Source organism: uncultured Streptococcus sp. (assembly GCF_963536705.1).
Taxonomy (GTDB): domain Bacteria; phylum Bacillota; class Bacilli; order Lactobacillales; family Streptococcaceae; genus Streptococcus.
Map to the genome: position 1 here is coordinate 1 of NZ_CAUTAP010000009.1, position 57,671 is coordinate 57,671.

General features: G+C 43.5%; 58 protein-coding genes, 1 tRNA gene, 1 other RNA gene and 4 pseudogenes (1 of these 64 running past the window's edge). 5 read left to right on the forward strand and 59 right to left on the reverse strand.

Features of this window, described 5'->3' with window-relative positions; genetic code table 11:
- From RWX26_RS11200 to dnaG, 10 genes and pseudogenes are all read right to left on the reverse strand, one after another.
- Positions 1 to 1,003, reverse strand: a pseudogene (locus RWX26_RS11200) (accessory Sec-dependent LPXTG-anchored adhesin); the annotation flags it as partial.
- An 18-nt stretch (positions 1,004 to 1,021) separates the two neighbouring features.
- Positions 1,022 to 1,297, reverse strand: a pseudogene (locus tag RWX26_RS11205) (sialoglycan-binding domain-containing protein); the annotation flags it as partial.
- Between the two features lie 26 nt (positions 1,298 to 1,323).
- Positions 1,324 to 1,497 carry a hypothetical protein gene (locus RWX26_RS06245; RefSeq protein ID WP_314580138.1) on the reverse strand — a complete coding sequence of 58 codons (174 nt, stop codon included), beginning with the start codon at positions 1,495 to 1,497 and terminating at the stop codon, positions 1,324 to 1,326.
- A gap of 343 nt (positions 1,498 to 1,840) precedes the next feature.
- Positions 1,841 to 2,080 (reverse strand): annotated as a pseudogene (locus tag RWX26_RS06250) (accessory Sec-dependent serine-rich glycoprotein adhesin); the annotation flags it as partial.
- A 199-nt stretch (positions 2,081 to 2,279) separates the two neighbouring features.
- Positions 2,280 to 2,367 (reverse strand) — tRNA-Ser (locus RWX26_RS06255).
- 38 nt (positions 2,368 to 2,405) lie between these two features.
- Entirely contained in the window at positions 2,406 to 3,245 is an 840-nt protein-coding gene (locus RWX26_RS06260) for a DUF695 domain-containing protein (protein ID WP_314580140.1), read from the reverse strand.
- 166 nt (positions 3,246 to 3,411) lie between these two features.
- Positions 3,412 to 3,760, reverse strand: a transfer-messenger RNA (tmRNA) gene (gene ssrA / locus RWX26_RS06265).
- 81 nt (positions 3,761 to 3,841) lie between these two features.
- Positions 3,842 to 4,180, reverse strand: a complete 339-nt coding sequence (locus RWX26_RS06270; RefSeq protein WP_002897870.1) for a metal-sulfur cluster assembly factor — start codon at positions 4,178 to 4,180, stop codon at positions 3,842 to 3,844.
- A 120-nt stretch (positions 4,181 to 4,300) separates the two neighbouring features.
- Positions 4,301 to 5,413, reverse strand: coding sequence for an RNA polymerase sigma factor RpoD (gene rpoD / locus RWX26_RS06275; protein ID WP_002897871.1), 1,113 nt, complete (start codon positions 5,411 to 5,413; stop codon positions 4,301 to 4,303).
- A 2-nt stretch (positions 5,414 to 5,415) separates the two neighbouring features.
- Positions 5,416 to 7,200 (reverse strand): DNA primase, encoded by a 1,785-nt coding sequence (dnaG, locus tag RWX26_RS06280; RefSeq protein ID WP_314580142.1) that lies wholly within the window; start codon positions 7,198 to 7,200, stop codon positions 5,416 to 5,418.
- A gap of 154 nt (positions 7,201 to 7,354) precedes the next feature.
- Between dnaG and mscL the strand changes: the two genes are divergently transcribed.
- Positions 7,355 to 7,738, forward strand: a complete 384-nt coding sequence (mscL, locus tag RWX26_RS06285) for a large conductance mechanosensitive channel protein MscL (RefSeq protein ID WP_314580144.1) — start codon at positions 7,355 to 7,357, stop codon at positions 7,736 to 7,738.
- Positions 7,739 to 7,851: 113 nt separating this feature from the next.
- Here mscL and rpsU read toward each other — a convergent pair whose 3' ends face one another.
- From rpsU to RWX26_RS06315, 6 genes are all read right to left on the reverse strand, one after another.
- On the reverse strand, positions 7,852 to 8,028 hold the full coding sequence (gene rpsU / locus RWX26_RS06290; protein WP_000048054.1) for a 30S ribosomal protein S21: 177 nt from the start codon (positions 8,026 to 8,028) through the stop codon (positions 7,852 to 7,854).
- A gap of 149 nt (positions 8,029 to 8,177) precedes the next feature.
- Complete coding sequence (locus RWX26_RS06295; protein ID WP_002904175.1) at positions 8,178 to 8,861, reverse strand: DUF4956 domain-containing protein; 684 nt, start codon at positions 8,859 to 8,861, stop codon at positions 8,178 to 8,180.
- Between the two features lie 11 nt (positions 8,862 to 8,872).
- A complete protein-coding gene (locus RWX26_RS06300) occupies positions 8,873 to 9,604 on the reverse strand; it encodes a polyphosphate polymerase domain-containing protein (protein ID WP_314580147.1) in 732 nt (243 codons plus the stop codon).
- 377 nt (positions 9,605 to 9,981) lie between these two features.
- Positions 9,982 to 11,439 carry a M56 family metallopeptidase gene (locus RWX26_RS06305; RefSeq protein WP_314580149.1) on the reverse strand — a complete coding sequence of 486 codons (1,458 nt, stop codon included), beginning with the start codon at positions 11,437 to 11,439 and terminating at the stop codon, positions 9,982 to 9,984.
- 15 nt (positions 11,440 to 11,454) lie between these two features.
- Positions 11,455 to 11,832 carry a BlaI/MecI/CopY family transcriptional regulator gene (locus tag RWX26_RS06310; RefSeq protein WP_002910143.1) on the reverse strand — a complete coding sequence of 126 codons (378 nt, stop codon included), beginning with the start codon at positions 11,830 to 11,832 and terminating at the stop codon, positions 11,455 to 11,457.
- Positions 11,833 to 11,944: 112 nt separating this feature from the next.
- Positions 11,945 to 12,301 (reverse strand): DUF1304 family protein, encoded by a 357-nt coding sequence (locus RWX26_RS06315; RefSeq protein WP_314580151.1) that lies wholly within the window; start codon positions 12,299 to 12,301, stop codon positions 11,945 to 11,947.
- A gap of 189 nt (positions 12,302 to 12,490) precedes the next feature.
- Between RWX26_RS06315 and RWX26_RS06320 the strand changes: the two genes are divergently transcribed.
- Positions 12,491 to 13,807 (forward strand): FAD-containing oxidoreductase, encoded by a 1,317-nt coding sequence (locus tag RWX26_RS06320; RefSeq protein WP_314580153.1) that lies wholly within the window; start codon positions 12,491 to 12,493, stop codon positions 13,805 to 13,807.
- Positions 13,808 to 13,918: 111 nt separating this feature from the next.
- The gene (locus RWX26_RS06325; RefSeq protein ID WP_314580156.1) at positions 13,919 to 14,887 is read left to right on the forward strand and encodes an NAD(P)/FAD-dependent oxidoreductase; all 969 of its coding nucleotides are present in this window, start codon (positions 13,919 to 13,921) and stop codon (positions 14,885 to 14,887) included.
- Positions 14,888 to 14,918: 31 nt separating this feature from the next.
- On the opposite strand, the gene whiA is transcribed toward RWX26_RS06325, so the two are convergent.
- The 11 genes from whiA to cdaA all read right to left on the reverse strand — a co-directional run bounded on the left by whiA (position 14,919) and on the right by cdaA (position 24,974).
- Positions 14,919 to 15,830, reverse strand: a complete 912-nt coding sequence (whiA, locus tag RWX26_RS06330) for a DNA-binding protein WhiA (protein WP_314580158.1) — start codon at positions 15,828 to 15,830, stop codon at positions 14,919 to 14,921.
- Complete coding sequence (locus tag RWX26_RS06335; RefSeq protein WP_002895961.1) at positions 15,827 to 16,804, reverse strand: YvcK family protein; 978 nt, start codon at positions 16,802 to 16,804, stop codon at positions 15,827 to 15,829. Before RWX26_RS06335 ends, whiA begins: the two co-directional genes overlap by 4 nt.
- Positions 16,801 to 17,691, reverse strand: coding sequence for an RNase adapter RapZ (rapZ, locus tag RWX26_RS06340; RefSeq protein WP_002921728.1), 891 nt, complete (start codon positions 17,689 to 17,691; stop codon positions 16,801 to 16,803). Before rapZ ends, RWX26_RS06335 begins: the two co-directional genes overlap by 4 nt.
- Before the next feature lie 55 nt (positions 17,692 to 17,746).
- Entirely contained in the window at positions 17,747 to 18,127 is a 381-nt protein-coding gene (locus tag RWX26_RS06345; protein ID WP_002906916.1) for a RidA family protein, read from the reverse strand.
- A 213-nt stretch (positions 18,128 to 18,340) separates the two neighbouring features.
- Positions 18,341 to 18,502, reverse strand: a complete 162-nt coding sequence (locus tag RWX26_RS06350) for a hypothetical protein (protein WP_002895966.1) — start codon at positions 18,500 to 18,502, stop codon at positions 18,341 to 18,343.
- An 11-nt stretch (positions 18,503 to 18,513) separates the two neighbouring features.
- Positions 18,514 to 19,824 carry a GTPase ObgE gene (gene obgE, locus RWX26_RS06355; protein WP_314580163.1) on the reverse strand — a complete coding sequence of 437 codons (1,311 nt, stop codon included), beginning with the start codon at positions 19,822 to 19,824 and terminating at the stop codon, positions 18,514 to 18,516.
- Positions 19,825 to 19,874: 50 nt separating this feature from the next.
- Positions 19,875 to 20,003 (reverse strand): DUF4044 domain-containing protein, encoded by a 129-nt coding sequence (locus RWX26_RS06360; RefSeq protein WP_002895969.1) that lies wholly within the window; start codon positions 20,001 to 20,003, stop codon positions 19,875 to 19,877.
- A gap of 117 nt (positions 20,004 to 20,120) precedes the next feature.
- Positions 20,121 to 21,860: an Ig-like domain-containing protein gene (locus tag RWX26_RS06365; protein WP_314580165.1), complete on the reverse strand. Its 1,740-nt coding sequence runs from the start codon at positions 21,858 to 21,860 to the stop codon at positions 20,121 to 20,123.
- 66 nt (positions 21,861 to 21,926) lie between these two features.
- Entirely contained in the window at positions 21,927 to 23,279 is a 1,353-nt protein-coding gene (glmM, locus tag RWX26_RS06370; protein WP_002921743.1) for a phosphoglucosamine mutase, read from the reverse strand.
- Positions 23,280 to 23,373: 94 nt separating this feature from the next.
- On the reverse strand, positions 23,374 to 24,138 hold the full coding sequence (locus RWX26_RS06375) for a YbbR-like domain-containing protein (RefSeq protein ID WP_176693545.1): 765 nt from the start codon (positions 24,136 to 24,138) through the stop codon (positions 23,374 to 23,376).
- The gene (gene cdaA, locus RWX26_RS06380) at positions 24,126 to 24,974 is read right to left on the reverse strand and encodes a diadenylate cyclase CdaA (RefSeq protein ID WP_002915563.1); all 849 of its coding nucleotides are present in this window, start codon (positions 24,972 to 24,974) and stop codon (positions 24,126 to 24,128) included. Before cdaA ends, RWX26_RS06375 begins: the two co-directional genes overlap by 13 nt.
- A 232-nt stretch (positions 24,975 to 25,206) precedes the next feature.
- Here cdaA and murT point away from each other — a divergent pair, with 232 nt between their 5' ends.
- Entirely contained in the window at positions 25,207 to 26,550 is a 1,344-nt protein-coding gene (murT, locus tag RWX26_RS06385) for a lipid II isoglutaminyl synthase subunit MurT (protein ID WP_314580168.1), read from the forward strand.
- Positions 26,550 to 27,335 carry a lipid II isoglutaminyl synthase subunit GatD gene (gatD, locus tag RWX26_RS06390; protein WP_314580170.1) on the forward strand — a complete coding sequence of 262 codons (786 nt, stop codon included), beginning with the start codon at positions 26,550 to 26,552 and terminating at the stop codon, positions 27,333 to 27,335. Before murT ends, gatD begins: the two co-directional genes overlap by 1 nt.
- Before the next feature lie 56 nt (positions 27,336 to 27,391).
- Here the strand turns inward: gatD and RWX26_RS11210 are convergent.
- The 32 genes and pseudogenes from RWX26_RS11210 to RWX26_RS06545 form a co-directional block, all read right to left on the reverse strand.
- Positions 27,392 to 27,543: pseudogene (locus RWX26_RS11210) on the reverse strand (MFS transporter); the annotation flags it as partial.
- 50 nt (positions 27,544 to 27,593) lie between these two features.
- On the reverse strand, positions 27,594 to 28,481 hold the full coding sequence (locus tag RWX26_RS06395; protein WP_314580172.1) for a hypothetical protein: 888 nt from the start codon (positions 28,479 to 28,481) through the stop codon (positions 27,594 to 27,596).
- On the reverse strand, positions 28,474 to 29,373 hold the full coding sequence (locus tag RWX26_RS06400) for a hypothetical protein (RefSeq protein WP_314580248.1): 900 nt from the start codon (positions 29,371 to 29,373) through the stop codon (positions 28,474 to 28,476). Before RWX26_RS06400 ends, RWX26_RS06395 begins: the two co-directional genes overlap by 8 nt.
- 145 nt (positions 29,374 to 29,518) lie before the next feature.
- On the reverse strand, positions 29,519 to 30,178 hold the full coding sequence (locus RWX26_RS06405; protein WP_314580174.1) for a hypothetical protein: 660 nt from the start codon (positions 30,176 to 30,178) through the stop codon (positions 29,519 to 29,521).
- 102 nt (positions 30,179 to 30,280) lie between these two features.
- Entirely contained in the window at positions 30,281 to 30,985 is a 705-nt protein-coding gene (locus tag RWX26_RS06410) for a hypothetical protein (protein WP_314580176.1), read from the reverse strand.
- 69 nt (positions 30,986 to 31,054) lie between these two features.
- The gene (locus RWX26_RS06415; protein ID WP_314580178.1) at positions 31,055 to 31,960 is read right to left on the reverse strand and encodes a beta-carotene 15,15'-monooxygenase; all 906 of its coding nucleotides are present in this window, start codon (positions 31,958 to 31,960) and stop codon (positions 31,055 to 31,057) included.
- Positions 31,961 to 32,129: 169 nt separating this feature from the next.
- The gene (locus tag RWX26_RS06420) at positions 32,130 to 32,798 is read right to left on the reverse strand and encodes a hypothetical protein (protein WP_314580180.1); all 669 of its coding nucleotides are present in this window, start codon (positions 32,796 to 32,798) and stop codon (positions 32,130 to 32,132) included.
- 90 nt (positions 32,799 to 32,888) lie between these two features.
- Entirely contained in the window at positions 32,889 to 33,632 is a 744-nt protein-coding gene (locus tag RWX26_RS06425; RefSeq protein ID WP_314580251.1) for a hypothetical protein, read from the reverse strand.
- A gap of 145 nt (positions 33,633 to 33,777) precedes the next feature.
- Complete coding sequence (locus RWX26_RS06430) at positions 33,778 to 34,335, reverse strand: hypothetical protein (protein ID WP_314580182.1); 558 nt, start codon at positions 34,333 to 34,335, stop codon at positions 33,778 to 33,780.
- Between the two features lie 173 nt (positions 34,336 to 34,508).
- Complete coding sequence (locus tag RWX26_RS06435) at positions 34,509 to 36,404, reverse strand: ABC-F family ATP-binding cassette domain-containing protein (protein WP_314580184.1); 1,896 nt, start codon at positions 36,402 to 36,404, stop codon at positions 34,509 to 34,511.
- Between the two features lie 252 nt (positions 36,405 to 36,656).
- A complete protein-coding gene (locus RWX26_RS06440) occupies positions 36,657 to 37,022 on the reverse strand; it encodes a hypothetical protein (protein ID WP_002906927.1) in 366 nt (121 codons plus the stop codon).
- Positions 37,023 to 37,026: 4 nt separating this feature from the next.
- Positions 37,027 to 37,746, reverse strand: coding sequence for a matrixin family metalloprotease (locus tag RWX26_RS06445; protein ID WP_002904157.1), 720 nt, complete (start codon positions 37,744 to 37,746; stop codon positions 37,027 to 37,029).
- A gap of 177 nt (positions 37,747 to 37,923) precedes the next feature.
- A complete protein-coding gene (locus tag RWX26_RS06450) occupies positions 37,924 to 38,784 on the reverse strand; it encodes a DNA/RNA non-specific endonuclease (RefSeq protein WP_314580187.1) in 861 nt (286 codons plus the stop codon).
- A gap of 58 nt (positions 38,785 to 38,842) precedes the next feature.
- The gene (locus RWX26_RS06455; protein ID WP_002917490.1) at positions 38,843 to 39,025 is read right to left on the reverse strand and encodes a DNA-directed RNA polymerase subunit beta; all 183 of its coding nucleotides are present in this window, start codon (positions 39,023 to 39,025) and stop codon (positions 38,843 to 38,845) included.
- Positions 39,018 to 40,298 carry a UDP-N-acetylglucosamine 1-carboxyvinyltransferase gene (murA, locus tag RWX26_RS06460; RefSeq protein ID WP_002917491.1) on the reverse strand — a complete coding sequence of 427 codons (1,281 nt, stop codon included), beginning with the start codon at positions 40,296 to 40,298 and terminating at the stop codon, positions 39,018 to 39,020. Before murA ends, RWX26_RS06455 begins: the two co-directional genes overlap by 8 nt.
- Positions 40,299 to 40,365: 67 nt before the next feature.
- Entirely contained in the window at positions 40,366 to 40,596 is a 231-nt protein-coding gene (locus RWX26_RS06465; RefSeq protein WP_002897901.1) for a DUF1146 family protein, read from the reverse strand.
- 174 nt (positions 40,597 to 40,770) lie between these two features.
- On the reverse strand, positions 40,771 to 41,190 hold the full coding sequence (locus RWX26_RS06470; RefSeq protein ID WP_164549638.1) for a F0F1 ATP synthase subunit epsilon: 420 nt from the start codon (positions 41,188 to 41,190) through the stop codon (positions 40,771 to 40,773).
- A 10-nt stretch (positions 41,191 to 41,200) separates the two neighbouring features.
- On the reverse strand, positions 41,201 to 42,607 hold the full coding sequence (gene atpD / locus RWX26_RS06475; protein WP_002895993.1) for a F0F1 ATP synthase subunit beta: 1,407 nt from the start codon (positions 42,605 to 42,607) through the stop codon (positions 41,201 to 41,203).
- A gap of 38 nt (positions 42,608 to 42,645) precedes the next feature.
- Positions 42,646 to 43,527 (reverse strand): F0F1 ATP synthase subunit gamma, encoded by an 882-nt coding sequence (locus RWX26_RS06480; RefSeq protein WP_002895995.1) that lies wholly within the window; start codon positions 43,525 to 43,527, stop codon positions 42,646 to 42,648.
- Positions 43,528 to 43,542: 15 nt separating this feature from the next.
- On the reverse strand, positions 43,543 to 45,048 hold the full coding sequence (gene atpA, locus RWX26_RS06485; RefSeq protein ID WP_125348472.1) for a F0F1 ATP synthase subunit alpha: 1,506 nt from the start codon (positions 45,046 to 45,048) through the stop codon (positions 43,543 to 43,545).
- Between the two features lie 15 nt (positions 45,049 to 45,063).
- On the reverse strand, positions 45,064 to 45,600 hold the full coding sequence (locus tag RWX26_RS06490; RefSeq protein ID WP_002904151.1) for a F0F1 ATP synthase subunit delta: 537 nt from the start codon (positions 45,598 to 45,600) through the stop codon (positions 45,064 to 45,066).
- Positions 45,600 to 46,094: a F0F1 ATP synthase subunit B gene (gene atpF, locus RWX26_RS06495; protein WP_002906932.1), complete on the reverse strand. Its 495-nt coding sequence runs from the start codon at positions 46,092 to 46,094 to the stop codon at positions 45,600 to 45,602. The genes RWX26_RS06490 and atpF overlap by 1 nt, the downstream gene beginning before the upstream one ends.
- Positions 46,095 to 46,112: 18 nt before the next feature.
- Entirely contained in the window at positions 46,113 to 46,829 is a 717-nt protein-coding gene (gene atpB, locus RWX26_RS06500; RefSeq protein WP_002897906.1) for a F0F1 ATP synthase subunit A, read from the reverse strand.
- 35 nt (positions 46,830 to 46,864) lie between these two features.
- Positions 46,865 to 47,065: a F0F1 ATP synthase subunit C gene (locus RWX26_RS06505; protein ID WP_002897908.1), complete on the reverse strand. Its 201-nt coding sequence runs from the start codon at positions 47,063 to 47,065 to the stop codon at positions 46,865 to 46,867.
- A gap of 264 nt (positions 47,066 to 47,329) precedes the next feature.
- A complete protein-coding gene (manA, locus tag RWX26_RS06510) occupies positions 47,330 to 48,271 on the reverse strand; it encodes a mannose-6-phosphate isomerase, class I (protein WP_314580195.1) in 942 nt (313 codons plus the stop codon).
- A gap of 125 nt (positions 48,272 to 48,396) precedes the next feature.
- Complete coding sequence (locus tag RWX26_RS06515) at positions 48,397 to 48,897, reverse strand: phosphatase PAP2 family protein (protein ID WP_314580197.1); 501 nt, start codon at positions 48,895 to 48,897, stop codon at positions 48,397 to 48,399.
- Between the two features lie 142 nt (positions 48,898 to 49,039).
- Positions 49,040 to 51,436 (reverse strand): glycogen/starch/alpha-glucan phosphorylase, encoded by a 2,397-nt coding sequence (locus RWX26_RS06520; protein ID WP_314580198.1) that lies wholly within the window; start codon positions 51,434 to 51,436, stop codon positions 49,040 to 49,042.
- A gap of 213 nt (positions 51,437 to 51,649) precedes the next feature.
- A complete protein-coding gene (gene glgA / locus RWX26_RS06525) occupies positions 51,650 to 53,080 on the reverse strand; it encodes a glycogen synthase GlgA (protein ID WP_314580200.1) in 1,431 nt (476 codons plus the stop codon).
- On the reverse strand, positions 53,077 to 54,216 hold the full coding sequence (glgD, locus tag RWX26_RS06530) for a glucose-1-phosphate adenylyltransferase subunit GlgD (protein WP_002897913.1): 1,140 nt from the start codon (positions 54,214 to 54,216) through the stop codon (positions 53,077 to 53,079). Before glgD ends, glgA begins: the two co-directional genes overlap by 4 nt.
- Positions 54,206 to 55,348, reverse strand: coding sequence for a glucose-1-phosphate adenylyltransferase (locus RWX26_RS06535; RefSeq protein WP_004187682.1), 1,143 nt, complete (start codon positions 55,346 to 55,348; stop codon positions 54,206 to 54,208). Before RWX26_RS06535 ends, glgD begins: the two co-directional genes overlap by 11 nt.
- A 6-nt stretch (positions 55,349 to 55,354) precedes the next feature.
- A complete protein-coding gene (glgB, locus tag RWX26_RS06540) occupies positions 55,355 to 57,265 on the reverse strand; it encodes a 1,4-alpha-glucan branching protein GlgB (protein WP_314580204.1) in 1,911 nt (636 codons plus the stop codon).
- A 385-nt stretch (positions 57,266 to 57,650) separates the two neighbouring features.
- Positions 57,651 to 57,671: the final stretch of an NADP-dependent glyceraldehyde-3-phosphate dehydrogenase gene (locus RWX26_RS06545; protein ID WP_314580206.1), read on the reverse strand. It continues 1,404 nt past the right edge of the window; the window shows 21 of its 1,425 coding nt (coding positions 1,405-1,425); the start codon falls outside the window, past its right edge; the stop codon is at positions 57,651 to 57,653.

Sequence of the window (57,671 nt, forward strand, 5' to 3'; positions counted from 1 at the left end):
TTGAAGCGGACGTGCTTGCAGATACGGATGCACTTGTCGACGCTGAGGTACTTGCGCTCACTGAAGCACTAGTTGAAGCTGAGGTACTTGCGCTTACGGACGCACTCGTCGACGCAGACGTGCTAGCGCTGACTGAAGCACTTGTTGAAGCGGACGTACTTGCAGATACAGTTGCACTTGTTGAGGCTGAGGTACTTGCAGATACCGACGCACTCGTCGATGCAGATGTACTTGCACTCACTGACGCACTTGTTGAAGCGGACGTGCTTGCTGATACCGACGCACTCGTCGATGCTGAGGTACTTGCGCTGACTGACGCACTCGTTGAAGCGGACGTACTTGCTGACACTGAGGCACTCGTTGACGCTGAAGTACTTGCGCTCACTGAAGCGCTGGTTGATGCAGATGTACTTGCACTTACGGACGCACTTGTAGATGCTGAGGTGCTTGCTGACACAGATGCACTTGTTGAAGCAGATGTACTTGCGCTCACAGACGCACTTGTTGACGCAGAGGTCTTAATTGACACAGAAGCACTCGTTGACGCAGAGGTCTTAATTGACACAGAAGCACTCGTTGACGCGGAACTGCTTGCTGAAGTTGAGGCACTAACAGAGGCTGACTTACTTTCCGCAATAGATTCGATTGTTGAGGTAGAGGCACTGACGGATGCGGAGGTGCTTGCAGATTTGGAAGTACTTCCTTCTCTTGTATCTACCAACTTACTGCCCTCAACAGTAGCCGTCCGACTATCTCTGAATGTTATAGTAGTCGTACCATTATTAGAAACGGAAATAGCAGTATTTAAATTGTTACCTGCAACGTCTTGTGGTCTTAAGTTTGGATTACTCTGCTTAATTGCTTCTCTGACCTGATTTTTTTCAGTTTCAGATAATTGATTTGGATTATTGACTAAAACAGTATTCTCAGGAAGGTTTGGTCTGTATCGAATAATTAACATAAACTGACCGTTAACTTCTCTTTTTTTAGCCGCAGCATTCATTTCTTGTTGCGTTACATTCACGTTACCCGCGGCATCTGTAGCAACGATATAACGCGTATAGTCGCCAATAGCTGTATCAACAGGAACATTTCCATAAATTCGAACCTTTAGTTGATTACCTTCTTGTTGAACTGAATGTTGAACCCAATTAGTAGCTCTATCATCGCCATTATTATATAGCCAACGATATCGTGTTCTGGATATATCAAAAGCATTCGAATTATCTGTAACAGTCGCATAATATTCGAATGACTCTCCTCTATAAACTGTAATTTCACTTGGAACATTAACAACAGGTCTCTCTGTATCAACAGCATTTGCTACGTCACGACGCGTTCTTCTACGCCCAGTCTGACTAGAGGATTCTGTAGACTGCTGGCTGCTTGTAGAGTTGCCGGTTTCTGATGCAGACGATGCAGAGGTCTGACTGGCAGAAACTGACTGAGAAGAACTGGTTGGCTGACTAGTACTAGCTCTGACTGAAGCTGATGCACTTGAAGACACTGAAAGAGACTCAGATACACTTAAGGAATCTGAGACTACTTGAGATGTGCTGGCACTGATAGAGGCAGAGCTAGACTGCGACATTGACTCTGAAGCTGAGATGCTGGCTGAGATAGATGCACTGACAGAAGCACTGGCACTGGCTGAGGATGTATCTGATACAGACTCTGACTCAGTATGTGAGCTTGCCGTTGCGGTCGCTGCTTCAGCAGCACTGCTTTCTTCTCCTAAAACTGTTTCACCACGTGTCGCTAAAACGTCTGTCGTGTCAATGACTTTTTCCAGAGCCTGCTCTTCTTCCGCATGGACAATTGTGTTTGTCACAACAGCTCCGCCCAGCACGGCTCCCGTGGCGACAATGCCCCTCAAAAAGTCTATGCCGCTCTTCTTATCGGAAACTTGTTCTTCCGTTACCTTGAGCTCGATCGATGAAAGGCCTCCCCCTCTCATTGATCTAAAAAGGCCGAACTGTGATGTCGCAGCACGCAGCCAATGCTTACCCGATTTAATCAGCTTAAAACGAGTCACACGCTCTACTTCGTGGTACTTACCTTTTTGACGTTTAAAAAACATAATTCTCCCTTTAATTTATATCCTTTTTAAAAATCCATTAATCCCATTTTACCACACTATTTGATAAAGTGAACAATAATTTACTTATTTTTTTGCTGAAATTGTTTTCAAGTATTCCCAAAAAATATTCATATTAAAGCAACTTTCATCTCCTTCAACAAATAAAAAAACGCCAAACAGCGTTTCTTGCATATGATGACGGAAGACATGGGATTCGAACCCACGCACGCTTTTACACGCCTACTGCGTTTCCAACACAGCCTCTTAAGCCTCTTGAGTAATCTTCCACAAAAGAGAAAGCCCAGCTTTCTCAAAACTTTAATCATTATACCACATTACAGCCCCAACCGCCATAGTTTCCGTTAAATTTTTTCACAAATTCGACCAAAGTCCAAACGTTCTGGTTCAAATCAAAGATTTCTGTCGTATCCATACGAAGCACATGCAGTTGATAAGGTTTGTCCGCATCTTCTATCTTTTCAGCAGATACGAGGCTATAGCCCAGCTCTTCTACTTCCTTTAGGAAGCCATCTCGGTCTTGCTCAGAGGCAAAATATGCCCAATGGTCAATCTCGCGCTCCTGACTATGGTCATCGCCGTCTTGCTCCAGCTGGTACCAGACCCGCTGATTGAGAATGGTCTGATACTCGTATTCATTAGGATAGAGAAAGTCAAAGTACTGATCCCACTCCTCATCTTCCAAGGTCGCTGAGTCGTAGCGGCGGTCTGGAAAGTCGCGCATCACGTTTGCAATCGGCTCCAGATGGCTCTTTTTGTCTTGCAGATAATAATAAAACTCAATATTTCCATCCGTCGTAATTACGCCAACATGAATGCCGCCGACCTGTCCCAAAGCCTCAGAAAGCCGATCTTCAATCACATTCAACTCCTTAAACTCTTCACTAGATGGAAAACCCGTCTCCCCATCGTACTGGAGGAGCGATATTTTGAGCCTCATAGCATAGGCATAGAGAGGATAGGGTGCCTCATCAGCAAGAGCTAGATTCAGACGGATACTAGCCAACTTGTCGTCAATATAGGTCGAGAAAGACCCCCACTCACTTGGAAAAGGATTCTCAGAAGGCACATCAAGCACTACTTCTTCTACCTTTTCTACTTTCTCTTCCTCTTGCTTCTTACCAAACAGATTCTTAAAAAAACTCATATCAAACTTCCCTTAATACTTATGAAATTGACCAACTAGAAATACCAATATTTCCTTTGTCATCACTAACATCATTGTATTACTTTTTCAAACAGAAATCAAGATTTCCTGAACATAGCAAAAGCAAAAAACGCTGATTTCTCAACGTTTTAGAAAGGCTTTAAAATAATGGAGCCGGTGGGAGTCGAACCCACGTCCAAACACCTGCTAACACATTTGTCTACAACCATAGGCTATGTATTGATTTAACTTAACTTTGACACATAGCTCAAGCCCAAGTCAAGCGAGTCTATCAATCTCTTGCAAAATCCCTAGACCAGATTTTGCCGTAGCTTGCTCATAATAAGACCTGTCATCAGACACAAGCAATCCGAATCGGGTCACGCTGGCTGGTTTTTAGGCAGCTAAAGCGTAAGAATTGTTATTTTTTGCAGTTATATTTAACTGGCGTTTTACATCCGCTAGATGGGTTGCAAAATGTGCCTCATAATGCCTGTCGAATCCGTAACGACCCCAAGACAATAGGAACATTATAACAGAATCTGCTAAAAAAAGCAAAAGCCTGCACGCAGCAGGCCATTACTTACTATTAGTTCTTAGCGAATCCCCAAAGCAATTCGAGCATAACGGCTCATCTTTTCCACCGTCCAAGCTGGGTACCAAACCAACTTAACATCCGTCTTGGTAACCTCGGGAACATCTGACATAGCATCATAGATCTGGTCAGTCAGAAGATCCGCCAGAGGGCATCCCATGGTTGTCAGGGTCATATCGATTTCCGTTTCCCCATTGGTCTCGTCAAAACGGATTTCATAGATTAAGCCTAGATTGACAATATCAATCCCCAGCTCTGGGTCAATGACCTGCTCCAAGCTCTCCAAAATACGCGTTTTAATCTTTTCAACCTCTTCAGGGCTGTATTTTTGTTCTGACATGCAATATCCTCCTTATAGATATAGCAGAAATTTCAAGTTAGCTCGAGAGAACTTTTGTTTTCAGCTAGGATTGCCGGCTTGAAGCTTTCCTGCTCTGCCCCTCGTTACGCTCTTCATTTCTTAATCTTCAATAAAGTCTCTGAGTGGTTTGCTGCGGCTTGGATGGCGAAGTTTACGCAGGGCTTTGGCTTCAATCTGGCGAATACGCTCGCGGGTGACATTGAAGACCTTGCCGACATCTTCCAGTGTCCGCATTTTTCCATCGTCTAAACCAAAGCGCAGTCGTAAGACATTTTCCTCGCGGTCTGTCAGCGTATCCAAGACCTCATCCAGCTGCTCACGAAGGACGACACGAGTTGTATAGTCGACTGGATTTTCAATCACTTCATCTTCGATAAAGTCGCCCAGATGACTGTCATCTTCTTCACCGATAGGTGTCTCCAAGGAAACTGGCTCTTGGGCAATCTTGAGAATCTCACGAACTTTGTCAGGTGTCATATCCATACGCTCAGCGATTTGCTCTGGTGTTGGGTCTTGACCTAATTCCTGCAAGAGATTGCGTTGCTCACGGACCAGCTTGTTAATAGTTTCCACCATGTGGACTGGGATCCGAATAGTCCGAGCTTGATCGGCAATCGCACGGGTGATAGCCTGACGAATCCACCAAGTCGCATAAGTTGAAAACTTAAATCCTTTGGTGTAGTCAAACTTATCAACGGCCTTCATCAGCCCCATGTTTCCTTCTTGAATCAAATCAAGGAACTGCATACCACGGCCGACATAGCGCTTGGCAATGGAAACAACCAGACGAAGATTGGCCTCAGCCAGACGCTGCTTGGCTTCCAAGTCTCCCTGTTCTACCAAGATAGCCAACTCCTGCTCTTCTTCATTGCTGAGAAGCGGCACAACCCCGATTTCTTTCAGATACATGCGGACTGGGTCATTGACCTTGGCTGAATTGCTACCTAAGAGCTCCTCATCCGTCAGCTCTGCTTCTTCCTCTTCGTTATTTAAGACGCGCGCGCTGGGATTTCCTTCTTTATCTGTAATTGAGATACCAGCATCCTGAATGCGCTGCAGCAAATCCTCAATCCCATCAGCGTCCAAAGTGAAAGGAATGACCAGTTGGTCATTGATTTCATCATCGGTCGCAACCCCTGTCTGCTTGTGGTTGCGGATAAATTCTGCAATTTGAACGTCTAATGTTGTTACTTCTTTTTGTTTTGTAGCCATTCCTACTCCATTCTTCTTTTTTGCTCAATCAAGCGCTCTAGCTCGGACAGGGCTGTATCCGTATCTCCGCTGTGAGAGGCTTCTCGAATCTTCTTACTAATATACTGATTATGCTTGCGCAAAATCTCCCGCTCTCTGGTTTCTTCCACTTCTTTCAACTCATCTTCCAAAACCTCATCAGGCAAGTCTTCTTCCAAGACGCGGTACCAAGCCTGCTGGACATGATCCGGCAGCTGGGACAAATCCTGCGGAGTCAGCTCGCCGTTTGCCAATAAAATCTCATACAAGGTCTGCAAGTCTTCCGAGTCAAAGGCAAAGTCTTCTCTCAGCCGATATTGGTTCAAAATCAAAGGATGATGCAGCATGCGGTGGAAGATATGATTTTCCGCCCTCATGAGACGAGTCAGCCGATTCGAAGGCGAAAACTGCATGACGACTGGCTGAGACTGCTGAGTGGGCACCTCCTGACTGCGACTAGAGCGCTCAGCCAGCCGGCTGTTATTCACCGTCTGTTCCACCTGCTGATAGTCAAAGTCCGGCAGCAACTCAGCCAGCATGTAAATATAGGAGTTCTGAGCTGTGATGGACTTGGTCTTCGCAATAATCGGCGCCATCTTCTCTACAAACTCAATCTGAGCCTGTAGATTTTCAATATTATCTGGTTTCAGATGATGCAGCAGAAACTCCACATTACTTATTCGCGTTTTGCTCAGCAAATGCTGCAAGTCTTCCTCAGAATTTTTAGCGAGAAACTCATCCGGATCCAAATTATCGGGAATCCGAACAATTTCCACCGTCATATCTCTCAGCTCATCCAAAGCCTTAGCAGTCGCTGCCTGCCCTGCCTTATCTCCATCGTAGGATAGGATGATCTTCTTACAGTACTTGCTCAGGTGCTGGACATGCTCGGGTGTCAGAGCCGTTCCCATGGAGGCCACAGCATTTTCAATCCCAGCCCGATAAGCCGCAATCACATCCATGAAGCCCTCCATCAGATAGACTTCATGACTCTTCTTAATAACCGGCTTGGCCTTATCCAGATGATAAAGCTCGTAGCTTTTATTGAAAATTGCCGTGCTGCGGGTATTCTTATACTTGGCCTGGTGACCATCTGAAGCCGAAGGCTGCCAAATCCGTCCGGAAAAGGCCACAACCTGACCGCTGTCATTGGTCAGTGGAAACATAATCCGGTTCTGAAAGGCATCATAAACCAGATTATTCTCCGCCAGATTGAAGAGACCCGAGTTCATAATGGTATTCTCATCAAATTTGCCAGACATACTCTTATGAAGATAATTGCCTTCATTTGGAGCCAGTCCGATTTGAAAATGCTTGAGAACATCATCTGTCAGACCTCGCTGGTAGAGATAAGTCCGCGCTTCCTCGCCCATCTTGGTCGTCATCAGGACCGCATGGTAAAACTTGGCTGCCTCAGTATGAATATCGTAGAGATCCTGATGCGGATGGCTTTGTCTCGGTCGGTCATTGCCCGCTGTCTCCACAGCCAGAGGAATCCCTGCCCGCTCTGCCACAATCTGCACAGCATCCATAAAGGAAACGCCTCGGTAATCCTCAATGAATTTGAAAACATCGCCCGACTTGCCGCAGCCAAAACAGTGATAAAACTGCTTGTCCTCTACAACGTTAAAAGAGGGCGTCTTTTCACCGTGAAAGGGACAGAGTCCCAGATAATTCCGCCCGGCCTTAGTCAAGGCCACTGTTTCTCCTATGACATCGACGATATTGACGCTGTTTTTAATGTCAGAAATGATTTCTTTATCAATCAAGAGACAATACCTCCAATTTATCATAGAATATCATTCTATATTTTATACTAAAATGATGCAAATGTAAAATATTTGACAAACAAATATCTTGAGGATGTCATATAAATAAGCTATAATATAATCTCATTAATAAATTCTTGAAAGGAAAGAAAGAATGTTAAAGGATCTTAAAGAATTCTTGCTGCGCGGGAACGTGATTGATTTGGCAGTCGGTGTAATCATCGCCAACGCTTTTGGAGCAATCGTCACTTCATTGATTACTGACGTAATCACTCCTCTCTTCCTCAACCCAATTTTGAAAGCTGCAAACTTGGAGCAAATTTCTCAATTGAAATGGAACGGGATTGCCTATGGTAACTTCATGAGCGCCGTGATTAACTTCTTGGTAATCGGTACTGTTCTTTTCTTCATCGTCAAGTCTGCTGAAAAAGCACAAAGCCTTGCTAAGAAGAAGGAAGAAGTTGAAGAAGCGCCGGCTGGACCAACTGAATTGGAAGTCCTGCAAGAAATCAAAGCTTTGTTGGCTGAGAAAAAATAAAGAGAATTCACTGATGAAAATCAGTGTTTTTTTCTTGCCTGTTGCTCATGATCATCCTCTTCTCTCCAAAGAGCCAAAACAAAAAACAGACCGGGGTCTGCTTTTTTGTTTAATTAGAATTTTTTACGTTTACGAGCTGCTTCTGATTTGCGTTTGCGTTTTACAGAAGGTTTTTCATAGAATTCACGTTTGCGTGTTTCTTGAAGAGTACCAGCTTTAGTAACCGCACGTTTGAAACGACGAAGTGCATCATCAAGTGATTCATTCTTGCGTACTACTGTTTTTGACATTTTTTTCACTCCCTTCAAGTCCAAAATCTATATAATCATACCACATATAGAAAAGAGTGTCAAGTATTTTCTGTAAGTATAATGTAGCTCCTTTTTATTATACAAAAACAAGAAAACCAACTGCTCTGCTGCAGCTGGTCTTCTTCTGCTTATAGAGTTTTGCGCTTTTTAGCGGCTTTGGAAAGGGAAATGTCCTGAACCTTATCGTAGAACAGGAACTGCTGAATAAGCTCCCTGTCGCTCATGTCAGGATTCAAGTCAACAACATAGTCCAGCTTGATAGACTTCTTTTCAGCCGACTTGAGAGAGGTCAGTTCTGCTGATTTACAAGTCGTTGCAAAGATAGCATCAAAGAGTACTTCGTAGTCAAAATCAGCTGGAACCTGAACCTGGACATAACGTCTGGTCGGACTGACTGAAGTAAAGCTCATCTTTTCAAAGAGCATCCAGATGCCTGAAATAGCTAGAGTAAAGACAATTCCCAGTGCTACAAATCCCATTCCTGTTGTAATCCCGATAGCCGTCGCCATAAAGATAGCTAAGAGCTCCTTGGAGCCACCTGCGGCCGACCGGAAGCGAATCAAACTGAAAGTCCCTGCTACGGCGACACTGGTACCCAAATTTCCATTAACCAAGAAGATGATAATGGAAATAATGGCTGGCAAAAGGGAGAGAGTGACGACAAATTCCTTGGTATAAATAGTCTGGCGCTTATAGACCTTGGCCAATATAATTCCTAAAACCACACTAGTTGCTAGTGAAAAAATCAATGCTAAAGGATTTATCTTGACCTCCGTAGAGGAGTAGATACTGTTAAATAACTGATTAAGCATAGACTACCTCCTTAGGCCTTGACTGTTTGAGTCAGCCTTTCTTTAGTTTTCAGGTAGGCTTTGCCGTATTTTGAGAAGGACTGGTCTTCAAGACCGTATTTGTTCAGAATATCAGCCAACCACTGAGGATATTGACCAGGAACCTTGATTTCCATAATCACCTTGTCGTCTTCCAGCAAGGGCAGTCCATAGCGGCCTAAAGCCAAGTCTACATCATAATCTCGGTAGCGGATGTTGGAATCAACTGTCACACGTACCTTTTTATCTTCCAAGCCTCTCATAGAGTAGCGGTCATAGCTAATCACCATTTTTGGCTTCAAATCTATATAGCGCTCCTGCAACTGCTCCACTTCTGCCTTGACCCGATTATCAGAAATAGTATGGTCTGCCACACCGTTCACAATATAGTTGGTCACAGAGAGAGGATTCGAAACCAAACGGTATTTGAAGCCTACTTCATCACGTTTCTTCTTGATTTCCAAGAAAACTTGACTATCATCATTCGGCTGCTCAGCATAAGTCCTCATCCGCATTTTTTCGCGACCGCCTTTTCTGGCAATGGAATCCTGAATCATCTGGAACTCATCATTATCAAAATACACATTAGAAATGGTTGATGTCGCATAATCATCTGCGGTTAGGTAAGGTCTCATATCAGCTTCAAGACGAGCTAACATTGCTCGATCAAGAATATACTTCGTTTCGATCCGTTGGAAGTTTGTTTGGATTTGCTTTTGTTTCATTTGAATTCTCCTTTGATTCTACAAATGTAGTTTGTGCTTTTAAAAGAAATAGAGCTTCCGCTCTGCATCCTACAAGCGTCTGGATAAGCTTTGCTTTCTTCTCCTTTCCAAGCAGTATATTTCAAAAACATTCTACAAATGTAGTTTATAAATATATTCTACAATTGTCGTTTATGAATGTCAAGAAAAAAGATAAATAATCTTTCAGTTTTTTTAGCATTAGGAAACGAAGTACAAACTGTAAGCAAAATCGTCCTAAAATAAAGATAAACTGATGACAAACTGCTCTTGGAGGATTACCAAATCCCCCTTTGAGAAGATAATAAAATTCTACCAGTCTAAGCTTTTAAGAAACTTAAACTGGCAGAATCCTTTATTTAATCGTCATCATGGTCATCATCATCGTCCGAATCATCAGTGTCTGTCGTATGAGAGGAACTGTTCTGAGACGGAGTTTGAACTGTTGCTGTACTAGCTCCAGTAGAGCCCGCTGCTCCCGTATTCCCTGAGCCTGCAGTAGAGCTGTTATCAGCTGGAGTTGATGCAGCTGACGAGGATGGGTTGACTTCTTTTTCGACCGTTACCGTCTTTTCGACAATAGTATGCTGCTTGGATTGGATCAGTTTTCCATCCTTAGCATTGACAATGGTTTCATGGGCTGTTTGCCCATGTGAGAAGCGAATTTTATAGGTGTCTTTCTCACGCGAAATTTGTAAATCTTTAATATCTGTTTCAGAAAGCGACAGCTCTTTTAAGACGGATGCTAGTGCCTGACGCTGACTGAGCCCTTGAGACTGTTTTTGTCCCGCCACAGGCTTGCTTTGTTGAGCTTCTGGGCTTTCTAAGGCAAAGACCGAGCTAGTCAAGAGCAAAAGGAGAGGGACTGTTACTACAAAGGCAGCAGACAGAAACCTCTTAGGCAGGCGGTTATCCATAATACCGACAATCCGCCGCTTAAGATTAAACTTGTCTGAGTAAAAGCAGGTCGTCAGAGCAATTGGAGTCTTCTTACTGCGGTCTATCATGGTCAAAATCGTTTCACCGTAGAAAGTCCGATACTCTGTATCTCTACTGCTCAGAACATCATAGTCACAGTACATTTCTCCTGCTTCCTGAGTTTCACGGCAGGCAAAGCGGACAACTGGGTTAAACCAGTGCAGACTCTTAGCAAAAATCCCCAAGAGATTAACTAAAACATCACGGTGCTTATAGTGGGTCAGCTCATGTTTAAAAATCAGCTGCAGCTCTTCTTCTGTGTAGTCCAACTCTGGCAGCACGATTAAAATATCTCTGAAACCTAGCAGCATGGGGCTTTGGGACATAGGATAGTGGAGCAGACGAATCCGGCCCTTAACTCCCATCTCCTGCTGAACAGCCCGCAGCTGAGCCATCGCTTCTTCGTCCTGAAACTCCGTGCCCCAGCGCTTCAGCATCTTTCTGAAGCGAATATAAGAATAAGCGTATCTTCCTATGCTAAAGACAAAGCCAATCAGCCAGATGGTAAAGAGAATTTCAAACCAAGGCAGGTTTAGAAAAGCCTCCCACAGATTTGTCTGGGCAGCCTTTTCAACAGTTTGAGAGGCGCCCTGCGTTCCACCTGTCTGGGTGGCAGTCACTGCTGTCTGAACTACCGATCCTGTATTCAGCCGAATCAGGCCTGAGCCAAATTGGGGACGGAACGGAAACAGAAAACTCAGCAATATCAAAAACCAAATAAAATACTTCACTCTGACCGAAATCTTAGTCTTAAAGGCCGTAAAAAGCAGACTAAGCAAAAGCACCAAAATGGATGTTGACAAACTGGACAGCAGAAAAGAAAGAAGGAACTGTTTCATGCTTATTCCTCCATCCTACTTTCCTTGGTTGAGCAAACTACGCAGCTCATCCAATTCATTTTCCGAAAAGGAGTTAGAAGAAAAGAGTGTTTTGACAAACCCGCCCATAGAACGGCCACTGTGACGCTTCAAGAAATCCGAAGCCTCAACTTCCAGATACTCATCTTCTGAGATCAAGGCTGTATACTGCCTTTCACGTCCCTTGCGGACACTGTCTAAAAAGCCCTTCTCCGTTAAGCGAGCCAAAACTGTCAGCAAAGTCTGAGGCTTCCAGTGATTGTCTGGTCCCAGCTTTTCCATGATACGGGCAGAGGTCGTCGGGGTAGGCAGCTGCCAAATTACCTTTAAAATAGTAAATTCCCCATCTGGCAAACGTTTAATAGATCTTTTCATCGTTCCCACGCGCTTTCTAAATAATGCTATTTCTATCTTTATTCTACACTTGTCTAACATAAAAGTCAATCATTATATAAAAAAGAGCGGGAAATCACTTCCTCACTCTATTTTAGAAAAATAAACTAAGCAGGGTCAGCATAGCCAGCCCTCCCTGCTTGAACAGGATTTTGGGGTCACTGGTCACTGCACCGTAAGCTGCCACCAAGATGATATAAACCATAAAAATTCCCAGCCAAAACGAACTAGGCTGTACAAAGGCCGCAATCAAGACCAAAACAGCTATCAATCCGTTATAAACTCCTTGGTTTTTGAAAAGAGTATTGACTGACTGCTGCTCCAACTCCTCTTGTGACACACCGAAAACACGAGCTGTCGCTGCAGAAGTTGTCGCGAAGGTCTCCAAGTACAGGATGTAGAAAAATTCCAAGGCAACCAAGCTTGCCAAAATCAGTGTAATAATAGACATTTTACCCTCCTAAAATAAATAACGAAACTTAGTATAACACAGACTGACTGGAACTGCGAAAATCTTGATCAAAAATGGACATTCTGTACAAAAAGTAAGGCTAAAAATACTGAAGAAAAAAAGCGTAGCAGAAATAAGCAATTTCTGACTAGATGTGATACAATCTTTTTTGAAAAATGGAGGTAAATTATGTTAACCTATGATTTAATTGTCATCGGCTTTGGGAAGGCCGGTAAAACATTGGCAGCCAAAATGGCGGCCCAAGGAAAAAAAGTTGCTTTGATTGAGCGAAGCAAGGCTATGTATGGGGGAACCTGTATTAATATCGCCTGCATCCCAACTAAGACCCTGCTTGTCGCAGCTGAAAAAGGCCTGGCTTTCGACCAAGTCATGGCTGAAAAGAACGCTGTAACCAGCCGTCTCAACGGGAAGAACTACGCAGCAATCAGTGGCGCTGGTGTTGACATCATCGATGCGGAAGCTCATTTCCTTTCCAATAAAGTCATCGAAATCACAGCTGGCGATGAAAAAGAGGAACTGACTGCTGAAACTATTGTCATCAATACCGGTGCTGTTTCCAATGTCTTGCCAATTCCAGGACTGACTGAAACTGAGCATGTCTATGACTCAACTGGCATCCAAAATCTGAAAGAACTTCCTAAACGCTTAGGAGTTCTGGGTGGCGGTAACATCGGCCTAGAATTTGCCGGACTCTACAACAAATTGGGCAGTCAGGTGACTGTGCTGGATGCTGCTCCTGTCTTTCTCCCTCGAGTAGAGCCTTCTATCGCTGCTCTAGCTAAGCAGTACATGGAAGAAGACGGAATCCAGCTCCTGCAAAATGTGCAAACCAAGCAGATTAAAAATGATGGTGCTGAAGTTGTCGTTGTGACAGAGGATAGAGAATTCCGCTTTGATGCCTTGCTCTATGCTACTGGCCGCAAGCCAAATGTTGAACCACTGAAGTTGGAAAATACTGACATTGAGCTGACAGAGCGCGGAGCTATCAAGGTCAACAAGCACTTGGAAACATCTGTACCTGGTGTATTTGCAGCGGGCGATGTCAATGGCGGTCTACAGTTCACTTATATCTCACTGGATGACTTCCGTATCCTTTATAGCTATCTGGCTGGTGACGGCAACTACACACTGGAAGACCGTAAGAACGTTCCTACCAGCATGTTCATCACACCGCCTTTAGCTCAAATCGGATTGACTGAAAAGGAAGCCCAAGAGCAAGGCCTACCGATTGCAGTTAAGGAGATTCCAGTCGCAGCAATGCCTCGTGGTCATGTCAATGCTGACTTGCGTGGTGCCTTCAAGGCCGTTGTCAACACTGAAACCAAGGAAATTGTCGGAGCAACAATCTTCTCAGCAGGGGCTCAGGAAATTATCAATATCCTGACTGTAGCCATGGATAATAAGATTCCTTATACCTACTTGAGCAAGCAAATCTTCACCCACCCAACGTTGGCGGAAAACCTCAATGATTTATTTGCTATCTAATTTTAAGCCCCAACAGGGGCTTTTAAGATGGCTTCAAAACATTTGCCTACATTTCAACCCCTTTTTGTGGTACAATAATGCTAGTTTATTTTAAAAAGATTGAGGAAAATTATGTCTGAACTGTATGATATTACGATTGTCGGCGGCGGTCCAGTTGGCCTATTCGCAGCTTTTTACGCCCATCTGCGCCAAGCCAAGGTTAAAATCATTGATTCCCTGCCTCAGCTGGGTGGTCAGCCAGCCATTCTCTATCCAGAGAAGAAGATTCTGGATGTGCCAGGCTTTACCAATTTAAGTGGTGAAGAGTTGACTCAGCGTTTGATTGAGCAGCTGGAAACTTTCCAGACTGAGATTTGCCTCAATGAAACGGTGCTGGATATCGTCAAAGCGGATGATGGCTTTACCATCACGACTTCTCAAGCCCAGCATCAGACCAAAACCATCATCATCGCCATGGGTGGCGGTGCTTTCAAACCAAGGGCTTTGGAGCTAGATGATGCTGAAAGCTACAGTAACCTCCACTATCACGTTTCAAACATCAGCCAGTACGCTGGCAAAAAGGTTGTTGTACTGGGTGGCGGTGACTCGGCTGTTGACTGGGCGCTAGCTTTTGAAAAAATCGCAGAAACTAGTCTGGTTCATCGTCGGGACAACTTCCGGGCTTTGGAGCATAGTGTGGAAGAACTCAAGGCTTCTAGTGTTGAGATTAAGACACCATTTGTACCTAGTCGATTGGTCGGCGAAAATGGCAAGATAACCCACTTGGAAATCAGCCAAGTCAAGGGAGAGGAAAGCCAGAACCTGCCTCTAGATCATCTCTTTGTCAACTACGGTTTTAAATCCTCTGTCGGCAATCTCAAAGATTGGGGCTTGGAGCTCAACCGTCACAAAATTTTGGTCAATAGCAAGCAAGAAACTTCCGTGCCAGGTATCTATGCAGCTGGTGACTGCTGCAGCTACGAGGGAAAGATTGACTTGATTGCGACTGGGCTAGGTGAGGCACCTACTGCTGTCAACAATGCCATTAACCATATCTATCCTGAGCAAAAAGTCCAACCCAAACATTCTACAAGCCTATAAAAAAAGCTGCCGAGCTTAAACTCGGCAGCTTTTATAATTCATCTGCGATTTTATTGATTTTTCTCAAGCGATGATTGACACCGCTCTTAGTTAGAGGTTGGCTCAAACTATCGGCTAACTGCTGGATGGAGTAGTCTGGATGCTGGATGCGAAGCTGGGCTACCTCCTGCAGGTCTACAGGTAAACTCTCAATGCCGATATTATCGCTGATTTTAGCAATATTGTTGATGGTTTTCATACTGGCTGTGACCGTTCGGGCGATGTTCGCTGTCTCCGCATTATTAGCGCGGTTGAGGTCATTGCGCGCTTCCCTCATGAGCTTAAGAGACTCAAACTCAGCCATGGCTTCCATAGCCCCGATGACAATGAGAAAATCCATGATATCCTCAGCCCGCTGCAGATAAGTGACAGCCCCTTTCTTACGCTCAATGGTCTTGGCATCCAGCAGAAAACGCCGCATCAAGGCAGCCAAATCCTCAGCATGATCCAGATAAACGGACAAGATTTCCAGCTGGTACTTGCCTGAGTCTGGCTCTCGCATGCTGCCATTTGAGAGAAAGGCTCCCCGGAGGTAGGCTCGGCTAGCTTCGTCATCTGACAAAATGGTCTGATCAATCCCGGCCTCGATACCAAAAAAGGAGTCAGCCAAGTGCAGGTCAGATAGGATTTCTTCCACTTTCTGATCCAGAAATACTGTGTATACACGGTTCTTGCGCAGATTAGTCTTCTGATGGTGGCGGATTTCTGACTTGACCTGATAAAGGTCCGACAGTAACTCATAGAGATGGCGGGCAATCTTGGCATTTTCTGTTGTGACAGACAGGGTCAAACCACTGCTGGCCAAGCCCAGACTGCCAGACATCTTGATCATGGCTGACAGCTCATTTTTATCTCTGCTTGCCAGACTCAGCAGTTCTTCTTTTACTTTTACTGTAAAGCTCATTTGCGCACCTGTATAATCTGCATCAATTCGTCAACGACCAACTCGCCATCATGGAAAGCTCCGCCATTTTCCAAACGCAGAAAATTCGAAGAAATAACGCGCGGAACCTGCTCTTGTAAGCCTTGAAAATCATGTTCCACCTGTACCAGATATTCGTCAAACTGATTACTGTCCATATACTCGTGAGGAACAGGTTCGATATTAACCAAGACTGTATCTACAAACTTCCTGCCTAGATGGCGGTGTAGGACTTGGACGTGGTCGCTGTCTGAAAAATGCTCTGTTTCGCCTCTCTGGGTCATGATATTGCAGACATAGGCCACTTCTGCCTTGGTATCCAAAAGAGCTTGGCCAATTTCCTCGATAACGAGATTAGGCAAGATAGAGGTAAATAGCGAACCTGGCCCCAGAACCACCATATCGCTTTCTAATATGCTCTCGACCACTTTTTTACTGGCAGCAGGCTTCTTGTCATCATAGGTATTGGTCACATAGACCCGCTCAATCATCCCGCTCTTGCTGGTCAGATTGCTTTCACCGACAACTTCCGTCCCATCTGCAAACACAGCATGCAGAGTTAAAGGAGTGTCGCTAGAAGGGTAAATTTTTCCTGTCGTATGGAAAAACTTGGTCAAAAGCTGCATGGCATTATAGGTTGAGCCCTGCATTTCGGAAATGCCGGCAATAATCAGATTGCCCAAAGGATGCCCCGCTAGAACGCCGTCTCCTTCCGCAAAGCGATACTGGAAGACCTTCTCATAAAACTTTGGCATGTCGGACATAGCTACCAGGACATTTCGCAGGTCACCCGGCGGAGTCAGCTGCTGGATGTTTTTTCTCAGCTCACCAGAACTGCCTCCATCATCTGCTACTGTGACAATGGCTGTAATTTCTACGTCCTTTTTACGTAGGCTGTCTAAAATAACTGAAATTCCTGTTCCACCGCCAATGACTGTAATTCGTGGCTTTCTCATGAGCGGTTCACCGTTTCTTTCCGACGGTTTTTGTCGCGGTGACTGGCATTGACCGGCCAATTTTTAGCCAAATCATCTGCTAAGCGCTGAGCAAAGGCTACACTGCGGTGCTGACCACCCGTACAGCCCACAGCAATAGTCAGAATAGACTTTCCTTCCTTCTGATAGCCCGGCAAGATCGGCTCAATCAAGCCTAGCAGGTTCTTGTAAAATTCTTCTGACTCGGCATGGTTCATGACATAGTCAAAGACATCCTTGTCCAAGCCAGTTTGATTGCGCAGTTCAGGTTTATAGTAGGGATTGGGCAGAAAGCGCACATCAAAGACCAAGTCTGCATCCAAAGGCAGACCGTATTTGAAACCAAAACTCATGACCTCAATGCGGAAACTATGCATGTCAGCCTGATTTGAAAATTGCTCAGAGATGGTCTTTCTGAGCTCCCGTGGTGTCAAATCTGTTGTGTCCACAACATTTTGGCTAAGATTTTTCAGAGGAGCTAAAAGTTCGCGCTCCAGTTTAATCCCATCTAAAATCCTTCCATCAGCTGCCAACGGATGGCTGCGACGCGTTTCCTTGTAACGAGCCACTAACTCCTTATCCGCCGCATCTAGGAAAAGAATCTTAAAATCAATATTCTCATTTTGCTCTAATTCATCCAAAACGTTCTGAATTTGCAAAAAGAAGGAACGGCTGCGCATATCGACAACCAGAGCCAATTTATCATTGTCAGTAGTCCCTTCGACCAGCTGCAAGAACTTCGGCACCAGAGTTGGCGGCATGTTATCAATGGTAAAATAACCTAAGTCTTCAAAAGACTGGATGGCTACGGTTTTCCCCGCCCCGCTCATTCCAGTCACAATGACAAGCTGAATTTTCTTCTCAGACATAATAATCCTTTCATCAGATAGAATCCGTCAAAGAGTGGTTTTCCCCTGCTCTTTTTTAGAGAATCTCGGCAATAACCTCAATCTCAATTTTCACATCTTTAGGCAGGCGAGCCACTTCGACTGCTGAACGAGCTGGAAATGCTTCTGTAAAGGCCGTTTTGTAAACTTCATTAAAGGCCACAAAATCATTGATATCACTCAAGAAGCAAGTAGCCTTGACTACATGGTCAAAATCTGTTCCAGCGGCTTCCAAAATGGCTGAAACATTTTTCAGTACCTGCTGGGTCTGCTCTTCAATAGTCGTCCCAACAATTTCTCCAGTCTCAGGAGACAGGGGAATCTGCCCACTCGCAAACAAAAGATTGCCCACAATTTTTCCTTGAACATAAGGTCCAATCGCTGCTGGTGCTTTATCTGTATGAATCGTTTTTGCCATAATTATCACTTCTCCTACTTATTTTTTTCATTATACCATAAAATAGCAGGCAATGGCCACGACAGATTAATAAGCCCTGACTTTTTCCATTTTTTCATTTATGAGGTCCTTAGAAGCTAAAAGGAAATCGACTTACCTATCAGAACCCATTTTTTAAGATTTAAAAACGCTGAGAAATTTTTCCCAGCGTTTATAGTTTCAAAATCAGAAGTCTTATTCCTCTTCTGCTTTCGCTAATGCTTCTCTTTCTAAACGCAGCTTGCGTTTGGGGTTGAGTTTATTAAAGAGCTCTTCTAGCTTTTCTGCATTCCAGACATCGGCTGCAGAGACAAAGTTTCCATTTTCATCTCGGAAGGATATTGGTTTATCACCCATTGCAAGCCTCCTTAGTCAACAAATTCAAACTCGAACTTGCCGATGCGGACCAGGTCACCATCCTTGGCTCCACGAGCGCGAAGGGCTTCATCAACTCCCATACCACGAAGCTGACGGGCAAATTTCATGACTGCTTCATCGCGGTCAAAGTTAGTCATATTAAAGAGTTTCTCCAGCTTGTCACCCGACAGCACCCAAGTCGCATCATCATCACGAGAAATTTCAAAGGCTGGTGCTTCTTCGTCAAAGCCATAGTAAGCTTCTTCTTCCATTTCAGACTCATCGTAAAGCAAGAACTCTGGCGTCTTATCCAGTAATTCTGCGGTCGCATCCAAGAGGGTCGCAAGTCCCTGCTTGGTCAAGCTAGAAATCGGGAAGATTTGCGGTAGTTCCGCAAATTCATCATAATTAGCCGCTAATTTCTCTTTGAATATCTTAAGATTTTCAGCACTATCTGGCATATCCATCTTGTTAGCGACAATAATCTGCGGGCGCTCCATGAGACGAAGATTGTAGGATTCCAACTCTTTATTAATAGCTAGATAGTCCTCATAAGGTTCGCGCCCCTCACTTGCTGACATATCGATGACATGCAGGATAACCCGTGTCCGCTCAATATGACGGAGAAACTGGGTTCCCAGTCCAACCCCTTGGCTGGCCCCCTCAATCAAACCTGGTAGATCTGCTACTGCAAAGGACTCTCCAGAGTGAGTGCGAACCATGCCTAGATTAGGCACGATTGTCGTAAAATGATAGGCACCAATCTTAGGCTTAGCTGCTGTGATAACACTGAGCAAAGTGGATTTTCCGACAGAAGGAAAGCCGACCAGACCAACGTCTGCTAGGACCTTGAGCTCCAGCAAAAGCTCCCGTTCTTGACCTGGTTCTCCATTTTCAGAAATCTCAGGTGCAGGATTTTTAGGCGTTGCAAAGCGGATATTTCCACGACCGCCTCGGCCACCACGCGCTACGATAAATTCTTGACCATTTTCTACCAAGTCTGTCAGTACCTTGCCAGTCTCCGCATCACGAACTGTCGTCCCCTGAGGCACACGAACAATCAAGTCCTCTGCCCCTCGGCCATGCATCCCTTTGGTCATGCCCTTTTCACCAGACTGAGCCTTGAAGTGGCGATTGTAACGAAAGTCCATCAGGGTACGCAGGCCCTCGTCTACAACAAAAACAACATTGCCGCCACGGCCACCATCGCCACCCCAAGGGCCGCCGTTAGGAACATATTTTTCACGGCGAAAGGCCACCATGCCATCACCACCATTGCCAGCCTTAACTTGAATCTTGGCCGTATCTAAAAACATACTCATTTTTTCTATTCTCTTTTTCTAGTCTAAAAAAACGCCCTGAAGCGTTTGGATTAAAAGATTGCGCTGAGAGCAGAAGCAAAGATAGCTCCAACTGTCACGATGAGCATGATAATCACGACTAGCATCGTCAATTTTTCAAATCCTGTTTTTTTGCGTTGTCCGTTATCTCCAAAAGCCACGATAACACCTCTATCCTTTAAAAATTACTAGGTCTATTCTAACATGATTGCTCCGTTTTTTCAAATGGAAAAGTATGTAAAAAGGCTTTAAGAGAAAACTCTTAAAACCTTTGAATCTTATCTAGTCTTCTTTTGAAGAAAGACATAGCTTCCAAAGCCAACTAAGATTGCCAAACCTGCAACTGACAGCCAAAGTGTAGTTTCTTGACCAGTCTTAGGCAGAACTTTTTTGTTGCCTCCTGCAGCACCCGGATCATTGGTACCATTGTTTGAATTGTTATTTCCATTTCCTGGATTGTCTGTTCCACCCTTTGGATTATCGGAACTGTTACCAGGGGTATTGTTACCATTACCTGGGGTATTATTCGGATTATTGTTTGGATTGTTGTTAGGGTTGTTATTTGGATTGTTGTTATTTCCAGGGTTAGGTGGCTGAACTGCCTTGCCTGGATCATTACCTCTATAGGTATTTGTAAAGACAGGATCCAAATCATATTTAACAGAGCCCAAAAACTCACCATTCACATCTTTAACAGTAACTGTCAGCTGAGCTTCCTTGTCATCATAGATGTAGTTAGCATCATTGCCCGGAATTTCCTTAATGCTGTAGCGGTAGTCACCAGCTGCATTATAGTTCAAGGCTTTGAAATTGATAGAACCATCAGCTTCATTGGTAGCTGTTTGAAGTAAAACACCGTTTTCGTCAAAGAGACCAAAGGTAAATTGACCCTTCTCTAACACTTTATTGACGAGTTTTTTCTGTGCCTGAATCTTCACATCTTTTGCTAGCACAGCGCTTCCTTTACCAGAGCCCTCTTCCAAGCGTACTGACTTAGTAATAGTGCGTTCTGGGAAGCCTTTTGCTGTCCAAGACAGGGTGTTGTTAACCACATCCCCCACTTTAGTACCTTCTGGTACACGAGTAGAGTACTCGATGTACATTGGCCAGTTGTAGTTATCGCCAAAGTTAATGGTAAAACCGTTAGCATCGCCATTAGCGTTTTGAGTTAGAACTGCCTTGTTAGTAAAGTTATCAACTACTGGCAGAGTCAGGATATGAGCTTCATTGCGAATACCACCTGCAACAGGAGCATAACGAACTGCACGTAGAGTACCCGGTACCAGTGTCAGACCATCACCAAAGTTGTCTGAAATTACCATGTTGCGAAGCATGTCCTGTCTTGCATTCAGGATAATGCGCCATTTAACAATACTCGGATCAGTGCTGTCCTGGTAGCCATATTTCATTTCATACTCACCAGCAGTTCCTTCTTCTTTCTGGTATTGGAAAGAAAAGTCTGTCTGGCCAAATTTGAAGGAAACAGGACCTGTTTCTTTGACTTTTTCGTTATTGATGCGAACATTAAAGCCCAAAGATAGCTCTTTCTTTTGAGTATAGTTTGTAAAGTAGTTACTGAAAGTCACTGTAACTGACTGAGTCGCTGGGTCAGTTTGAGCTGTACCGACTAACTCTCCCGTATGATTAACAACATCATAGACATCGAAGTTTAAGGCAGTAATCAGACTTAATTCTTCCGGAAGTTTAAAAGTCAGGGTATCCCCTTCAGCGATCGTTTGAGCCGCAGGAAATGTGAAGTTGGTTGTTACAGACAAGGTTTCATTAGTCTTAACAGTTGAGTCACTTGTTAATGGCTCACCATCCTTAGTAATGCTGGTTTGCTGACTGTATTCAGTTACTTCAGAAGCCTGAGTTCGAGCAGCAAAACCTAAACCTGTAACAATAGCTGTTAATAAGATAAGAATTTTAAAAATAATTGTATTTTTATTTTTCATCTTTTTCTCCTTTCGTAGCTTATTATACCAAGAGTATTGCAATTTATCAACATTTTTATTCATAGTGTTTAAAAATTCATAACAATGTAAAAAAACCAAGACGTTGTGTCTCAGTTTCTTTACGTTTTATTACTCAATTCCAATTTCATCTCGAACAACATTAGCAATGGTATCTACATAATAATTTACTTCTTCGTCAGTTGGTGCTTCAGCCATGACCCTCAGCAGAGGCTCTGTTCCGCTCGGACGAACCAAAATCCGGCCATTGCCGGCCATTTCAGCTTCCATTTTCTCAATGACCGTCTTAATAGGTGGAACTTCCATCGCCTTATCCTTCATGCTGTTTTCCACACGGATATTGACTAGTTTCTGCGGATAGATGGTTACTTCAGCGGCCAATTCGGATAGTTTCTTACCTGTTTCCTGCATGACCTTGGTCAATTGCACAGCTGAAAGCTGACCGTCACCTGTCGTATTGTAGTCCATGATGATCACATGTCCTGACTGCTCGCCACCAAGATTATAACCATTCTTGCGCATTTCCTCTACTACATAGCGGTCACCAACTGCTGTCACAGCCTTTTGAATACCTTCGCGATCCAAAGCCTTATGGAAGCCTAGGTTGGACATGACAGTCGTAACAATGGTATTCTGCGCCAGCTCGCCTTTCTCAGACAGGTACTTACCGATGATGTACATAATCTTGTCACCGTCTACCAGCTCACCATTTTCATCCACGGCAATGAGGCGGTCGCTATCTCCATCAAAGGCCAGACCAATAGCTGCACCAGACTCACGAACAACTTCCTGCAAAGCTTCTGGATGTGTAGACCCGACATTCAGATTGATATTGAGGCCGTCTGGATTTTCTCCGATAATCGTCAACTGTGCGCCGAGATCCGCAAAAATCTGACGGGCGCTGGTAGAAGCCGCACCGTTAGCCGTATCTAAGGCCACATGCATTCCTTCTAGTTCCAAACCAGTTGAAACCAAGTATTGTTGGTACTTGCGCAACCCTTCTGGATAGTCAACCAAGTCACCTAAACCTTCGGCGCTTGGACGTGGCAAGGTATCTTCTGCTGCGTCCAACAAAGCTTCGATTTCCAATTCACGCTCGTCATCCAGCTTATAGCCGTCACCACCAAAGAATTTGATACCATTATCCAAAGCCGGATTGTGGCTGGCAGAAATCATGACTCCTGCGCTAGCTTTCTCTGACTTAACCAGATAAGCTACACCAGGCGTTGCAATGACACCCAGCTTATAAACATGAATCCCAACGGACAAAAGTCCTGCAACCAAGGCGCTTTCCAGCATTTCTCCTGAAATTCGAGTATCACGGCCAACAAAGACCCGAGGAACTTCACTTTCGTGCTGGCTCAGAACATAACCACCAAAGCGGCCGAGTTTAAAGGCCAATTCCGGCGTTAATTCCACATTTGCTTCTCCGCGAACACCATCGGTTCCAAAGTATTTACCCATTATAAATAGTTTCCTTTCATAAGACCTGGATGTAAAGATTTAGGCTGCAAGCAAGGCAGGACGCTTTAATCCAAGTTTATTTTCAAAATTTTAGTTAGTTTTTATTTGATGAGCTCGTATTTGAGCTGCTGTTAGAGGAGGACGAGCCAGAGTTGTCTGCTGTTTTAGTGTTGACACGCATAGTCGTTTCAAATGGTGTCACCACGCTTGGCATGACATTCCCCTGTCCATCAACAGCCTGCAGCGGCGCTGTCCCGCTGTAGTTGCCGGTGATAATGACATTGGTCGGGAGAATAGCTACGACATATTCAATCTTAGATAGGGTCTCCTCGTCACTGGTTACTGTAGCTTCCTTATTTTCCAAGGTTACACCACTGATAGACACATTTTCAGCCACCTGACTGTCTGTGATGAGGTAGCGGACCTCAACCTTCTTGCTGGCTTTTTTACCAATCTTAACAGAAATCTTCTGTGGGGTGACTGTAGCAGTCAGACCGCTCGGTAGGTTTTCCACTTTCAGAGGAATCTCTACTGTGCCTTCTGTAGCCTTGGAAAGATCAGCTACGACTCGAAACTTCCGAGTACTTTCCTGCATTTCACTGGCTAGATTGACCCGGTTGGAGCCTGTTAGGGCAACGGAAACTTCAGAAGTGAAGCCGCTGATAAAGTAATTCTCGCTGTCATATTTGATGTCAATTGGCACATTGGAAACCGTATTGGTATAAGTTTCAGATGTGACCTGTCGAACTCCAGTATTGTTTTGATAACTGCTAGAGGTTGCATAGACAAAAAGCACTAGGGCAAAGAAAAACGAAGAGATGATATAAAGAATTTTTTTACGTTTTTTCATTTCTTCCATCCTCCCATGAAGCGTTTTTTCAAACCTGCTGGCTTGTCCTGCTCTGATAAGAAGACCTTTCTCAGCTCTGTCTCAAACTCATCCAAAGTTAAATCATGCTTGAAAATTCCATTTTGCGTGGTGGAAATCCCACCTGTTTCTTCTGAAACGACAAAAGTAAAAGCATCTGATACTTCAGATAGGCCAATAGCTGCGCGGTGCCGGGTTCCAAACTCCTTGGAGATGCCGCTGCTTTCTGTCAGAGGCAAGTAGGCACAGGAAGCTGCAATCTTATTGTTTTTTATGATGACAGCTCCATCGTGCAATGGCGTATTGGGGATAAAAATGTTGATTAGCAGCTCTCCGGACACATCTGCATCCAAAGGAATCCCTGTTGCAATGTACTCCTGCAAGGTGCGGGTTCCCTGAATGGCCACCAAAGCCCCGATTTTCCGCGGACTCATATAGGCAACAGACTTGACAAAGGCCTGAACCATTTTTTCTTCGTTACTGATGGGCGTCGCAGAAAAAATATCCGTTGCTCGGCCCAGCTTTTCTAATCCTGCCCGAATCTCAGGCGAGAAAATCACCACGGCCGCAATGACCCCGTAAGTGATGACCTGATTAATCAGCCAAGAAATGGTAGTCAAGCCGATGATATTGGCAAAAAACTGTGCCAAGATAAAGAAGAGCACACCGCGGACCAAAATCATAATCTTCGTACCAGCAATGGCCTTGATCAGATAATATAGAATCCATGCGACGATAGCGACGTCAATAATATTAATTACAATCCTCCAAGGGTCAGAAAACAAACTGGCCCAATATTGGAGATTGGTTAGTTGTTGAAAATTCATACTTAGACTTCCTACTCCTCTACAAGGAAAATCAAACAGCTGTAGCAACAAATCGAACTTATGAAATCTAGTATCAGCCTGATTTTATCTTGTAATTAGAGTTCACTCAATTAACTTCTCTCTTTTTATTTTACAGTGGGTCTTAATGCTTAAAGACTTACCAACCCATTATATCACGTTTGTCAATATTTTTCTGTAACCTTCTTTACTTTTTTATGATAAAATATTTCTTATGAAGATAAATACAGCCTTGGGCCTCTTGGCAGGCAAGTCCTCCCACTTTGTTCTCAGCAAAATGGGACGCGGCTCGACTCTGCCGGGGAAAGTTGCCCTGACATTTGATAAAAATATTTTACAAAACTTAGCCAAGAACTATGAGGTCGTGGTTATTACCGGAACCAATGGTAAAACACTGACTACAGCTCTGACAGTAGGTATTCTCAAGGAAGCCTTCGGACAAGTGGTGACCAATCCCAGCGGGGCCAATATGATTACAGGGATTACCACAACCTTCCTAACCGCTAAGAAAGGCAAATCTGGCAAGAATATCGCTGTTCTGGAAATAGATGAAGCCAGCCTATCTCGGATTTGTGATTATATCAAGCCTAGCCTCTTCGTCTTTACCAATATTTTCCGAGACCAGATGGATCGCTATGGTGAGATCTACACGACCTACCAGATGATTCTGGATGCTGCAGCTAAAGTGCCTGAAGCGACTGTACTGATGAATGGTGACAGCCCCCTCTTTAACTCAGTAAGCCTGAAGAATCCTGTTCGCTACTATGGATTTAATACCGAGAAAGGCCAGGCTCAGCTGGCTCACTATAATACTGAGGGCATCCTCTGTCCCAAGTGCGAGCATATCCTCAAGTATGAGCTCAACACCTATGCAAATCTGGGGGCTTATATCTGTGAGGACTGCGGCTTCAAGCGTCCTAAGCTTGACTACAGCCTGACCGCTCTCAAAACACTTGAGCATAACCGCTCTGCCTTTACCATTGATGGACAAGACTATCAGATCAATATTGGTGGCCTTTATAATATCTACAATGCCTTGGCCGCTGTATCAGTAGCTCAGTTCTTTGGTGTCGAGCCGGCTACTATCAAGGCTGGCTTTGACAAGAGCCGAGCTGTCTTTGGCCGTCAGGAAACTTTCAAAATCGGCGATAAGGAATGTACCTTAGTCTTGATTAAAAATCCGGTTGGAGCGACTCAAGCACTTGATATGATTGGGCTTGCACCCTTTGACTTTAGCTTGTCTGTCCTACTCAATGCCAACTATGCAGACGGCATTGATACCAGCTGGATCTGGGATGCTGACTTTGAGAAGATTTTAGAGATGGAGATTCCTCATGTCATTGCAGGCGGTGTGCGCCACTCTGAGATTGCTCGTCGACTCCGGGTAACGGGCTATCCAGCAGATCAGATTACTGAGGTCAAAGATTTAGAAGCCGTATTCAAGGCCATTGAACAGCAAGAAACTAAGCATGCCTATATCTTAGCAACTTATACTGCTATGCTGGAATTCCGCGAGTTGCTGGCAGAACGACAAGTGGTCAGAAAGGAGATGAACTAATGGTTTACAGATCCCTCACTTCTCCTGAAAACCAGGATTACCGTTACGATATTAAAATTGCCCACCTTTATGGCAATCTCATGAATACCTACGGCGACAACGGCAATATTCTCATGCTCAAGTATGTGGCTGAAAAGCTAGGTGCTAGAGTTGAAGTCGATATCGTCTCTCTAGAAGATGACTTTGACAAGGACAGCTACGATATCGTCTTCTTTGGCGGAGGTCAAGACTATGAGCAAACGATCGTGGCCCGCGACTTGCCAGCTAAAAAAGAAGCTTTGGAAAGCTTTATCAATGAAAACGGCGTAGTGCTAGCTATCTGCGGCGGCTTCCAACTCTTAGGTCAATACTATATCGAAGCTTCTGGCCGACGAATCGAAGGTCTGGGCATCATGGGTCACTATACCCTCAACCAGACCAAAAACCGCTATATCGGTGACATTAAGATTCATAATGATGAATTTGATGAAACCTACTACGGATTTGAAAATCACCAAGGACGTACTTTCCTCTCTGACGACGAAAAACCTCTGGGCAAAGTCGTCTATGGAAATGGCAACAACCAAGAAGACGGCAATGAAGGCGTTCACTATAAGAATGTCTTTGGCTCCTACTTTCACGGCCCCATCTTGTCCCGCAATGCCAACTTGGCCTACCGTCTGGTGACCACTGCCCTGAAAAATAAGTATGGCTCAGATATTAAACTGGCTGCTTATGAAGATATCCTTGCCCAAGAAATCCCAGAAGAATACGGAGATATCAAAAGCAAGGCTGAGTTTGAATAAGACAAAACTAGGTTGGATTTTCCAGCCTAGTCTTTTTGTATTCTATTTTGATAGAGCTAGGAAATCAAAGCCAATCCCATCACTCCGAAACCAAGCAGGAGTAAGGAAAGGGTGTGGACACTCGGCAGAAGCGTCATCAGAAAGGTGCAGGAGGCATGAAAAGAATTGCCAGCGTGTAGATCGTTGAGAAAACTCGGCCTAGATTCTGCTAAAAGAACTCTATCTACTTATCTCTATTACCCATACCAATCGTTCTTTTCATCTGTTTCTTAATAACTCCTTGTGTTTTTTTAAATATTTTTTCCCGTACCATTCCTCTACGGACTTGCCTTCCCATTCTCGGTATTCTTCGGGATATTTCCATTTGTAGAAGGCTTGTAAATAACTAGGAAATTCGATGTAGATTAGCATAGCAATCACAGCAATATTTAGGATAATCCATGTTATCAAAAGACCTAAGCCTTCCAACGAAGTTGAAAATTTCATGGAAAAACTCTTTATTATAAAGTTTATAATTACTCCAATTCCCAAAAAACTCATTCCATAAATCGCTATCTTATTGGCAATTTTCTTGCGAAGAGAAGAGCCACTTCCATTACCATACATCAGTTTTTTGAGACTTTCAATTTCAAGGCTAAACATAAAATAGGCTAATATAGAAATAAAAACAAAAATAGCAGCAACCATCCAAATAGATAAAGTTGGTAATGACATATCAATGGCTAGCAGGTTAAATTCAAAACTAAGCCAAATTAAAAATGTGATAACATGAAAATGATAACGATAAGGCAATAAATAATTTCTTTTAATGAACTTTCCAACTAAGACAATGAGTAACCATACAAACAGGAATAAAACATATATTTCAGCTGACAATAAGGGAGTTTTAGATATAGAAACAGCTAAATCTTTTGGGTTGGAATCATGTAGATAAATAGAAATTACTAAAAGTATGAAATTTAAACTTATTGGAAATATCAACGCCAGAATAACACTCTGAATTTTTAATCCTATAGAAGGATTACCTTTTTTATAATACTTTTCTAATTTGCCATAGACATCTTTTTTCTGATACTGTAAAAAACCATCATCTTCCAGATTCAAACTCTCTTCAAAACTAGCCTTAAAAATAGATCTTTTAGTCATAACTTTGATAACCAATCTTCTTTTGTAATAGTTCAGGGTGTTTTTTCAAGTACCTCTTCCCATACCATTCCTCTACGGACTTGCCTTCCCATTCTCGGTATTCTTCGGAATATTTCCATTTGTAGAAGGCTTGGAGAAAATATGGTAAACCTATAAAAACAATTATTGCAATCACCACAATATTAGCAAAGACCCATAGAAGTAAAAAACCCAATGCTTTCATGGAATTTGAAATATCTACAGTAAAGCTTCCAAAAATATATTTTATAACAATACCAATCCCTAAAATCCCCATGCCGTAAATAGAAATCATTTTAGCAATCTTATCACGGAAAGTCACTTGTCTATCCTCATCATACATAAGCTTTCTTAATCCTGTTAACTCCATACTAACCACCATGTAAGTGAAGATTACTATTACTCCATAGATAGCAATAATTTCCCAAAATGCCAAATTTGCTAATAGAATGTCATTAACTATCAGATCTATTTCTAATAAAAACCAAAGCATAAAGGTAAAAGCATGAAACTGATAGCGATAAGGCAAAAGATAAGTTCGTTTAATAAATTTCCCAATCACTACGAATAGTAGCCAAAGTATAAGAAAAATCAAAAAAACATTTACCGTCAACGACACGTGCTCTGCTATCGGAAGAGTCAAAGTCTCACTATCATGAAATTCCATAGATACAACAAGTAACATGAAGTTAAATACAACAGGAAAAATTAGACCTAAAATAAAACTTCGAATTCGAAACCAAAGGGAAGTTTGGCCTTTCTTAAAATATTTAGCAATTTTATCATGTTGCTCCTGTTGTAACTTTCGGAATCCATCATCTTCCAGATTCAAACTCTCTTCAAAACTAGCCTTAAAAATAGATCTTTTCTTCATTTTTTTACCCAAACTATCAATACATTTCCTATTCCATACGATGTCTAGAAATTGCTGCCATAACGACCACACCTTCATAAGGGTTCAAATAATCTTTCACTTTGGAATTCATTACAGCAATAATTTTCAAAACTCATACTTCCTATTATGAAATTTTATTATATCTATTCTTTCTATATCTTTCAACAGCCATAAACCATCGAACCATATTGTTTTGCCATAATAACAGAACTGCTACAGCTGGTAAAATACCTATAAAGCTTAAAGTAATAATCTCACTGCCGATAGGTGTCCCTATCATATTAAAAACTAGAATAGATATAACTAAAATTGGACTAATCAGCCCCATTAAAGCCATAAATACTGTGAAAATCCAAGCGAATATCTTCTTGCCAAGAGTAACCTTCTTATCGCCAAAATTACCCCAAATAAGATTAGTATCAACTGCCCGTCTAAAATTTTCTTTACTGGTTGGCTGTGCCAACTTAACATTCTTATAAAGGGCTCGCTCTACTATGACCAGCAAAAGGCTACCTTCCAGAAGCCAAACAGTTAGAAAATAAATCAAAGTACCATAACCATAGACACCACCAAATAATCGTGTCTCAGGAAAAAGCTGCATCACACCACTAAAAGCAATCAGAAATGATGTAATTAAAATGATTTGTTTTCGATTGCCACGCGATGCCTCTGTATTCAATAGTTTACTTTTAGGAGCTGCTAAGGGATCTCTTGGCTTTTCTACATTTACATAAATAGCCTGACCATCACTTTCCCCGATATAAATAACTTTCCTAAAAAACATCCTTCATCCTTTCATTTCTATATACCAACAATTAAAACAAGTCAGGTTGATATAGTTCTAAACTGGTTTATGATAATCGAACGAATTGGTAACATTGGGCTATTATTCCCAATTTTCATTCTCTAACTCATCATTTAATTCATTTATAATTTTATTATTTATAACAGTTTTAACTATGCCATTCCATATAATATTTGGAACCAAAGAAAGTAATATAGCAAGCACAACTAATTTTATTATAAACTCTATGATTGTACTTGGCATAAAATAAAACCAATAAACAAAAGGAATAACTGCAAAGACAATAAACAAAAATACTAAGATGTTTGCAAGATAAGGTGTTTTTATCTGTTTCAAAACATCATTATGTTTTAAAGTTATATCGTGTATAACTTCAAAATATTCTTTCTGGACAGTACTACTAGGAGCTTCAATCAAAGGATAGGTATTTCTAATTGAAACCATCCATAATTCAAAAAGTATAAAAAACCAAATTCCTAAGATCATCGGTAACAGAAAAGAAAAAAGACCGAACTCAATTTGAGGAACAATGTAATTATCAGAATAACCAGCGATAAAAGCCATAATCGGGACAATCAAAAATGGCGAAGACATCCAAGTTAATCTGCCAATTTTCTTAGCTATGTTTTGGTGATTCCTTATGCTTTCCTTATCGAGCTTTCTCCAAATAATATCTCCTGATAAAAGATAGTACTCTGCAGCTAGGCCTGTTCCTTTTAAATTAATCCCCATGCCATTATCAACAGCAAATAATAATCTTATCTTTTTCACAATGGAAAGCTCCATATTAGCTTTTTATACTTAATATTTCGATCTAGTTCTTTATTGACATCACTTCCTAAAAACAATAATTTTTTACTCATTTTCTTCTCCATTCTCTTGTGTTGTTTCTTCTTCTAGCTTGCCGCTTTTGACCAGCTTTTTATAATATCGTTTGCTATACCATTCTCGGTCTGAAATCTTTAAGTAGGATTTATACTCTTCCGGGTACTTGTGGATATAGTAGGCTTGAAAAATATGCACATTCATCATAAAAGCTATAAAATGGGCTCCAATGACAAACCAAACCACCAAAAATAATCCAAAAATATAAAAATACCAAAGGACCGGTAGTTGATTCATTAGATGATAGACCAGTGATACCGGAAAGAGAACTACCATCGTTCCGACTATAATCATCATCACTTTCTTAAGAATTGACTTTTCTTCTTCATCGTTCAGTCTCCTTTTCAGATTCTGGATACTATTCATAATAATCCAGAAAAAGAGAACGATTCCTAAGACGAGCTGAAACCAGAATCCCACAACTGTATAAGCATCGTAAGCTACCGCACTGGCAAAATAAAACCCTGATATAAAAGCACAAACTGACATTGAAAAATAAAAAGGAAAATAGGTCCAAATCTGACTGCTCAAGCGTTTCTTGGGCCAAAAAACAGGGATAGAACCAAAAAGGAAAATCAGATAGAAAACAATACTGATTGGTCGCATTATTTCCCCAATTGTTTGAAACAAAGAAACCGATTGATGAGAAAGATAGTGTACTTCTCCACTTTGACCTACACTACTTGGCAAAGCAATTAATAGAAAGTAAACCATAATTCCAAAAAAGATAAATATGCAAAATAAGACCGTAAAGAGGCGATTGATGATCCCCATATGAATAGGATTTGGCATACCGGCGGTTAAGACAAACTTTCCGTTCGTTACGATTTTCTTACTTCGTTCAAAGTCTGCACCGAAAATACTGATTTTTTTCATTTTTAATCTCCAAATTTTATCTAGTAGAAAGGCTCATATCCTTGAGAATCTTCCATTTGAGGATAGACAACAAATTGTGTCACAAAACAGCAACTGTCGCAACAACTACTCCTCGCTTCGCTAAAGATATAGCACTTGCCTTCTGCGATTCGACTGTTTTACCTAACACCTAGTTACAAGTTTCGCTCTCTGTTTTTTTCTTAAAACGTACCCTCCCTTGACTATATAGATCCATAATCTTTACAAAACGAACTGGATTGTTTTGATTATACATCAGAAAAATTGTGAAAAATAGAACTCCTGCAAGCCAAACACCATAGCTTTCATCAATTTTTTGGCTAAATTTTAGAGGGATAGTAAAAAAATATAATAAATAGAAAATACTCACTGCATTTATTAGATAGCGAACTAAACGATAGGGCGTAGCAGCTAGCATCCTTGAATCAAATCTGTTCTTCACAAACAAATTATGGGAAGCTGCATAATAAAACATCTTCTCTGTTATTGGTAATGCTTTGCGAAAATTTTTATAAAGCGCTCTCTCAATAATAACGATTAATATTATAAACTCAACCAAGTTCAATAGCAAGATATAGGTCAAACTAGTCCAGTTATAGACACCTATAAACTTTACTGAAAAGAATCCAAAGACAGCAGGCCCGCCTGCCATTAAGAGAATCACTAATTCAGGAATAAAGGAATTAGTCTTGCTAGCTCCTTCCGTATTGAGCAGGAAACTTTTGGGAGCTGCTAAAGCCTCTCCAGTCTGCTGGTCATAATAGACCGCCTGACCATCACACTCGCCAATAAATACTCGACGACGTCTAAGAAAAAACATTCTAACCTCTTTCTAATTACTTATTGAAGTTCTGTTACTAAACTTTATATTCTCTACTGCTTCACTCACTTTTATTTAATTTCAAATCAGCTAAGCTCCAGCTTTATAATCATGTAGCTCTTTTGTCAAAATAGCTCCATCTGGTCCAACACTCACTTCTAGATAGACATCTGGATCGTCGTCAGCTCTACATATCACATTAAGTTTTCCAGCACGGAATAAATCCAATATATCAAAACTTTTGGGAAGATTGTTCTGATTATATAATACGAAAGAAATACCTAATAAAAGTCCAGTTGCAATAATTTTAAATATTTCTCCTCCAATAGGATTACCTAACAAGTCTTGATAATTAAAAATAAAATCATAGGCATAAAAGAATCCAACTAAGGGTACTAGAAAAATTAAACCTCTTATCAATCGTGTAGCATTGCGGCTATCTTTTTCACTCATCTCCATCTCTGCCTCCACTTCCTTGGCTTCGTCTGACTTTTCCATAATCACCCGACAAACCGTTTGAGAGGTCACTTGTGCTCTGTTGACATTTCGATACAAGGCGCGTTCTACGAGGATAGTAATAAAGGCAAACTCTGCTATCCAAATAAGAATAACACTCCAAAAAGTTGTCATGGTATATGTTCCATGCAAGAATAATCTAAAGAAAGAAATTATTCCTCCTCCACTAGACAAAAACAGGACAACTAAAAGAGGTATATGCCGATTCATCCTGATTGATTTCTCTGTATCTAATAGTTTACTCTTTGGTGCCTCTAAAAGTTCGTGGGTCTTACAATCAAAATAAATAGCTTTATCGCCATATTGATTAAAAAACATACGACGTCTTATAAAAAACATATTTCTCCTTTTTCTAATCCTTATTCTAGTTCTGTCAGCAAACCTCTGTTCCAAAAACTGAATTAGCTAACTTTTTCATTCAACATCTGTACTGTAGAAAAATTCTTATTTTTTATTCCCAAACTTATTTTGTACTTGCAATATAAGCCAATTTCTCAATTCTCTCATGAATCGTTTCTACGTTCAAATTTTCTCGAAGGTATTCACAGAGCACTCCATTTTCATAAAACATTTGCTCTGAAAGCTGACCTTTTGGTTCATTAGGGCACTGAATCATAACAATACTGAACACTCCACCAGGACCAGTCTTCTCAATTGCATTCCCCTCAAAATGATAGGTGAAAGCCCGAAATTGAGAACCATTGTAGTTACCTGAAATTACATAGGCAACTTTTACTAGATTTCCACGACCAAATGGATAATGACTAAAATTAGCGTATTTTGCTACATACGGATTCTGGGAAAGTTTTATCGTGAGATCGTTACTTGTTTTTTGCTTAGAGTAATCTCTGTAATAATCGTTACCTTGTGCTTTATCAAATTGATAGCCATGCCTAGAAGCAAAGGCTTGATATTCTTTGTTCTTTTTAGCAGAACGACTAATCGCCCAATAAACAATCCAACCTACGAAAGCAAAAATGGCTAGCATAGCAATCATAAATATTACTAGAAAATCCATCATTATCTCCTTGTTTTCCTTAATAAAGTGCTTCAGTTATCAAAACCCTAACGAGCATAATAACTGAAACACACTGAGTACGATTTTTTCCTGATGTTTACTACAGACTCTATAAAGCTCATTCCTCATGGAAACTGCTCACTCCTACAGGCTGCTCGTCTGATTCTATTCTTTACCTACACCTTCTCCGCCAGTTCTTCCCATTCTAGCATAGCTTCTTCTTGGGCGGCGGTCAGTTGGTCGATTTGCTGCTGGCTCTCCATGAGTTCGGCGGCGTCATTAGTGGCCTGCATGGCTTCCTGAAGCTGATTGATCTGGCTGTCCAAGTCCTCGATTTGCGCTTCCAATTGTTCTAAGCGGCGGGCCAGCCGGCGCTGTTCTTTCTGGTTTTCCTTTTGAAGCTGATAGTCATTGGCAGGTGCTGGCTTGTCAGGACTGACCTGCTCCGTCTCCTCACGCAAGGCTTCCTGCTCTGCCTTTTTCTCCAGATAATAGTCATAATCACCTAGATAAAGGGTGGAGCCTGTCTCAGAAAGCTCGATAATCTGGGTGGCTACACGATTGATAAAGTAACGGTCATGGCTGACAAAGAGCAGGGTGCCGTCAAAGTCAATCAGGGCATTTTCCAGCACTTCCTTGCTGTCAATGTCCAGGTGGTTGGTTGGCTCATCTAGGATGAGGAAGTTGTTGTTTTCCATGGACAGCTTGGCTAGAAGCAGCCGCGCCCGCTCTCCACCTGATAGCATACCGACAGACTTCTTGACATCGTCTCCCGAGAAGAGGAAAGCGCCTAAGCGATTGCGAATCTCGACCTCTGGCGTCAGCTTGAAGTCATTCCATAACTCGTCAAGTACCGTATTGCCGGCAGTCAGTTTGCTCTGGGTCTGGTCATAGTAGCCCACTTCCACATTAGCCCCCAGCTGCTCCTTGCCTCTGATGTAGGGCACTTGACCGATTAGTGATTTGATCAAGGTCGTCTTTCCAATCCCATTTGGTCCGACAATGGCTACCGCATTGAACTTGCGAATGTCCAGGTTAATCGGCTCCGACAGGACTTCCTCGCCATAGCCAATAGCCGCATCTTCCAAGGTCAGAACAACATTGCCTGAAACCTTATCCGATTTGAAAGTCATATTAGCTGAGCGACTGCTGGTCTCCGGCCTGTCCAAACGCTCCATCTTTTCCAGCTGCTTGCGACGGGACTGAGCCCGCTTGGTTGTGGAAGCCCGAACTAGATTACGATTGACAAAGTCCTCCAGCGCAGCGATTTCTTTCTGCTGCTTTTCATAGTTCTTGGCTTCAGTGGCCAGCTTCTGCTCCTTTTGGACCACAAAGCTAGAGTAATTGCCCACATAGCGATCCAATGAATGCTTGGTCAAATCCAACGTGACGGTCGCAACCTTGTCTAGGAAATAGCGGTCGTGGCTGACGATGATCAGGGCACCGCTGTAGTTAATCAAGTAAGTCTCCAGCCAGGCAATGGTCTCGATATCCAAGTGGTTGGTCGGCTCGTCCAGGACCAGCAATTCTGGCTTTTCCAAAAGCATCCTAGCCAAAGCCAAACGGGTATTCTGCCCGCCCGACAGCTCAGAAATCTTCATCTGCCACATGGACTGGTCAAACTTGAAGCCATTCAAAATAGCTCGAATATCGGCCTCGTAGGTAAAACCACCTTTCTGGCGAAAGTCCTCTGACAGCTGATCGTACTGAGTCATGAGAGCAGTCAGCTCTTCTCCTGCCAATTCTCCCATTTGCAGCTCCATCTGCCGCAACCTCTTCTCCTGCTGACGCAGGCCATCAAAGACCAGCAGCATCTCGTCGTAGATAGTATTCTCCGACTCAAAGCGGCTGTCCTGAGCTAGATAAGACAGGGAAAGATCTCGTTTTTTATTAATCTGACCAGAAGTAGGCTCTTCCTCGCCCACCAAAATCTTGAGCAGGGTTGACTTCCCAGCTCCATTTTTACCGACGAGAGCAATCCGATCACCCTCATCCACCTGCAGGTTAATATTGTCAAAAAGAAGCTCCCCTGCAAAAGAGCGCTCAATCTTGCTTGCTTGTAAAATAATCATAAGACCATTATAGCAGATTTCCAGAAGCACAGCTATCAGAATTCAAGAGAAAGCGAACTCAGCTCCCCAAAAGAAAAAGAGAGTGGGACAGAAATCGGTAATTCGTTAGAATTCGATTTCGTCGTCCCACCTCCGCACAGTTGAGTAGGACTGTAAAAGCTGATGAAATCAGCGTAGTAGAGCCCACTCAACCACTGCGTCTTGCTCGACAATCCAAAGACAATTGAGAGGCTAGGACTTTTGTCCCAGCCTCTACATAAAACTATTGAGAATAGATTGATTCTGCAAAATCAGGTAAATTCCCAGCAGAATCAGAACCGCAAAGACAACAAATTTAATCATTCCCTTGATCAGACGAATAACCAGAAGGATAATCATGGATCCGACTAGCCACATAAAGGCGGAATTGTGAAAAAATCCCTGAACTGCCTCAATATTCTGACCGAAGAAGACCTGAATGGGCGCTGGAACATGATTTTCCCAAGCCGCTGTCACTCCTAGCTGGTTGGCAATCTCATTGCCGCTTTTCCATAGCCAGACAAAAATTCCTGAGTTAAAAACAAAGAGAAAAACTTGCTCTGGAAAGTGTCGAATCAAGTAAAAAATAGATTTTAACATAGGCTTACGATTGATACAAGTCTTTTACAGCCTGGATATCTGTCGGCTGGATACTGTAAAATGAGCCTGCTGACTGCATCACTGATTCCTCCTCATTATGGTCTAATCCGATAGCATGGCCCAATTCGTGCGCTGCTGTATTGACAATCCGCTCATGAGAATAGGCATAGCGACTGTCCAGCAGGTAGTAACTATTAAGGCGAACCGTGACATGGGTAAACCGCTTGGTTAGGAGATTGGTCTGCGACTCAGCTTCACCAGCTGCACTGATGTTGCCATCGTTCATCTCCGTTGCAACAATGTCCGCCTTGTCTTTGTCATTGATGATTTGAAAGGTGAAGGCACCTGTTTGATTCCAAGAATCAATGGCCTCCTTATAGGCTGAACGGAAGGTTTCATTATTTGTATCAATATAAATCGTAGCGCTTGGCTGATCCCAACGAGCCCCTGTTGTTGCATGCTCATCTGTCAGCTGATCCGTCTGCGTCTCCTCACTGCTGTGAAGCCCCGTGGAAATGCCTTGGTGATTTAAAAATTGATCCACTCTGCCAACAGCAGTCTGAACAGCCTGCGTCAGTCCCTCTGTACCCGGTTCTGTCGAAGTGGTAAAATAGAAAATTCCGACAATAACCATAAAGCTCAGGACAAAGGACCAGGCAAGTCCCCAAACCACGCGCCCAATCAGACGCATGAGGAACCGGATGCTTTTAAAAATAAGTCCCATCGCAACCTCCTTTACTAGATTGTAAGAGAACGTTGATTTTACCACCGCTTTCTTAAAGAAGACTGAAAAATTAGCCTTCTTTCTATCTATTAGTATAAAAGAAAATGACTACAAATCTGCAACCATTTCTTTTCATACTAATGAATACTCTTTGCAAATCCATTTTTGAGTATAAAATTAAGAACCCGTGTCCAGACTGACCCTGCCACTATTATAGTCCAGGTGAATCCCTTTTTGCACATTCGGAATAAAGACATTGAATTCCAGACTGCCATCGCTGGACTTGGCCTCTAAATGTGACCCAACCGGTACTACATCTGTCTCCGTGGCATAAATCAAGGTTACCCGGTAGCGCACCCGCTTGTTCTTATCCAAAGCCTTCCGGATCTTTGTCTCATAGTAATTCTGCCCTGTCGAATCCGCTTCTTTGGCTTGGTTGGACCAAGCCGTCTGCACGGCGATATTGGCAGGATTGCTGGTGGAGGCATCAAAGCCCTTCAAACCACCTATCAGCGAATAGGCCAAGAGATGTCCTCGATCCACAGCATGATTGTACTCACCAGGGAGGTTCTTGAGTTGATGCCATCCTGCTGGTACCCATGAAGTATTGGCATTTCCAGTTTCTTCTCGTTTTTTGTACTGGCGGGTAGACTTGGATAAAAAGGCATTCGCCACTGTCGGAAGGATTTGCCCTTGAACAAGCTTGGTCTTATTGTCAGCGTAGGGCTTACTAGAAATACCCGCATCCAAATCCGTCTTATTCCCATTCACGATAAAGGCGCCAGCTCCATTCCATTCAATGCTGCCTTTGAGCTGAGCTCGGACAGCATCCGTCAGAACACTCTCAGCCAGTTCCTGACTAGGGGTGCCCTGATCTTGGACTTGCCCAACCCTGATTTCTGAATTTGGACTCTGAAGTGGCTGCTGACCATCCTGTCCCCAGAAATAGCCAGCCAACGCCAAAATCAAGGCCAGAGTCAGCCCAGCCCAGCCTTGTAGGCTCTTAGAATTCCTTTTCTGACTAGTCTTTCTTTTCATCTTCTTTCTTTCAACTTAGCAAACTGGATTCATTTCAGCTAGTCTTTTTGACTAGGAGCTAGTTTCCAGTAAACTTCCCGATTAATTCTTGCCAGGTTTCTGGTGACCAGATAGAGCCTTTACCGTTTCCGATAACATTATAGCCAATCATCAGAGCCACGAAAAAGAGAATCACAGCTACCAGGAGAACCAGTAAAACAAGGCCAATCTGCCGGCCTAAATATTTAAGATTTTCACTCATCGTCTTCTTCCTTTACACGCTTCACTTTGGCTCCCAAGGCTGCCAATTTCTCATGGAATTTATAGTAGCCTCGGTCTAAGTGTACCAGCTTGCTGACCTTGGTCTCGCCTTCGGCAATCAAGCCCATCAGAATCAAAGTCGCACTAGCTCGGAGGTCTGTTGACATGACTTCAGCTCCCTGAAGACTGCCGCCACCCCAGATGCGAGCTGTGTCACGCATGATATCAGAGTGCAGCCCCATCCGACGCATTTCCTCTAGATGCTGGAAGCGGTTCTCAAAGACAGTCTCAATCATCGTAGACTCGCCCTTGGCCATAGCCATCAGCGCTGTAAACTGAGCCTGCATGTCGGTAGGGAAGCCCGGATAAGGAAGAGTCTTGACCGAAACGGGTCTCAGCTTCGAAACATCGGAACGAATCCGAATCCCTTCATCTTCCTCTGTCACTTCCACTCCCATTTCCTGCATTTTGGAAAGCAAGGGACGATTGTGCTCCCAAATGGCATCCTCAATCAGCAGGTCACCGCTGGTCATGGCTGCAGCAACCATAAAAGTTCCTGCTTCGATACGGTCTTGAACCACATTATGCTTGGCCCCACGTAGCTGATCCACTCCGACAATGGTCAAAGTTTCGGTACCTGCTCCTCTGACCTTGGCCCCCATTTCATTCAAAAAGAGGGCTAGGTCAACAATTTCAGGCTCCCGAGCAGCATTTTCAATCACTGTCGTGCCTTGAGCCAGCGTTGCAGCCATCATGATGTTTTGCGTTGCTCCCACACTGGGAAAGTCCATGTAAATGTGGGCCCCCTTGAGCCGCTCTGCCTTCGCTTCGATGTAACCCGCTGTTTGGGTAATCTGAGCACCCATGGCTTCTAAGCCCTTCAGGTGCAAGTCAATAGGCCGACTGCCGATCGTACAACCGCCTGGCATAGAAACTTTAGCATGACCATTACGAGCCAGGACTGGACCCAAAACAACGATAGACGCCCGCATTTTGCTGACGTATTTGTAAGGCGCCTCCTCAGACAAAGGCTGAGTGGCATCTACAACAACTGTATTTTCTTCCTGATTAAAATCCACCTGAGTGTTTAAACCGCGGACCACATTGTTCATGGTAAAGACATCGGACAAGACCGGAACATTTTTCAAAACTGACTGGCCCTCGCTGGCCAATACTGTCGCTGCTAAAAGAGGCAGGACCGCATTTTTTGCTCCTTCAATCTTGACCTTTCCGACCAAGCGATTATCTCCACCTTGAATAATAATTTTTTCCATACCGATTCCTTACTCTAAATTTTTAAAATCATCCATACTATCATACCATAAAATCAAAAATATGACCTTATAAAGTACCGTTAAAAATCGCCCGGCTCATATCGTAAATACCAATGAAGAAAAGGCTGACTAAATAGCCCAAGGCAATGCTAAACAAGAGAATCAAAAAGCGAATCTTCATCGCATTATCTGCATTAACCTTGAAAAATCTCTCCCACTCAACAACCGTTGACAGCAGATGAAAGGCAAAGAAAATAAAGAGCAAATGACTGCATAATTTAAAAATAACTTCTACCATAACTTTTATTATACCACAAGACTCCAGTCAGGGACGAACTAAACAGTTCTCCCTTTTTCTTTGGAAAAGAAAACTGAGACATTCCTGCCCCAGTTTTGCGTGTTCAGTTTGTATTCATGAAGCCAAGTCTCGTCAGATGAAGGTTGACTTCTATCTCCAGGCAAGAATAGCTTCTTAGATTCTTGTTCCGACATTGATCCGGTTGATTGCCCGCTGCAGGGCAATCTTAGCCCGGCGTTCTTGGTCAATCAAGTGCTTGTCATGGGCTTCCTCAATTTCCAGCTCAGCCCGACGCTTAGCACGCTCAGCCCGACTAATGTCGATATCACGCGCACGCTCAGCTGAATCAGCCACGATAGTAATGACATTATCTGCAATTTCAATGATTCCGCCGTTGACCGCAATCCAGTCGATATGCTTGTCATCATCAACTCGGCGCACCTTAACCTGATCCACTTCTAAAACAGCGATGGTATTAATATGGCGGGGCAAAATCCCCAGCTCACCATCAATGGTCTTTACGGAAACAAATGCAGCATGGTGATCATAAATAAGACCATCCGGTGTCACGATTTGTACTGTCATTTGAGCCATTATTCACCTCTTAGAATCCCATTTTCTCAGCCTTGGCCAATACATCCTCGATGGAGCCCACACCACGGAAGGCATCTTCCGGCAGCTTATCGTGCTTACCTTCAAGGATTTCCTTGAAGCCACGAACCGTTTCAGCTACTGGTACATAAGAACCTGGCTGGCCGGTAAACTGCTCTGCCACATTGAAATTTTGTGACAGGAAGAACTGGATCCGACGCGCACGCGCAACTAGAGTCTTCTCATCGTCAGACAACTCATCCATACCAAGGATAGCAATGATGTCCTGCAATTCATGATAACGTTGCAGAACCCGCTTAACCTCTGCTGCCACTGCATAGTGCTCTTCTCCGACAATCTCTGGTGAAAGGGCACGAGAGCTGGAAGCCAATGGATCCACGGCTGGATAAATCCCCAGCTGAACCAATTTCCGTTCTAGGTTGGTCGTAGAGTCCAAGTGAGCAAAAGCTGTCGCTGGCGCTGGGTCAGTATAGTCATCCGCTGGCACATAGATAGCTTGGATTGAAGTAACGGAACCTTTCTTGGTTGAGGTAATCCGTTCTTGTAACTGTCCCATTTCTGTCGCAAGTGTTGGCTGGTAACCAACGGCTGATGGCATGCGTCCCAAGAGGGCAGATACTTCCGAACCAGCCTGCGTGAAGCGGAAGATGTTGTCGATAAAGAGCAGCACGTCCTGACCTTCCACATCACGGAAATATTCCGCGATGGTCAGTCCGGTAAGAGCAACCCGCATACGAGCTCCTGGCGGTTCATTCATCTGACCAAAGACCATGGCCGTCTTTTCGATAACGCCAGACTCTTTCATTTCCCAGTAGAGGTCATTTCCTTCACGCGTCCGTTCACCAACACCTGTGAAGACAGAAATACCACCGTGCTCTTGGGCAATGTTGTGAATCAATTCCTGAATCAGGACTGTTTTCCCTACTCCGGCACCGCCAAAGAGACCGACTTTCCCACCTTTCAGATAAGGAGCTAGCAGGTCGATAACCTTAATTCCTGTTTCCAGGATTTCTGATGAAGTTGATAGTTCATCAAAGGTCGGTGCCTTCTTATGAATCGGCTGGCGCTCTGCATCCTCTGCAAAAGGCGCATCCAAGTCAATAGTGTCTCCTAGGACATTGAACACCCGGCCAAGCGTTTCCTTACCAACCGGCACAGAAATCGGACGACCAGTATCCAAGACCTCCAAACCACGCGTCAAACCATCGGTCGACTCCATGGCAATGGTCCGCACCACACCGTCACCAAGCTCAAGAGCTACTTCAAGGACGATTTTTGATTTTTTCTCATCATTTTTATAGACTACAAGTGCATTATTTATCTCAGGTAGTTTGTCTCCGGCAGCAAACGCAACGTCTACGACCGGCCCGATAACCTGAGCAATTTTGCCTGAGCTCATGTTTTTTCCCTCGTTTAATTTCTAATTCATTTGTGGCCTTATTCTAGGGCACTTGCACCCGCCACGATTTCAGTAATTTCCTGCGTAATGGCTGCCTGCCGAGCGCGGTTGTACTGAATAGTCAAATCACTGATGACCTTTTTAGCATTGTCTGTCGCTGTCTGCATAGCAGTCATACCGGCAGCATTCTCAGCCGTCTTGGCATCAATAATAGCACCGTAAATCATACTCTCTGCAAACTGGGGCAACAACTGGTCCAAGATAGAATCCCGACTAGACTCCAGTTCCAGATTCAGCGTATAATCTTCATCAGCTTCATTGGGGTCCAAGTCAATGATTGGCAGCATCTGCTCCACCCGCATCTGACTGGTCAGACTGTTGACATGGTGGTTATAGCAGACATAGAGCTCATCAAAGAGCTCATTCTGATACATCTCAATGGTCTTGCTAATGATTTTACGAACCTCATCAAAGCTAGGCTGATCTGCTAGACCACGTAGTTCATAAACCGGCTGAATGCCCCGAGCTCGGAAGAAATCAGCACCAACACTTCCGATACAGATGACTTCAAAGTCCTCTCCTGTCGGATGGTACTCAGCTTTCAGCTCCATCAAAGCCTTGAGAATGGTTGCGTTATAACCGCCTACCAGACCGCGGTCAGAAGTAATGACAATATAGGCTGATTTCTTGACTGGCCGACTGATTAACATCGAGTGATGACGAGCATTTTCTGCCTCGTGGCCATGCAGCATATCCGTAACTAACTTACGAACTTTCTGGGCATAGACCTGAAAGTTCTTGGCTGCCTCCTCAGACTTTCCCAGCTTAGCAGCAGAAACCATCTGCATGGCATTAGTGATTTGACTGGTGTTTTTCGTGGATGCAATTTTATTTTTAATATCATTTAATGAAACTGCCATCTGACACCTCTATTCTTATTTGAAGCTAGACTGGTCAATAAACTCAGTAATGGCAGCATCCAAGACTTCCTCACTTGGAAGGTCTTTCGTTGTCCGAATGGTTTCATAAATGCTTTCTTGATGTGCATCAAAGTAGGCAAATAATTCTGACTCAAAGCGCAGAATATCGTCTACTGGCACACTGTCTAAGAAACCATGGGTCAAAGCATAGAGAATCACGACCTGCTTTTCAACCGGCAGCGGCTCATGAATCGGCTGCTTCAAGACTTCTACAGTCCTGCGGCCACGATTGAGCTTGGCCTGCGTTGCCGCATCCAAATCACTACCAAACTTAGTAAAGGCCTCCAGCTCCCGATAAGAAGCCAGGTCGATACGCAGGGTTCCAGCTACTTTCTTCATAGCCTTGATTTGGGCTGAGCCCCCAACCCGTGATACAGAAGAACCTGCATCAATGGCCGGACGTACCCCAGCATTGAACAAGCTGTCGCTGAGGAAAATTTGTCCATCAGTGATTGAAATCACATTGGTCGCGATATAGGCTGAAATATCTCCTGCCTGCGTTTCAATAAATGGCAGAGCTGTAATCGAACCACCACCCAGCTCATCAGAAACCTTAGCTGAACGCTCCAAGAGACGGCTATGCAGATAGAAAACATCTCCTGGAAAAGCCTCACGGCCTGGCGGACGACGGAGCAGGAGGGACAGTTCACGGTAAGCCACAGCCTGCTTGGACAAGTCATCATAGACAATCAAAACATGCTTGCCATTGTACATAAACTCTTCTGCCATCGCTACACCAGCATAAGGCGCCAAGAAAAGCAAAGGCGACGGCTGTGAAGCAGAGGCTGTCACGACAATGGTATAGTCTAAAGCACCATACTGACGCAACGTTTCTACCTGTGTACGGACTGTAGATTCTTTCTGACCAATCGCCACATAGATACAAATCATATCCTGACCTTTTTGGTTCAGGATGGCATCAATGGCAATGGTTGTCTTCCCAGTCTGACGGTCCCCGATAATCAGCTCCCGTTGTCCTCGGCCAATCGGAACCAAGGCATCAATAGCCTTGAGACCTGTCTGCAAAGGCTCAGATACTGACTTACGCTGCATGACACCCGGAGCCGGTGTTTCAACGGGGCGTGTCTTATCCGTGACAATGTCACCAAGTCCATCAACAGGACGACCCAGCGGATCAACAACCCGCCCAATCAAGGCATCTCCCACAGGAACTTCCATGATTTTACCAGTCCGGCGAATGGTATCTCCCTCACGAATGTCTGTAAAGTCTCCCAAGATGATAATCCCAACATCGGTTGACTCTAGATTTTGCGCCATACCATAAGAGCCATTTTCAAAGATTAAGAGCTCTCCGCTCATAGCCTTATCCAGTCCATGAGCACGCGCGATTCCATCACCAATATAAGTGACGACCCCTGTTTCTGTGACGTCAAAATTTGGCTGGAAATTTTCAATTTGTTGCTTAATTAAAGCGCTGATTTCTTGTGCGTTAATCGCCAAAATTCACACCACTTTCTATTTCAATTTTTCTTTTACGACTTGCAATTGACGTTTTATGCTTGCATCAATTGTTTTGTTATTGGCAGAGATGACAAAGCCGCCAATCAAGCTGCTGTCCAATTCTTCCTTGAGCGAACGGACTTTTAGCCCCATCTTCTGCTCAATAATCGGCCGAATCTTCTCCTTCTGACTGGCTGTCAAAGGCTGAACAGAGCGCAGCGTCACCTCAAACTCATTGCTGATCTTTTCAAGCTGGTGCTGACTCTCCAGCACGATCTCATAAAAGAGGTCCTCGCGATGATTGAGAATGACAATTTCAATCAGATTATCAAGCAGCTGGGAGCCTGAGTTTTGAAAGAGCCGCAGACTCTTTTCTTTCTCGTGGTCACTGATGCCGATATGTGACAAAAAGTCAGCAAGGCCGGTCTCCGCGAAAACAGCCTTAATCTGACTCAGTTTTTCAAAAACATCTTCTTGCTGACCTTTTTCAAAGACCGTCTGAACAAAAGGCAAAGCATATTTCTCAATGATTGCATATTGCTTCTTATCCATCAGGCATCTCCTAACTGTTTGATATAGCGGTCAATGAGCTCGCTTTGAGCTTCCTTATCCAGCTCCTGGCTCAGAATCTTACTGGCCAGAGTCACAGTCAAATCAGCTACTTCTCCTTTGATGCTGCTCATAGCCTCTGCCTTGTTTTGGGCAATTTCCTGATTGGCTTTAGCCTTCAAGCGCCCTGCTTCTTCTGCTGCATTAGCTAGGATTCCAGCCTTATTCTTCTCAGCTGTTTCCTTAGCAGTCTCAACGATAGAAACTGCTTCGACCCGACTGCCTGCCAGAGCTTCCTCACGCTTTTGCGCCAAGTCTTCAGCTTTCTTACGGGCCGCTTCCGCACCGTCAATATCGTCTGAAATCTTTTGAGCACGCTGATCTAAAATCCCGATAATATTGCCCCAAGCAAACTTCTTAATGAGAAATACTAAAAGAAGAAAGGAGCCGGCAATCAAAATAAAGTTACCAATAATTTCACCTACGGTTATATTCATTTTATCTATCCTTTCTTTTTATTCTACCTCACCATTAATCTTTTTACCAAGATACATAGATGTTAGCATGGTAAAAACATAGGCTTGGATACAGGAAATAAAGATGGAAAAACCAGTCCAAACCATGTTCATAATAAAGGCAATTGGATACCAATATGCTGCTTGATGTGCCCAAGTCAAGAGCAAACCAGCCAATACTTCACCTGCAAAAATGTTTCCATAAATCCGCAAGGCTAGCGAAGCAAAATTGGTAAATTCTTCCAAGATATTCATGGGTGTCATGATACCTGGAGTCACAAAACCTTTTAGATATCCTTTTATCCCTTGACGTCGGACTCCTTCCACATGACAGAAAATCGTCACTAAAAGAGAGAAGCCTAGGTCAAAAGCGAGATTGGCTGTCGGCGATGTCCAGAGATTGAAACCATTGGTTGTCTGAACCTTAGCCATCAATCCCAAGTTATTCGCCACAGCCACGAAAAGAAAGAGGGAGAATAGAAAAAGCGAGTAATTCTTCATATAATGCTCGCCAACGTTTCCCTTGGTAAAATCAATGACAAAATCATAGATATATTCCAAAGCATTCTGCTTTCTTGACGGCTTAATCGTCATCTTTCGACTTGCCCAATAAACAAGTCCAAAAGTTACAAACACCGTCAGCAGAGTCATGGCCAGCAGGGTCAAATCAAAGGTCACAGGACCGACATTGATAGTTGGATTGATACTTTCTTCCAACAGATGACACCCCCTTTTCTAAAGAGAATTCTTTCTTATTTGATAACAAAGGCCATAGCCAGCGTTACAAAGAAAGTACCTTCGACAAAGGCAATTCCCAAGATTAGGAGGCTTCTCAATTGACCAATCATTTCTGGCTGACGAGACGCTGCCTTAAATAAATTACTCATAATCAAACCTTCAGCAATTGATACGCCAAAGCAGGCAAAACAAAGTCCTAAATATGTTAAATTCATGATGACTTCTCCTTAATATTTTTTAAATTACTTCCTTAGTTTACTCCTAAAATATCGAATAGTCAATCTTTTACACACTTGTAAGCGTTTTTTATTTTTTTCTTTTGTTATATAAAATTTTTTACCAAAAGCAATTAAATAATTATCAACATACAAACTATTCTGCTATATAAATAAGAAGAAACTGTCTAGAATTTTACTTATTTCCGATATTTTTAAAAGAAAAAAGAGCAAAGTGATTATTTGCTCTTGATTTTTCTACGATTATGGATGGCTGACAATCAGCTGCAAATCTCCAGACAAGGTCCATTCTGTGACATCGCTAGGCAGGATGAAATGCTCCCCTTTTTCGAGTGGGTAGACAGCTCCATCAACTTCCAGCTCACCAAGACCTTCCAAGACACTGACCAAGCTATAATCTGCTGTCTTTTTAAAATTAACTGAACCGGCAATATCCCACTTGTAAACAGCAAAGAAGTCATTGGCCACTAAAAGAGTAGAAGTCAAACTATCTGCCTGAATGGTAACAGGACGGCTATTAGCTGGTCCACCGATAGTCAAAACATCAATAGACTGCTCCAAATGCAGCTCGCGAAGATTGCCAGCATCGTCCTTACGATCAAAGTCATAGACACGGTAGGTTGTGTCACTAGACTGCTGAGTCTCCAAAATCAGAATACCTGATCCAATGGCATGCATGGTTCCGCTTGGCACATAAAAGAAATCGCCAGCTTTTACTGGAATTTTGGTCAGAAGATGGTCCCAGTCCTTGCTCTCAATCTGCTGGCGCAGCTCTTCCTTGCTCTTGGCATTGTGACCATAGATAATCTCTGCTCCTTCGTCTGCAGCAATGACATACCAGCATTCAGTCTTACCAAGCTCCCCTTCGTGCTCTAGTCCATAGGCATCATCAGGATGCACCTGAACACTGAGCCAGTCATTGGCATCTAGAATCTTAGTCAAAAGCGGAAAGACTGGCTCTGGGCGATTGCCAAAAAGCTCACGGTGCTCGGCATAGAGAACATCTAACTTCTGGCCGGCAAATCGTCCGTTCTTGACGGTTGACACACCATTGGGATGAGCCGAGATAGCCCAGTACTCCCCTACATGGTCGCTGGGAATTTCATAGCCAAAGACATCGCGCAGCTTGGTCCCACCCCAAATCTTCTCCTGCATCACAGACTGTAGAAATAATGGTTCTGACATAGTATTCTCCTTAAATATTTTTCACATCCAGCAAGGAATAACCCTTGGTGTCGAAACGGTTGTTGCTGCTTCTATTATAATATAGCTGGAGGTTCTTTGTCTACTCTCTGCCAAAAACAGGTCCTTTATAATAAAAAGAGTAAAGCTCCCCAGAAAATGCCGCAAAGATAGCCGACCAGCACATCCTTTGGATAGTGTACTCCTCCAATCACGCGCACTGCGGCCAGCCCTGCTGAAAGTAAGAGGCAGAGGAGTCCCGGCAACCAGAAAAAGTAGAGTAGGCACATGGAAATCACTGTCGCCGAAAAGACATGGCGGCTGGGCATGGACTTGCCTGATGTATCCTTGGCCAACAAGGGCTGAATTGCCCATTTTTCGTAAGGGCGTGCTTGATTCAGCCGTTTACGAATTGCTGACAACAGAGCAAATCCAATGGCTGGTAAGAAGAAAAAAGTAAGCAACCCTTTCCAGCCTTCCGTCAGAAAGGCACTAATTAGAACGAGACCATAAACAATAGGTATGAAGAGGGTCATTCCCCTATTGAAGTAAACCAGCCCTTTCAGCCACTGAGGTCGACTGCGAAAAGGAGTTGTTAATTGTTGATAAAAAATTGTGTAGTCTTTCATGCTTGCTTACCCTGCTTTTCTAAAAGTTGGACTCTCATACTTTCTCTACTATAGCATATTTCTAGACAAGATGGTAGATGGATAGCAAAAGAGACTGAGACCCAGGCCCCAATCTCTTACTGTTCATGTTTTCTGAAGAGTATTATTTCTCCAAGTTCCAGATTTCCTTGGCATATTGCTCAATGGTATCATCTGAGGTAAACTTATCGGAAGTAGCAATGTTAATCAAACTCATGCGTGCCCATTTTTCTTTGTCACGATAGAGAGCATCAATCTTCTCTTGAGCTTCTACATAGGCATGGAAATCTTCCAAGAGGAAATATTCATCATTGTGGGTGATGAGGGCTTCGTAGATTTCAGAGCCTTCTTCACGGACGTTTGGAATGGTGCCATTGACAAAGGTATCGACCACTCGGCGAATGTCTGGATTGCTTTCATAGACACCGCGTGAATAGTAATCATGGCGGGCATAATGCTCGTAAACTTGGTCCTTGTCCATCCCGAAGATGACAATGTTGTCGTCACCCACCTCGTCCTTGATTTCGATATTGGCTCCATCCAGAGTAGCCAGAGTAATGGCACCTGTCATCATGAACTTCATGTTGGAAGTGCCAGAAGCCTCCTTGGAAGCCAGGGAAATCTGCTCTGATACATCTGCTGCAGGAATGATTAACTCAGCTAGGCTGACCCTGTAGTTTTCTAGGAAAACAACCTTGAGTTTACCTTGCAGACTTTCATCCTTGTTGACCAGATTAGCCACTTCATTGATCAGCTTAATGACCGACTTGGCAAAGTGGTAGCCTGGAGCAGCCTTGGCACCGAAGATAAAGACGCGTGGCACCATATCCTTATTAGGATTGTCCTTGAGGTCCCAGTAGAGCTTGATGATATGAAGCAGGTTGAGCAGCTGACGCTTGTAGGCGTGGAGACGTTTCACCTGCACATCAAAGATGGCTTCTGTAGAAACTTCTACTCCTGTTGATTCCTTGATGAAGTCAGCCAGACGAGCCTTAGCTTCTTGCTTCACTCGATAAAAATCGCCCAGCACTTGCGGATCATCCTTGAATTCCAAAAGCTTACGCAGCTCATGGATATCACTTCTCCAGCCCTTGCCAATCAGCTTATCAATCTCAGCTGACAGAGGCTCATCCGCAATCTGCAGCCAGCGGCGCTGGATAATCCCGTTGGTTTTGTTATTAAACTTCTCTGGGTAAATGCTGTAAAAATCACGCAAGGTGTCTTCTTTGAGCAGTTCGGTGTGAAGTTTGGCAACACCATTGATTGAATGACCGCCAATGATAGCCAAGTGGGCCATGTGGATTTGATTGTCCTTGACAATCCGAGTGTTTTCGATGACTTGCGGATCAAGGCCACGCCCAGCCATTTCAGCTACATAGCGGTTGTCGATCTCTAGGATAATCTGATAAACCCGCGGCAGGACATTCTTAAAGAGCTCTGCATCCCATTTTTCCAAGGCTTCAGACAAGATGGTGTGGTTGGTGTAGCTCATGGTTTTAACCGTAGCATTCCAAGCATCTGCCCATTCCAAATCGTACTCATCCATCAAGAGACGCATAAACTCAGCCGGTGCAACCGCTGGATGGGTATCGTTGATATGGACAGAGACCTTCTCATGAATATCCTTGAGCGGACGCCCTTGCTTGAGGTAGGATTTGATAATGGTCTGCAGACCTGCACTGGTCATGAAATATTCCTGGATCAAGCGCAGCTCTTTTCCTTCGTAGCTAGAGTCGTCTGGATAGAGAATGGCAGTGATATCTTGCACCCGGCGACGAGCTTCAATGGTCGGATAGTCCAGTTCATGCTCTTCTGGAATTTCAACATCCCAAAGGCGGAGATTGTTAACATTGTCATTACCAAAGCCAATCTGCGGCACATCGTAAGGAACGGCCCGCAAGATTTTGGAATTCTCATAAAGTGGCACAATCCGGCCCTTTTCATTGGCATGGAGGGAAACATTTCCGAAGATTTTAACATCAACAATATCATGGTCCTTACGGGTCTCCCAGACATTGCCTAGACTGCCAAACCAAGCATCAGGAATTTCTACCTGATAGCCATCTACGATGCGTTGCTTAAAGAGGCCATAGCGATAGCGAATCCCATTTCCAAATCCTGGATAGCCAGTGGTTGCCAGCGAGTCCATGAAGGCAGCCGCCAAGCGGCCCAGACCGCCATTCCCCAAGGCCATGTCATACTCCGCATTCTTAACATCCTCAAAGTCAACGCCCAACTCGGCAAAGCCTTCCTTGACCGTATCGAGGATACCTAAGTTGAGCAGATTTGTTTCCAGCATGCGCCCTGGAAGAAACTCAATAGAAAAGTAATAAGCTGTCTTTTGCTGCTGCTCAATCAACTGATTGCGACGCTCCAACCAAAGGGGCGTGATATACTTGCGGACAGTGCTGGCTAAAGCCTGAAAAAGCTCCACTGAAGTCGCATCGGCAACCTTAATCAGCTGTCTTTCATGTAGAATATCCTTAAAATCTCGAATAAAACGTTCTTTTGTTAGTTCCATAGTGGATGGTTATCTCCCTTTCTTAATAGCGGGAAGCAGATTTAAACGTAGAAATACTTTTTTCAATCAAGATGTGAAACGCTCGCTTCAGCCACAAGCTAAAAACAGGGCTCCAACACAGTATGATAATATATAAAAATGTAAGTCTCACGGAAATCCTCCCTTGTCCAATGGGCAAGAGAGGATTTGCTTATACTGATTCCAAAGTAAATGTTATAGGAGTGATTGATATAAATCACTGTATGCCTTGCTGGCTGTATCCCAAGAGAAGTCTCTCTCCATCGCCTGCTCTTGCAGAGATTTCCAAGCTTCCTTGTTATCGGCATAAAGCCTGAGTGCTTCCTTAAAGGTCCAAGTCAGCCAGTAGCCAGAAAAGTTATTGAAGCTAAAGCCAGTTCCCTGTCCTGTATAGACATTGTAAGGCTCTACGGTATCACGTAGACCGCCCACTTCATGCACCAAAGGCAAGGTTCCGTAGCGCATAGCCATCATTTGTGACAGGCCACAAGGCTCGAAACGGCTTGGCATAAGGAAAATATCGCTGGCAGCATAAATCTCCTGAGCCAAGGTCACATCAAAGAGGATGTTGGCTGAAAGCTTATTAGGATAGGCATGACCAAACCAAGCGAAGGCCTGCTCAAAAGCCGGATCGCCTGTTCCCAAGAGGATAATCTGCACATCTTCCTGGAGGAGATTGTGCAGCTCTTCCACTACCAAATCAAAGCCTTTCTGACGTGTCAGGCGGGAAACAATCCCAACTACTGGCACATCATCACGCACAGGCAGACCAACTCGCTCTTGCAAAGCTCGCTTGTTTTCTAGTTTACCAGATAAGTCAGATTTGTTAAAGTGATGGGCTAAGAGCGGATCCGTTTCTGGATTATAGATATCTGTATCAATACCGTTGACAATTCCGACCAGCTTACCGGACTCCATCCGCAGGATTTGATCCAAATTGCAGCCAAATTCTGGTGTACGGATTTCACCTGCATAGCTTGGTGATACAGTTGTCACTCGGTCCGCATAGAGAATGCCAGCTTTCATCCAGTTGAGACAGTCATTCCAACGCAGGGTTCCGTCTGCATAGCGCTCATAGCCCACTCCAAACAGTTCCCAAAGCATGCTGTCAGGGAATTGACCTTGGAATTCCAAATTATGAATGGTCAAGACGGTTTTGATATTCTGATATGCTTGAATCCAATGGTATTTTTCCTTAACCAAGAAAGGAATCATAGCTGTATGATAATCGTGAACATGCAGAACATCCGGAATGAAATCAATCCGCTCCATCAACTCTACTGCTGCTAACTGGAAGTAAGCAAAGCGCTCACCGTCATCAAAGTCCCCGTAAACATGGCCGCGGAAGAAATAATGCTGATTGTCAATAAAATAGAAGGACACACCGTTCAAGACCAGCCGCTTGACCCCAACGTATTGGCGACGCCAGCCAACACTGACTTCAAAGTAGAAAAGGTCTTCCACTTGGTCGCCAAATTTGGCATCAGTCATGTCATAGTATGGCAGAATGACACCAACTTCATGGCCAGCCTTGACCAGTGATTTGGGGAGAGCACCGATAACGTCTCCCAAACCACCTGTCTTAGAAAATGGGGCTCCTTCTGCTGCTGCAAATAAAATCTTCATCGAATTATGTCCTCTGTAACTTTTTGGCCCTTCTTGACTACGATTGGGTCTTCTGCTGTTCCGCGAATCACCACTCCTTCGCCAATTTCAACACCCTTGTCCACAATCGCATACTCGACAGTTGCATTTTCTCCAACTTTCACTCGAGGGAAGAGAACACTGTGTTTGACACTGCTTCCAGTCTTAATCTTGGTATTCCGTGAAATCACAGAATTGATGACCTCACCTTCCACAATGCTTCCTGACGCAAATTGGGAGCGAGATACTTTTGAAGACTCAGCATAGTAAGTTGGCTCTTCATTCTTAACCTTGGTGTAAATCTTTTGGTTCGGACTGAAGAGAGAGTAAAATTTCTTACTTTCAAGCATATCGATATTGGATCTGTAGTAGGTCTCTACAGAATAGATATTCGCCAGATAGCCTGTATATTCGTAGGCAAATGCCCCTTCCTGAGTTGCTAAATCACGCAGGACATAGCGAAGTTTTTGCGGATGCTCTTTCTTAGCTTCTTCTTCCAGCTTTTCAATTAGCCAAGGAGTATCCACTACAAAGATATCTGTAGACATATTGAAGAGCTCAGCATCTTCTCGGCCATCAAAGAGTTTATGCCCTCTGACATGGTCTGTTTCGTCAATATCTAGGACAGCATTCACATCCGAGATATTTTCCTTGTGCAATTTCTTATAGACAACTGTGATTGGCTGTTCTGTTGTATTGTGCAAATGGAAAACTTGATTGAGGTCAATATTAACCAAGACATCGCAGTTAAGAGCGACCGTTTGGTTGGAACCAGAACGTTTCAGGTAGGTCAAAAGCTGCTTATAGTATTCCTCACCGACTGTAGAGCTTTCTACACGAGTATTGTAGATTCCCAGATAATAGTGGCTAAGCAAAGTAGACAGACCCCACTCACGGCCAGAACGAATATGGTCAAAAACAGAGCTGATATTGTCCTGTTGGAAGATACCAAAGACACTGCGGATACCAGCATTGGCAAGACTTGAAAGCGGGAAGTCAATCAAGCGGTATTTTCCACCGAATGGCAAGCTGGCTACTGGACGATGATTTGTCAGAGTTGACATATCATGGAAGCCGACTGTGTTTCCTAAAATTGCTGAGTATTTATCAATCTTCATCTTTTGGTACCCCCACTTTCTCGTTGTATCCGACAACATATACTTCCTCTGTACCATCAATCTCTACACCATCAGAGATGATAGCCCCTTCACCGATAATGGCCCGCTTGATCTTAGCGTCTTTGCCAATAACAGCTCCACTCATGATGACAGAGTCTTCAATGACTGCGCCCTTTTTGACCTGAGCACCAGTAGAAAGAATAGAGTGTTTTACTGTACCGTCAACGAAACAACCATCAACGACCAGCGAATCTTCTACATGGGAATTTTCACTGATAAAGTTTGGCGGAGAAATCAAGTTGCGAGAATAAATCTTCCAGCGACGATTGCGGCTATCCAGAGCATTTTCTGGGCTGATGTATTCCATGTTGGCTTCCCAGAGAGACTCTACTGTACCAACGTCTTTCCAATAGCCTTCAAAATCATAAGCATAAACGCTTTCGCCAGATTCAAGGTAGTTAGGGATAACATTCTTACCAAAGTCAGACATATCCACATTGCTCTTTTCAGCAGCTACCAGCATATTGCGCAGACGCTGCCAGTCAAAGATATAAATCCCCATCGAAGCCTTGGTTGACTTAGGATTTTCTGGTTTTTCCTCAAATTCAACAATCCGATTATTAGCATCTGTATTCATGATACCAAAACGGCTGGCTTCTTTGAGAGGCACATCCAGAACGGCAACTGTCAGGCTGGCATTGTTGTCCTTGTGAGACTGAAGCATGTCATCATAGTCCATCTTGTAGATATGGTCCCCAGACAAAATCAGGACATACTCAGGATTGATGCTGTCGATATAGTCGATATTTTGATAAATCGCATGGCTGGTACCTTCAAACCAACGATTTCCTTCGCTCGCAGAATAAGGCTGAAGAATGGACACGCCTGAGTTTATACCATCGAGACCCCAGCTAGAACCATTTCCGATATGACTGTTCAGAGCTAGTGGTTGGTATTGAGTAATGACACCGACATTGTGAATACCGGAGTTGGCACAGTTAGACAAGGCGAAGTCAATAATACGATAGCGGCCGCCAAACTGTACCGCAGGTTTTGCGATACTCTGTGTGAGCTTTCCAAGACGAGTTCCTTGCCCGCCGGCAAGAATCAAAGCTAGCATTTCATTCTTCATAGACTATTACTCCTTTGTGGAATCTTTTTTAACATTTTTTCGAGCAATCCGACGCTTGATCTTCCAGATGCTGGCTCCAAGAGCTGGCAACGTAAAGGTCAAGGTCTGTGGATAATCTTTCCAAAGTCCTTCTTGAGACTGAACTGTTTCGTTATGTTCCTTCCAAACACCTCCCCATTCTTCTAATTCAGTGTTCCATACTTCTTCATAAATGGCTTCCACTGGAACACCAATGGTAAAGTTCTTCCGCTCTACCGGCGCCATATTGAATACACAAACTAGCATATCTCCTTTTTCCGTCTTACGGATGAAGGAGAGGACACTTTGATCGGTATTATCCGCATCAATGATTTCGATACCATCGTAGCTCAAATCAATTTCCCAAAGCGGACGATTGTCTTTATAGAAAGCATTGAGCGTTGCAGTGAAGCCCTGCATCTTCTTGTTCATCTGATCGTCCAGATTAGACCATTCTAGTTGCTCTTCTGACTTCCATTCTAGGAACTGACCAAATTCTGAGCCCATAAAGAGCAATTTCTTGCCCGGATGGCAAATCTGATAGGTCAGCAAGTTGCGGAGTCCTGCAAATTGATTGTAACGGTCACCCCACATCTTGTGCATGAGACTCTTCTTGCCATGAACCACTTCATCATGCGAGAATGGCAGGAGGAAGTTTTCAGAGAAAGCGTACATAAAGCTGAAGGTCACTAGATTAAAATCGTACTTACGATAAATCGGATCTTCCTCGTAGAAACGAAGGATATCATTCATCCAGCCCATATTCCACTTGTAGTCAAATCCAAGACCACCCAGCTCTCTCATACCAGTAATCTTGGTTTCTGAGGAGCTTTCCTCTGCAATCATCATGACATCAGGATGGGCTAACTTGATAACCGTATTGAGGCGTTGCAAGAAGTAATAGCCTTCATAATTGCGATTACCGCCATCTTTATTTGGCTGCCATGGACCGCTGTCATAGTCTAGATAAAGCATATTGCTGACAGCATCAACCCGAATCCCATCCAGATGATAAAAATCAATCCAGAATTTAATGCTAGAAATCAAGAAAGACTGAACCTGATTCTTGCCCAAATCAAAGTTGAGAGCTCCCCATCCATAGTTATGAGCCCGGTCGTGATCCTGATACTCGAAAGTCGGTGTCCCATCATAGTAGGCCAAAGCATCATCATTAATAGTGAAGTGACCTGGTACCCAGTCCACAATGACACCGATATTGTTCAAGTGGCATTCTTCGACAAAGTCCTGAAATTGCTCAGGAGTCCCGTAGGTGTGCTCAAAGGCGAAGTAGCCCATAAGCTGATAGCCCCAGCTAAGTCCCAGCGGATGAGCCATAAGCGGCATGAATTCCACATGTGTGTAGTTCATCTCCACCAGATAAGGAATCAAGTCTTCTTTTAACTGGGCAAAGCTATAAGGACTGCCGTCTTCATTGCGTTTCCACGAGCCGGCATGCACTTCATAGATATTGACTGGCCGAGAGAAGAAGCCCCAACGTTTCCGGCGTGCCAGCCAAAGACCGTCTTTCCACTTCTTCTCAGGAATAGTGCGGATAACTGCTCCCGTGCCCGGACGCTCTTCCATATAGATAGCCAGCGGATCAATTTTCAAAATTTCCTGACCACTGCTGCGCTTGATATTGTACTTGTAAATATCTCCTTCCTTAGGCAGTTCTGTGAAGACTTCCCAAACGCCCGCTTCATTTCGGACCATAGGGATCTGCTCTTCATACCAATTGGTGAAATCTCCAATCAAATGGACACTCTGAGCATTAGGCGCCCAAACGCGGAAAGAATAGCCAGACTTGCCGTCCACTTCATCCTGATGCGCCCCTAGATAATGCTGTAAATGAAAGTTTTCACCTGTTGTAAAGGTTCTTAATGCTTCGTTCTTATCCATGCGATCACCTTTCTATTTGTAAGCGTTTTCTATAATACTATTCTACATTATTTTTATCTCTTTTTCAAGTAAATTTCAAATATCCTTACGGAAAATTACTAAAACCGAACATTAGCTGAAATTAGTAATAAATGAGAAAGAAAACACTGTATTTTGTGTCTCTCGATATGTTTTTATTCCTTTTTCACTAAATATAGGAGCTATCCAAAACAAGAAAAAGATGAAAATTTTCATAAAGATATAGACCAATATGTAAATTTACATTTTAAAATAATAAGCAATTAAACATATAAATGCTTGATTCTTTTCAAATGGTTCGATAATCTTGTTAAATTTACAAGTTCATCAATGTAAGAAAAAAGGCCGCACAAAGCCGCCTTTCTCATTATTTCACATCAAACACGAT

Coding starts and splice junctions, on each gene's coding strand:
- whiA (WP_314580158.1), bottom strand. CDS start 15,830: ATGAGCTTTACAGTAAAAGTAAAAGAAGAACTGCTGAGTCTGGCAAGC.
- rpsU (WP_000048054.1), bottom strand. CDS start 8,028: ATGTCAAAAACAGTAGTACGCAAGAATGAATCACTTGATGATGCACTT.
- RWX26_RS06410 (WP_314580176.1), bottom strand. CDS start 30,985: ATGGAGCTTTCCATTGTGAAAAAGATAAGATTATTATTTGCTGTTGAT.
- RWX26_RS06425 (WP_314580251.1), bottom strand. CDS start 33,632: ATGTTTTTTAATCAATATGGCGATAAAGCTATTTATTTTGATTGTAAG.
- RWX26_RS06455 (WP_002917490.1), bottom strand. CDS start 39,025: ATGAGTGAAAATCTTAAATATTTAGGCCGGCAGATTGGCCTTGTTTTA.
- RWX26_RS06480 (WP_002895995.1), bottom strand. CDS start 43,527: ATGGCAGTTTCATTAAATGATATTAAAAATAAAATTGCATCCACGAAA.
- RWX26_RS06365 (WP_314580165.1), bottom strand. CDS start 21,860: ATGAATAAAAATGTTGATAAATTGCAATACTCTTGGTATAATAAGCTA.
- RWX26_RS06420 (WP_314580180.1), bottom strand. CDS start 32,798: ATGTTTTTTCTTAGACGTCGTCGAGTATTTATTGGCGAGTGTGATGGT.
- RWX26_RS06465 (WP_002897901.1), bottom strand. CDS start 40,596: ATGGTAGAAGTTATTTTTAAATTATGCAGTCATTTGCTCTTTATTTTC.
- RWX26_RS06335 (WP_002895961.1), bottom strand. CDS start 16,804: ATGAGAAAGCCACGAATTACAGTCATTGGCGGTGGAACAGGAATTTCA.
- RWX26_RS06350 (WP_002895966.1), bottom strand. CDS start 18,502: ATGGGTGATAAACCAATATCCTTCCGAGATGAAAATGGAAACTTTGTC.
- RWX26_RS06505 (WP_002897908.1), bottom strand. CDS start 47,065: ATGAATTTAACATATTTAGGACTTTGTTTTGCCTGCTTTGGCGTATCA.
- murA (WP_002917491.1), bottom strand. CDS start 40,298: ATGGAAAAAATTATTATTCAAGGTGGAGATAATCGCTTGGTCGGAAAG.
- rapZ (WP_002921728.1), bottom strand. CDS start 17,691: ATGTCTGAGAAGAAAATTCAGCTTGTCATTGTGACTGGAATGAGCGGG.
- RWX26_RS06300 (WP_314580147.1), bottom strand. CDS start 9,604: ATGAAACAAAAGCAAATCCAAACAAACTTCCAACGGATCGAAACGAAG.
- RWX26_RS06295 (WP_002904175.1), bottom strand. CDS start 8,861: ATGCTTAATCAGTTATTTAACAGTATCTACTCCTCTACGGAGGTCAAG.
- RWX26_RS06260 (WP_314580140.1), bottom strand. CDS start 3,245: ATGAGTTTTTTTAAGAATCTGTTTGGTAAGAAGCAAGAGGAAGAGAAA.
- RWX26_RS06520 (WP_314580198.1), bottom strand. CDS start 51,436: ATGGAACTAACAAAAGAACGTTTTATTCGAGATTTTAAGGATATTCTA.
- RWX26_RS06445 (WP_002904157.1), bottom strand. CDS start 37,746: ATGGGACTTATTTTTAAAAGCATCCGGTTCCTCATGCGTCTGATTGGG.
- glgB (WP_314580204.1), bottom strand. CDS start 57,265: ATGGATAAGAACGAAGCATTAAGAACCTTTACAACAGGTGAAAACTTT.
- RWX26_RS06535 (WP_004187682.1), bottom strand. CDS start 55,348: ATGAAGAATGAAATGCTAGCTTTGATTCTTGCCGGCGGGCAAGGAACT.
- RWX26_RS06415 (WP_314580178.1), bottom strand. CDS start 31,960: ATGAAAAAAATCAGTATTTTCGGTGCAGACTTTGAACGAAGTAAGAAA.
- glgA (WP_314580200.1), bottom strand. CDS start 53,080: ATGAAGATTTTATTTGCAGCAGCAGAAGGAGCCCCATTTTCTAAGACA.
- rpoD (WP_002897871.1), bottom strand. CDS start 5,413: ATGGCTACAAAACAAAAAGAAGTAACAACATTAGACGTTCAAATTGCA.
- glmM (WP_002921743.1), bottom strand. CDS start 23,279: ATGGGTAAATACTTTGGAACCGATGGTGTTCGCGGAGAAGCAAATGTG.
- RWX26_RS06440 (WP_002906927.1), bottom strand. CDS start 37,022: ATGTTAAAATCTATTTTTTACTTGATTCGACACTTTCCAGAGCAAGTT.
- RWX26_RS06405 (WP_314580174.1), bottom strand. CDS start 30,178: ATGTTTTTTAGGAAAGTTATTTATATCGGGGAAAGTGATGGTCAGGCT.
- RWX26_RS06315 (WP_314580151.1), bottom strand. CDS start 12,301: ATGTCTATTATTACACTGATTTTGGCAAGCTTGGTTGCCTTGGAATTT.
- RWX26_RS06450 (WP_314580187.1), bottom strand. CDS start 38,784: ATGAAAAGAAAGACTAGTCAGAAAAGGAATTCTAAGAGCCTACAAGGC.
- RWX26_RS06305 (WP_314580149.1), bottom strand. CDS start 11,439: ATGAAACAGTTCCTTCTTTCTTTTCTGCTGTCCAGTTTGTCAACATCC.
- RWX26_RS06400 (WP_314580248.1), bottom strand. CDS start 29,373: ATGAAGAAAAGATCTATTTTTAAGGCTAGTTTTGAAGAGAGTTTGAAT.
- RWX26_RS06310 (WP_002910143.1), bottom strand. CDS start 11,832: ATGAAAAGATCTATTAAACGTTTGCCAGATGGGGAATTTACTATTTTA.
- cdaA (WP_002915563.1), bottom strand. CDS start 24,974: ATGAATTTTCAACAACTAACCAATCTCCAATATTGGGCCAGTTTGTTT.
- RWX26_RS06435 (WP_314580184.1), bottom strand. CDS start 36,404: ATGATTATTTTACAAGCAAGCAAGATTGAGCGCTCTTTTGCAGGGGAG.
- manA (WP_314580195.1), bottom strand. CDS start 48,271: ATGTCAGAACCATTATTTCTACAGTCTGTGATGCAGGAGAAGATTTGG.
- atpF (WP_002906932.1), bottom strand. CDS start 46,094: ATGAATATAACCGTAGGTGAAATTATTGGTAACTTTATTTTGATTGCC.
- gatD (WP_314580170.1), top strand. CDS start 26,550: ATGGTTTACAGATCCCTCACTTCTCCTGAAAACCAGGATTACCGTTAC.
- RWX26_RS06515 (WP_314580197.1), bottom strand. CDS start 48,897: ATGAAAGACTACACAATTTTTTATCAACAATTAACAACTCCTTTTCGC.
- RWX26_RS06490 (WP_002904151.1), bottom strand. CDS start 45,600: ATGGATAAGAAGCAATATGCAATCATTGAGAAATATGCTTTGCCTTTT.
- atpD (WP_002895993.1), bottom strand. CDS start 42,607: ATGAGCTCAGGCAAAATTGCTCAGGTTATCGGGCCGGTCGTAGACGTT.
- RWX26_RS06325 (WP_314580156.1), top strand. CDS start 13,919: ATGTCTGAACTGTATGATATTACGATTGTCGGCGGCGGTCCAGTTGGC.
- RWX26_RS06345 (WP_002906916.1), bottom strand. CDS start 18,127: ATGGCAAAAACGATTCATACAGATAAAGCACCAGCAGCGATTGGACCT.
- RWX26_RS06395 (WP_314580172.1), bottom strand. CDS start 28,481: ATGACTAAAAGATCTATTTTTAAGGCTAGTTTTGAAGAGAGTTTGAAT.
- glgD (WP_002897913.1), bottom strand. CDS start 54,216: ATGAAGATTGATAAATACTCAGCAATTTTAGGAAACACAGTCGGCTTC.
- RWX26_RS06470 (WP_164549638.1), bottom strand. CDS start 41,190: ATGGCTCAAATGACAGTACAAATCGTGACACCGGATGGTCTTATTTAT.
- murT (WP_314580168.1), top strand. CDS start 25,207: ATGAAGATAAATACAGCCTTGGGCCTCTTGGCAGGCAAGTCCTCCCAC.
- RWX26_RS06430 (WP_314580182.1), bottom strand. CDS start 34,335: ATGATGGATTTTCTAGTAATATTTATGATTGCTATGCTAGCCATTTTT.
- RWX26_RS06270 (WP_002897870.1), bottom strand. CDS start 4,180: ATGTCAGAACAAAAATACAGCCCTGAAGAGGTTGAAAAGATTAAAACG.
- obgE (WP_314580163.1), bottom strand. CDS start 19,824: ATGAGTATGTTTTTAGATACGGCCAAGATTCAAGTTAAGGCTGGCAAT.
- mscL (WP_314580144.1), top strand. CDS start 7,355: ATGTTAAAGGATCTTAAAGAATTCTTGCTGCGCGGGAACGTGATTGAT.
- RWX26_RS06320 (WP_314580153.1), top strand. CDS start 12,491: ATGTTAACCTATGATTTAATTGTCATCGGCTTTGGGAAGGCCGGTAAA.
- RWX26_RS06375 (WP_176693545.1), bottom strand. CDS start 24,138: ATGGAAGAAATGAAAAAACGTAAAAAAATTCTTTATATCATCTCTTCG.